Annotated in this window: 47 protein-coding genes and 1 pseudogene (1 of these 48 running past the window's edge); 22 read left to right on the top strand and 26 right to left on the bottom strand. The window is 75.6% G+C overall.

All coding sequences use genetic code 11. The features are described 5' to 3' along the window. A protein-coding gene (locus LPA42_RS27565; RefSeq protein ID WP_228986960.1) for a hypothetical protein crosses the window boundary here: on the top strand, positions 1-1,835 show its 3' portion. Its footprint begins 112 nt before the window's first position; 1,835 of the gene's 1,947 nt are visible here — the last part of the coding sequence; its start codon lies off the left edge, out of view; the stop codon is at positions 1,833-1,835. A 91-nt stretch (positions 1,836-1,926) separates the two neighbouring features. Here the strand turns inward: LPA42_RS27565 and LPA42_RS27560 are convergent, their stop codons facing one another. Then, on the bottom strand, positions 1,927-3,795 hold the full coding sequence (locus LPA42_RS27560; protein ID WP_096761609.1) for a hypothetical protein: 1,869 nt from the start codon (positions 3,793-3,795) through the stop codon (positions 1,927-1,929). A gap of 112 nt (positions 3,796-3,907) precedes the next feature. On the opposite strand from LPA42_RS27560, the gene LPA42_RS27555 reads away from it, so the two are divergent. From LPA42_RS27555 to LPA42_RS27535, 5 genes are all read left to right on the top strand, one after another. After that, complete coding sequence (locus LPA42_RS27555; RefSeq protein WP_077936804.1) at positions 3,908-5,215, top strand: PQQ-binding-like beta-propeller repeat protein; 1,308 nt, start codon at positions 3,908-3,910, stop codon at positions 5,213-5,215. Between the two features lie 122 nt (positions 5,216-5,337). Beyond that, positions 5,338-6,006 carry a response regulator transcription factor gene (locus LPA42_RS27550; RefSeq protein ID WP_077936805.1) on the top strand — a complete coding sequence of 223 codons (669 nt, stop codon included), beginning with the start codon at positions 5,338-5,340 and terminating at the stop codon, positions 6,004-6,006. Beyond that, positions 6,003-7,184 (top strand): cell wall metabolism sensor histidine kinase WalK, encoded by a 1,182-nt coding sequence (locus tag LPA42_RS27545; RefSeq protein ID WP_228986959.1) that lies wholly within the window; start codon positions 6,003-6,005, stop codon positions 7,182-7,184. Before LPA42_RS27550 ends, LPA42_RS27545 begins: the two co-directional genes overlap by 4 nt. 310 nt (positions 7,185-7,494) lie before the next feature. Then, entirely contained in the window at positions 7,495-10,035 is a 2,541-nt protein-coding gene (locus LPA42_RS27540; protein ID WP_228986958.1) for a malectin domain-containing carbohydrate-binding protein, read from the top strand. A gap of 277 nt (positions 10,036-10,312) precedes the next feature. Beyond that, the gene (locus LPA42_RS27535) at positions 10,313-10,696 is read left to right on the top strand and encodes a VOC family protein (RefSeq protein WP_077936807.1); all 384 of its coding nucleotides are present in this window, start codon (positions 10,313-10,315) and stop codon (positions 10,694-10,696) included. 90 nt (positions 10,697-10,786) lie between these two features. Here LPA42_RS27535 and LPA42_RS27530 read toward each other — a convergent pair whose 3' ends face one another. The 4 genes from LPA42_RS27530 to LPA42_RS27515 all read right to left on the bottom strand — a co-directional run bounded on the left by LPA42_RS27530 (position 10,787) and on the right by LPA42_RS27515 (position 16,474). Beyond that, on the bottom strand, positions 10,787-11,500 hold the full coding sequence (locus LPA42_RS27530; protein ID WP_077936808.1) for a hypothetical protein: 714 nt from the start codon (positions 11,498-11,500) through the stop codon (positions 10,787-10,789). Positions 11,501-11,617: 117 nt separating this feature from the next. After that, on the bottom strand, positions 11,618-13,687 hold the full coding sequence (locus LPA42_RS27525) for a 3-hydroxyacyl-CoA dehydrogenase NAD-binding domain-containing protein (RefSeq protein ID WP_077936809.1): 2,070 nt from the start codon (positions 13,685-13,687) through the stop codon (positions 11,618-11,620). Beyond that, on the bottom strand, positions 13,684-14,904 hold the full coding sequence (locus LPA42_RS27520) for a thiolase family protein (protein WP_077936810.1): 1,221 nt from the start codon (positions 14,902-14,904) through the stop codon (positions 13,684-13,686). The genes LPA42_RS27525 and LPA42_RS27520 overlap by 4 nt, the downstream gene beginning before the upstream one ends. 241 nt (positions 14,905-15,145) lie before the next feature. Continuing rightward, complete coding sequence (locus tag LPA42_RS27515) at positions 15,146-16,474, bottom strand: ribonuclease D (RefSeq protein WP_077936811.1); 1,329 nt, start codon at positions 16,472-16,474, stop codon at positions 15,146-15,148. 385 nt (positions 16,475-16,859) lie between these two features. Between LPA42_RS27515 and LPA42_RS27510 the strand changes: the two genes are divergently transcribed. Then, the gene (locus LPA42_RS27510; protein ID WP_228986964.1) at positions 16,860-18,026 is read left to right on the top strand and encodes a S1C family serine protease; all 1,167 of its coding nucleotides are present in this window, start codon (positions 16,860-16,862) and stop codon (positions 18,024-18,026) included. 86 nt (positions 18,027-18,112) lie between these two features. Then, positions 18,113-19,219, top strand: a complete 1,107-nt coding sequence (locus LPA42_RS27505; protein WP_228986957.1) for a hypothetical protein — start codon at positions 18,113-18,115, stop codon at positions 19,217-19,219. Between the two features lie 183 nt (positions 19,220-19,402). On the opposite strand, the gene LPA42_RS27500 is transcribed toward LPA42_RS27505, so the two are convergent. Next, positions 19,403-19,975, bottom strand: a complete 573-nt coding sequence (locus tag LPA42_RS27500; RefSeq protein ID WP_077936814.1) for a DUF3000 domain-containing protein — start codon at positions 19,973-19,975, stop codon at positions 19,403-19,405. 206 nt (positions 19,976-20,181) lie between these two features. Here LPA42_RS27500 and hemE point away from each other — a divergent pair, with 206 nt between their 5' ends. Genes hemE through hemQ form a run of 3 tightly spaced genes read left to right on the top strand, consistent with a single transcriptional unit; the run spans position 20,182 to position 23,401 of the window. Next, on the top strand, positions 20,182-21,273 hold the full coding sequence (gene hemE / locus LPA42_RS27495) for a uroporphyrinogen decarboxylase (RefSeq protein ID WP_077936815.1): 1,092 nt from the start codon (positions 20,182-20,184) through the stop codon (positions 21,271-21,273). 14 nt (positions 21,274-21,287) lie between these two features. Beyond that, positions 21,288-22,703 (top strand): protoporphyrinogen oxidase, encoded by a 1,416-nt coding sequence (gene hemG / locus LPA42_RS27490; RefSeq protein WP_077936816.1) that lies wholly within the window; start codon positions 21,288-21,290, stop codon positions 22,701-22,703. Then, entirely contained in the window at positions 22,700-23,401 is a 702-nt protein-coding gene (gene hemQ / locus LPA42_RS27485) for a hydrogen peroxide-dependent heme synthase (RefSeq protein WP_043962540.1), read from the top strand. The genes hemG and hemQ overlap by 4 nt, the downstream gene beginning before the upstream one ends. Before the next feature lie 103 nt (positions 23,402-23,504). On the opposite strand, the gene LPA42_RS27480 is transcribed toward hemQ, so the two are convergent. The 3 genes from LPA42_RS27480 to LPA42_RS27465 form a co-directional block, all read right to left on the bottom strand. Continuing rightward, complete coding sequence (locus tag LPA42_RS27480) at positions 23,505-24,605, bottom strand: lytic polysaccharide monooxygenase (RefSeq protein ID WP_228986956.1); 1,101 nt, start codon at positions 24,603-24,605, stop codon at positions 23,505-23,507. 125 nt (positions 24,606-24,730) lie between these two features. Beyond that, the gene (locus LPA42_RS34595; RefSeq protein ID WP_308291159.1) at positions 24,731-25,321 is read right to left on the bottom strand and encodes a GNAT family N-acetyltransferase; all 591 of its coding nucleotides are present in this window, start codon (positions 25,319-25,321) and stop codon (positions 24,731-24,733) included. 115 nt (positions 25,322-25,436) lie between these two features. Next, entirely contained in the window at positions 25,437-25,697 is a 261-nt protein-coding gene (locus tag LPA42_RS27465) for a hypothetical protein (RefSeq protein WP_043962543.1), read from the bottom strand. A gap of 161 nt (positions 25,698-25,858) precedes the next feature. Here LPA42_RS27465 and LPA42_RS27460 point away from each other — a divergent pair, with 161 nt between their 5' ends. After that, on the top strand, positions 25,859-26,134 hold the full coding sequence (locus tag LPA42_RS27460; protein WP_077936819.1) for an isoamylase early set domain-containing protein: 276 nt from the start codon (positions 25,859-25,861) through the stop codon (positions 26,132-26,134). A gap of 39 nt (positions 26,135-26,173) precedes the next feature. Here LPA42_RS27460 and msrB read toward each other — a convergent pair whose 3' ends face one another. Continuing rightward, a complete protein-coding gene (msrB, locus tag LPA42_RS27455; RefSeq protein ID WP_077936820.1) occupies positions 26,174-26,584 on the bottom strand; it encodes a peptide-methionine (R)-S-oxide reductase MsrB in 411 nt (136 codons plus the stop codon). Between the two features lie 47 nt (positions 26,585-26,631). Between msrB and ligD the strand changes: the two genes are divergently transcribed. Further along, a complete protein-coding gene (gene ligD / locus LPA42_RS27450; RefSeq protein WP_077936821.1) occupies positions 26,632-27,660 on the top strand; it encodes a non-homologous end-joining DNA ligase in 1,029 nt (342 codons plus the stop codon). A 27-nt stretch (positions 27,661-27,687) separates the two neighbouring features. Here ligD and LPA42_RS27445 read toward each other — a convergent pair whose 3' ends face one another. Then, complete coding sequence (locus tag LPA42_RS27445) at positions 27,688-27,984, bottom strand: hypothetical protein (RefSeq protein ID WP_077936822.1); 297 nt, start codon at positions 27,982-27,984, stop codon at positions 27,688-27,690. Positions 27,985-28,148: 164 nt separating this feature from the next. Here LPA42_RS27445 and LPA42_RS27440 point away from each other — a divergent pair, with 164 nt between their 5' ends. The 4 genes from LPA42_RS27440 (at position 28,149) to LPA42_RS27425 (ending at position 35,981) form a co-directional block, all read left to right on the top strand. Further along, the gene (locus LPA42_RS27440; protein ID WP_077936823.1) at positions 28,149-31,340 is read left to right on the top strand and encodes an FtsX-like permease family protein; all 3,192 of its coding nucleotides are present in this window, start codon (positions 28,149-28,151) and stop codon (positions 31,338-31,340) included. Next, positions 31,337-34,150 carry an FtsX-like permease family protein gene (locus LPA42_RS27435; protein ID WP_077936824.1) on the top strand — a complete coding sequence of 938 codons (2,814 nt, stop codon included), beginning with the start codon at positions 31,337-31,339 and terminating at the stop codon, positions 34,148-34,150. The genes LPA42_RS27440 and LPA42_RS27435 overlap by 4 nt, the downstream gene beginning before the upstream one ends. A gap of 83 nt (positions 34,151-34,233) precedes the next feature. Then, positions 34,234-35,226 carry an ABC transporter ATP-binding protein gene (locus LPA42_RS27430; protein ID WP_077936825.1) on the top strand — a complete coding sequence of 331 codons (993 nt, stop codon included), beginning with the start codon at positions 34,234-34,236 and terminating at the stop codon, positions 35,224-35,226. Continuing rightward, positions 35,223-35,981: an ABC transporter ATP-binding protein gene (locus tag LPA42_RS27425; protein WP_077936826.1), complete on the top strand. Its 759-nt coding sequence runs from the start codon at positions 35,223-35,225 to the stop codon at positions 35,979-35,981. Before LPA42_RS27430 ends, LPA42_RS27425 begins: the two co-directional genes overlap by 4 nt. A 109-nt stretch (positions 35,982-36,090) precedes the next feature. Here LPA42_RS27425 and LPA42_RS27420 read toward each other — a convergent pair whose 3' ends face one another. Further along, positions 36,091-36,543, bottom strand: a complete 453-nt coding sequence (locus LPA42_RS27420) for a GNAT family N-acetyltransferase (protein WP_091277239.1) — start codon at positions 36,541-36,543, stop codon at positions 36,091-36,093. Positions 36,544-36,617: 74 nt separating this feature from the next. Between LPA42_RS27420 and LPA42_RS34045 the strand changes: the two genes are divergently transcribed. After that, complete coding sequence (locus LPA42_RS34045; RefSeq protein ID WP_077936827.1) at positions 36,618-37,097, top strand: potassium channel family protein; 480 nt, start codon at positions 36,618-36,620, stop codon at positions 37,095-37,097. Between the two features lie 45 nt (positions 37,098-37,142). Here the strand turns inward: LPA42_RS34045 and LPA42_RS27410 are convergent, their stop codons facing one another. Both LPA42_RS27410 and LPA42_RS27405 read right to left on the bottom strand, forming a co-directional pair. Beyond that, positions 37,143-38,726 carry an alpha/beta hydrolase gene (locus LPA42_RS27410; protein WP_077936828.1) on the bottom strand — a complete coding sequence of 528 codons (1,584 nt, stop codon included), beginning with the start codon at positions 38,724-38,726 and terminating at the stop codon, positions 37,143-37,145. 48 nt (positions 38,727-38,774) lie between these two features. Continuing rightward, on the bottom strand, positions 38,775-39,887 hold the full coding sequence (locus LPA42_RS27405) for an ATP-dependent DNA ligase (RefSeq protein ID WP_077936829.1): 1,113 nt from the start codon (positions 39,885-39,887) through the stop codon (positions 38,775-38,777). 147 nt (positions 39,888-40,034) lie between these two features. Here LPA42_RS27405 and LPA42_RS27400 point away from each other — a divergent pair, with 147 nt between their 5' ends. Continuing rightward, positions 40,035-40,247 (top strand): hypothetical protein, encoded by a 213-nt coding sequence (locus LPA42_RS27400; protein ID WP_043962555.1) that lies wholly within the window; start codon positions 40,035-40,037, stop codon positions 40,245-40,247. A gap of 14 nt (positions 40,248-40,261) precedes the next feature. Here LPA42_RS27400 and LPA42_RS27395 read toward each other — a convergent pair whose 3' ends face one another. Continuing rightward, positions 40,262-40,759, bottom strand: a complete 498-nt coding sequence (locus LPA42_RS27395) for a GNAT family N-acetyltransferase (RefSeq protein ID WP_077936830.1) — start codon at positions 40,757-40,759, stop codon at positions 40,262-40,264. A gap of 71 nt (positions 40,760-40,830) precedes the next feature. On the opposite strand from LPA42_RS27395, the gene LPA42_RS27390 reads away from it, so the two are divergent. Beyond that, a complete protein-coding gene (locus tag LPA42_RS27390) occupies positions 40,831-41,346 on the top strand; it encodes a DUF1990 family protein (RefSeq protein WP_228986954.1) in 516 nt (171 codons plus the stop codon). Positions 41,347-41,420: 74 nt separating this feature from the next. On the opposite strand, the gene LPA42_RS27385 is transcribed toward LPA42_RS27390, so the two are convergent. The 9 genes from LPA42_RS27385 to LPA42_RS27345 form a co-directional block, all read right to left on the bottom strand. Then, the gene (locus LPA42_RS27385) at positions 41,421-42,338 is read right to left on the bottom strand and encodes a DNA-3-methyladenine glycosylase (protein WP_077936833.1); all 918 of its coding nucleotides are present in this window, start codon (positions 42,336-42,338) and stop codon (positions 41,421-41,423) included. Positions 42,339-42,679: 341 nt separating this feature from the next. Continuing rightward, a complete protein-coding gene (locus LPA42_RS27380) occupies positions 42,680-43,339 on the bottom strand; it encodes a lipoprotein (RefSeq protein WP_043962560.1) in 660 nt (219 codons plus the stop codon). A gap of 207 nt (positions 43,340-43,546) precedes the next feature. Then, a complete protein-coding gene (locus tag LPA42_RS27375; protein WP_077936834.1) occupies positions 43,547-44,332 on the bottom strand; it encodes an anti-sigma factor in 786 nt (261 codons plus the stop codon). Beyond that, the gene (locus LPA42_RS27370; protein ID WP_043962562.1) at positions 44,329-45,027 is read right to left on the bottom strand and encodes a sigma-70 family RNA polymerase sigma factor; all 699 of its coding nucleotides are present in this window, start codon (positions 45,025-45,027) and stop codon (positions 44,329-44,331) included. Before LPA42_RS27370 ends, LPA42_RS27375 begins: the two co-directional genes overlap by 4 nt. An 84-nt stretch (positions 45,028-45,111) precedes the next feature. After that, positions 45,112-45,969: a spermidine synthase gene (locus LPA42_RS27365; RefSeq protein ID WP_043962563.1), complete on the bottom strand. Its 858-nt coding sequence runs from the start codon at positions 45,967-45,969 to the stop codon at positions 45,112-45,114. Beyond that, positions 45,969-46,940 carry a hypothetical protein gene (locus LPA42_RS27360; RefSeq protein ID WP_043962564.1) on the bottom strand — a complete coding sequence of 324 codons (972 nt, stop codon included), beginning with the start codon at positions 46,938-46,940 and terminating at the stop codon, positions 45,969-45,971. The genes LPA42_RS27365 and LPA42_RS27360 overlap by 1 nt, the downstream gene beginning before the upstream one ends. 68 nt (positions 46,941-47,008) lie before the next feature. Next, complete coding sequence (locus LPA42_RS27355) at positions 47,009-49,483, bottom strand: AAA family ATPase (protein ID WP_077936835.1); 2,475 nt, start codon at positions 49,481-49,483, stop codon at positions 47,009-47,011. After that, positions 49,483-50,631 carry an exonuclease SbcCD subunit D gene (locus tag LPA42_RS27350; RefSeq protein ID WP_077936836.1) on the bottom strand — a complete coding sequence of 383 codons (1,149 nt, stop codon included), beginning with the start codon at positions 50,629-50,631 and terminating at the stop codon, positions 49,483-49,485. The genes LPA42_RS27355 and LPA42_RS27350 overlap by 1 nt, the downstream gene beginning before the upstream one ends. 9 nt (positions 50,632-50,640) lie before the next feature. Next, the gene (locus LPA42_RS27345; protein WP_074479420.1) at positions 50,641-52,395 is read right to left on the bottom strand and encodes an ATP-binding protein; all 1,755 of its coding nucleotides are present in this window, start codon (positions 52,393-52,395) and stop codon (positions 50,641-50,643) included. Between the two features lie 383 nt (positions 52,396-52,778). On the opposite strand from LPA42_RS27345, the gene LPA42_RS27340 reads away from it, so the two are divergent. Further along, positions 52,779-54,323: a M4 family metallopeptidase gene (locus tag LPA42_RS27340; RefSeq protein ID WP_077936837.1), complete on the top strand. Its 1,545-nt coding sequence runs from the start codon at positions 52,779-52,781 to the stop codon at positions 54,321-54,323. Positions 54,324-54,516: 193 nt separating this feature from the next. Here the strand turns inward: LPA42_RS27340 and LPA42_RS27335 are convergent. Next, positions 54,517-55,260: pseudogene (locus tag LPA42_RS27335) on the bottom strand (pyrimidine reductase family protein); the annotation flags it as partial. Positions 55,261-55,412: 152 nt separating this feature from the next. Here LPA42_RS27335 and LPA42_RS27330 point away from each other — a divergent pair. Beyond that, positions 55,413-55,958, top strand: coding sequence for a plasmid pRiA4b ORF-3 family protein (locus LPA42_RS27330; protein WP_077936839.1), 546 nt, complete (start codon positions 55,413-55,415; stop codon positions 55,956-55,958). A 141-nt stretch (positions 55,959-56,099) separates the two neighbouring features. Here the strand turns inward: LPA42_RS27330 and LPA42_RS27325 are convergent, their stop codons facing one another. Continuing rightward, the gene (locus LPA42_RS27325; protein ID WP_077936840.1) at positions 56,100-56,702 is read right to left on the bottom strand and encodes a hypothetical protein; all 603 of its coding nucleotides are present in this window, start codon (positions 56,700-56,702) and stop codon (positions 56,100-56,102) included. Positions 56,703-57,017 lie beyond the last annotated feature (315 nt).

Raw genomic sequence — 57,017 nt, 5'->3', positions numbered from 1 at the left:
TGGCGGTGCTGCTCACCAGCCGCCAGTGGGGCCGGCCCGACCGGCTGTTCCACCAGGACAACGACCAGATGCTGTTCGAGTGGATGCTCGCCCGGGCGGCCCGCGCGGTCACCGCCGGGGAGAACCCGCTGCACAGCGCGGCCCTGAACGCCCCGGACGGGGTGAACCTGATGGCCAACACGTCGGTGCTTGGGCTGGGCGTGCCGCTGGCCCCGGTGACGCTGCTGTTCGGCACGCAGACGGCCTTCCTCGTGGCGGTCGTGGTCAGCCTGGCCGGCACCGCCACCGCCTGGTACGTCCTGCTGGCCCGCCGGCTGGTCGGCTCCCGCGTCGCCGCCGCCGTCGGCGGCCTCGTCTGCGGCTTCGCCCCGGGCATGGTGGCCCAGGCCGGGGCGCACCTGCACATGGCCGCCCAGTTCCTGGTGCCGCCGATCCTGGCGCTGGTGTTCCGGCCCGGCACCGACCGGGTCCGCCGGCACGGGGTGGCGCTCGGGCTGCTCGTGGCGTACCAGGTCTTCGTCGGCGAGGAACTGCTCGTCTTCCTGGCGCTCGCCGCCGGGGTGTTCGCCGTGGCGTACGCCCTCGCCGACCGGGCGGCGGCCCGCCGGCTGGCGCCCGCCCTCCTCGGCCGGCTCGGCGTGGGGGCGCTGGTGGCGGGGGCGCTGCTGGCGTACCCGCTGTGGTTCCAGTTCCTCGGCCCGCAGCACTACCGGGGGATGCCCTTCCACGCGCGGGGCTTCCAGCTCGACGCGGCCTCGTTCACCGCGTCGGCCCGGCAGACGGTCCTCGGCGACGGGTACCTGCCCGGGCTGCTCTCGCCGAACCCCACCGAGGAGAACTCGTTCTTCGGGCCGGGCCTGCTGGTGCTCGCCGTGGTGGTCGTGGCCTGGCTGTGGCGTCGGCCGCTGGTGCGGGCCCTCGCCGCCGTCGGGCTGCTCGCCGCCCTGTTCTCCCTCGGCGACACCGTCCGGGTCGACGGCGCGTCGACCGGGCTGCCCGGGCCGTACCGGCTGCTGGCCGGGGTGCCGCTGCTCGACCTCGTGGTGCCGGCCCGGTTCGCCCTGATCTGCGTGCCGGTGCTGGGGGTGCTGGTCGCGCTCTCGCTGGACCGGGCGCTCGCCCTGGCCCCGGTCGGCGGCGGGGCGGTGTCGGCCGGGCCGGGCTCCGGGGGCGGGGCGACCGCCTTGTCTGGGACCGGCTCCGAGGGTGGGGCGGCGGCCTTGTCTGGGACCGGCTCCGGGGGCGGGGCGACCGCCTTGTCTGGGACCGGCTCCGGGGGCGGGGCGGCGGCCGACCGGCCGGGGGTGCCGGTGCGGCTGCTCTGGGGCGGGGCCGTGGCCGCCGCGCTGCTCCCGCTGGCCCCCACGCCGATCCGCACCGTGCCGACGTGGCCGGTGCCGGCCTTCGTGGCCGACGGCGGCTGGCGGGCGTACGTGCCGGCCGGGCGGACCCTCGTGCCGGTGCCGCCGGTGACCGGCGCGGGGGTGAGCCCGGCGACCTTCTGGTCGGCCCGCACCGGGCTGGCCTTCACGGCGCCGGGCGGCTACTTCATCGGCCCGGGCGCCGCCGACGACCCGACCGCCCACTGGGGCGCGCCCGACCGCCCGACGGCGGCGCTGCTGCGCCGGGCGGCCGAGACCGGCGAGGTGCCGGTGGTGACCGACGCGGACCGCCGGCAGGCGGTGGCGGACCTGCGCCACTGGCGGGCGGCGGTGCTGGTGCAGGGCGGGCTGCACCGGGGCGAGGCGGTCCGCCGCACCGTCGACGCGCTCGTCGGCCCGGGGCGCGAGGTCGACGGCGCGTGGGTGTGGGACGTGCGCCCCCTGGTGGGCTGACGGCCGCCGCGCCGCCGCGGCCGGCGCGCCCGCGCCGCGGCGTTAACAAGGGGCCCCTGCTATGCAGAATGCGTTAACAGGGGGCCCTTCCTTACACCTGCCAGAGCCAGACGTCGTCGACGCGCTGCGGGGGGCCGAGCAGGGCGGTCATCAGCTCGCGCAGAACCGCCTCGCGGGGATGCGCGCCGAGGACGACCACGGACGCCTTCCAGTAGCGCAGGTCCTCGACGGCCTGCCGGCGGTTCTCCTCGGTCAGCGGCGGCACGACGCCGGTGTCCATCGTGGAGTAGATAAGAGTGCTGGTCGGCCGGTTCGGGGCGCCGAAGACGCCCTCGCCGTCGGGGTTCGGCCCGATGAAGTAGCCGCCGGGGATCGGGAACTCGTGCCCGGTCAGCGCGCTCCAACGCAGCGTGGGCAGGCCGTGCACGTTGCTCGGGATCGGCACCGGCACCAGGGTCCGGCCCGCCGGGACGTACGGCCGCCAGCCGCCGGACGTGATGAAGTGCGGCGGCGGGTCGATCCGCTCGGCGGGCAGCGGGCGGGGGACCAGCGGCAGCACGGCGAGCGCGAGCGCCGCGTACCCGACGGGGCGCAGCCAGCGGCCCGCCCGGCCGGCGGTCCCGGCCCCGGTTCCGGCCGGTGCGGTGCGGGCCAGCGCGTCCCAGGCCAGGGCGAGCAGCACGCCGACGGCGGCGGCCACCACCAGGGCCAGCCGGGTGGGCATCATCATCTCCACCAGCGGCAGGTCGTCCGGGATGTACGCCCACGGCCCGTCGATCGTGGTCTCCGCCCCGTCGAAGCGCACCACCGGGCCGATCGAGGCGACGGTGAACACGACCACCAGCACGGCGACGATCCGGGCGGGCAGCGACCGGCGCACCAGCAGCGCCAGCGCGACCAGCGCCACCAGCACCAGCGGCCAGCCGAACCAGGTGTTCTGCTCGGTGAGGCCGATGGTCTTCTCCACCGCCTCGTCGCCCGCCACGGTGTCCCGGGCGAACGTGACGAAGGCCACCAGGTCCTCGCCCCAGTTGTGGAACACCCCGCCCTGCAACCCCCGGTAGGACTGCGGGCCGTTGAACTGGAACCAGATCGGGTACGCCGTGAGCAGCAGCGCCAGCGCGCCGCCGAGGCCGAGCGCGGACAGGAAACCGCGGGCGCGGGCCCACGTCGCCCGGGGCCGCTGCGCCGCGTACGCCAGCACGACCACCAGGCAGGCCAGCGCCGTGAGCAGCAGCATCTCCTCGTTGATGAAGATCTGGTACGCCACGAGCAGCCCCAGCGCCACCCCGTCGCGCCGCCAGCTGCGGCCCGCCGCGCCCAGCAGCAGCACCCGCGCCACGATCAGCGGCAGCAGGTAGTTGGAGACGAAGTTCGGCTGCCCGTTGGCGTGGTGCACGATGCCGGGCGCGAAGCCGAGGAACGCGCCGCCGAGGAACGCCGCCGCGCGCGAGCGCACCAGGTGCCGCGACAGCATCCAGTACGAGGTGGCCGCCGTCGCCGCGAGCGCCCCGCCGAGATAGAGGGCGTACGTCACCTGCGGGCCGAACAGCAGCGTCACCGGCGCCAGCGGCAGGGTCGCGCCGAGCAGCGACGTGTTCGCCATCATGTTCACCCCGTCCGGGGCGTTCTGGCGCAGGGAGAACAGCGGGTTCTCCAGGTGCTGCACGGAGTACGCGCCGTGGGCGAAGAGCCACTCGAACCAGCTGTGGTCGGTCGGCAGGTGCGACGACACGCGGTGCTCGACGTCGCCCCAGTAGTTGAGGCACACGAGGACGCCGAGGAGCACGTACGCTCCGATGGCCAGCAGGTCGGCGCGGGCCGGCCGCCAGCGGGGCCGGCGGGGTGTGCCTGTGCCCGCCGCCCCGGGCCCGGTCGAGCTGGCCCCCGTTTCGACGGGTGCGGAGTCGACGGGTGCGGAGTCGGAGTTCAGCGAGGGGTCTACCACCGGCACGGCCACGACGCGCCATCGTACAGGCGCGTGCGCGCGGTCCCGGTCGGCCGGTGCGCCCCACAGCGGTCCGGGAGGACGCGTCGCGGGAGCGCCGGCCACGGCCCGGGAAGGAGCGAGGGTGACGCTGATCGACCTCGGCGAGGTGCGCGGCGACCGGGAGCCGGAGCCCGCTTCCCGGCCGCCCCGGGCGGTGGGCCGACCCCTGCGGGTGGCGCTGGCCGGTCTGCTCGCGCTGTTCGTCCTGGCCTCGTCGGCGCCCGTGGCGCGCCCCGCGTCGGCGGTGCTCGGCGGCCAGCTGGGCTCCCAGGTCGTCGTCCTCGGCGGCCGGGTCTACGTGCTGGCCCCGGAGGTGGGCACCGGCGGGTCCCGCGAGGTGACCGCCCACGCGACGCCCGCCGGGGCCGGCGCCGGCATCCGGACGCTGTGGCGTACGGCCGTGGCGAGCACCGGTCGCCTGGACGGCGTGCAGGAGCGGGACGGCGTCGCCCTGCTCATCGACTACCAGCCGGCCGGCGTGGAGACCGTCGCCGTGGACGCGGCGACCGGCGAGCGGCGCTGGCAGCAGGCCGGCTACCCGGTGCTCGCGGCCCGCGGGGGCCTGCTGCTCCTCGGCGACGACAACGAGCGGGGCGAGCTGCGGTCGGTGGACCCGACGTCGGGCCGCGTCCGGTGGTCGGTGCCGGGTCACCTGGGCCAGGCGGCCTTCCACTACCGCGACGAGGACTGGGCGGCCGATCAGGTGGCGCTGGTCACGGCCGCCGGCCGGATCGAGCTGCGCGACGCGGTCTCCGGGGCGGTGCAGGCGACCCTCGCCCCGCCGCCCGGCGGCTGGCAGGGGGGCCTGCAGGTCGAGGTCAGCGGTGACCTGCTGCTGGCCTTCGAACAGGACGAGGGCGAGGTCTGGCGGGTGACCGCGTACGGCCTCGCCGCGCTGGACCGGCGCTGGGCGGTGGAGCGGCCGAGCTTCGGCTACGCGGGGACGTGCGGGAAGGTGATCTGCGCCTTCGCGTACCAGGGCTCCGAACTGTCCGGGCTGGACCCGGCGACCGGCGGGGTCCGGTGGACGAACCCCCGCTGGCAGACGGTCGTCGCGGTGCGCGGCGACCGGCTCCTGGTGATCGCCGACGACCAGGCGGGCGGCACGGCCAGCCACCTCGGCGTGCTCGACGCCGCGACCGGGCGGGAGGTCGCCGACCTGGGGCGCTGGGACCTGGCGTTCAGCCGCACCCCGGACGGGCCGTACTACGGCACCCGGCCCGACCGCGCCGGCGGCGGCCTGGTCGTCGTGGAGCTGGACCTGGCGGGGGCGGTGGCCCGGCTGCGCGACGTGCTGCCCGACGCGGCGGGGGACTGCGCCGCCGACGGCCGCGACATCGTCTGCCGCCGGCAGGCCGGCACGTACGGCTGGTGGCGGCTGCCCGCCTGACGGTCCCCCCGGCGGCCTTTCCGCCCGGTCCTCCCCGCCCGGACGCCCGGCCGGGCCGGGTGCCACGCTGGTTTGGTGGCCGGCACTAGGTTGTCGGAAGGTCGGCCGGCGAGGAGGCGGGTATGCGGGTGTTGGTGGTCGAGGACGAGCGCAACCTCGCCGACGCGATCGCGCGCGGGCTGCGCAAGCGCGGCATGGCCGTCGACGTCGCCTACGACGGCGACAGCGGCCACGAGATGGCCTTCGTCACCCGGTACGACGTGGTGGTGCTGGACCGGGACCTGCCCGGCATGCACGGCGACCAGATCTGCGCCGAGCTGGCCGCCTCCGGCACGCTGACCCGGGTGCTCATGCTCACCGCCAGCGGCACCGTCGCCGACCGGGTCGAGGGGTTGCAGCTCGGCGCGGACGACTACCTGCCCAAGCCGTTCGCCTTCGACGAGCTGGTCGCCCGGGTGCAGGCGCTGGGCCGGCGGGCCACCCCGGCCGCCCCGCCCGTGCTGGCCGTCGCCGACCTGGTGCTCGACCCGGCCCGCCGGGTGGTGACCCGGGGCGGGGCCGCGGTCGACCTGACCAACAAGGAGTTCGGGGTGCTGGCCGAGCTGCTCAAGGCGCGCGGCGCCGTCGTCTCCAGCGAGGAGCTGCTGGAGCGGGTCTGGGACGCCAACACCGACCCGTTCACCACCATCGTCCGGGTGACCGTGATGACGCTGCGCCGCAAGCTCGGCGACCCGCCGCTGATCGAAACGGTGGTCGGCGCCGGCTACCGCACCGCCGAGGGGCTGTCGTGAGCGTCCGCCTGCGGCCGACCCTGCGGCTGCGCCTCACGCTGCTCAACGGGGTGCTGCTGGTGGGCGCCGGGACGATCCTGGTGCTGCTGGCCTGGCTGCTGGTCCGCGACGCGCTGCGTCCCACCGACGAGCTGCTGCCCGGCACCACCGTGCTGCTGGCCGACGGCCGGTCCCTGGACGCGGGGGAGTGGCAGCGGCAGCTCGTCGACGCCGCGTCCCGGGAGCTGCTGGTCAAGGGCCTGCTGGCCCTGCTGGCGATCAGCGTGGTCGGGGTGGCCGGCGCGTACGCGGTGGCGGGCCGGGCGCTGCGCCCGCTGCACCAGGTCACCGCGACCGCCCAGCGCCTCGGCGAGGCCACCCTCGACCAGCGGATCGGCTGGTCCGGGGCGGACGACGAGGTGGCGGAGCTGGCCAAGACGTTCGACGCGATGCTGGACCGGATCGCCGCCGCGTTCGAGGCGCAGAAGCGGTTCGTCGCCAACGCCTCGCACGAGCTGCGTACCCCGCTCGCGGTGATGCGGACCGAGATCGACGTGACGCTCAGCGACGACGAGGCCGACGCCGCCGAGTACCGCCGGATGGCCACCGTGGTCCGCGACGCCTCGGAACGGGCCAACGGCCTGGTCGACGCCCTGCTGGTGCTGGCCCGCAGCGAGGCCCAGGCGGGGCGGCGGCTGGGCCGACGCACCGAGTGTGACCTGGCCGCCGGCACCGTCAACGCGTTGTCGGCCGTGCGCCGGGAGGTGGAGCGGATCGGGCTGCGGGTGCAGACGTCGCTGGAGCCCGCGCCGGTGGTGGGCGATCCCGGTCTGCTGGACCGGCTGGCCGGCAACCTGATCGAGAACGCGGTGCGCTACAACCACCTGCACGGCCGGATCACGGTGCGCACCGGCACGGACGGCTGCACGTCCTGGCTGGTGGTCGCCAACACCGGCTTCGAGGTCAGCCCGGGCGACGTGCCGGGCCTGTTCGAGCCGTTCCGCCGGGGCGGGCAGGAACGCACCGGGGCGCGGGGCTCCGGGTTGGGCCTGTCCATCGTCCGGGCGGTCTGCGACGCGCACGGCGGCACGGTGCGGGTGTTCGCGCAGCCCGGCGGTGGCCTGGAGGTGACGGTGACCCTGCCGGCCGCCGACGCCGTGCCCGCCGTCGCCGGCCCTTCCCCCGTCGGGCGGTCCTGACGGTCGGCCCGGCCGGCGGCCCGCCGGGCGGCCCTGACCTGGCCCCGGGGCCGGTCGTGATCGGCTGTTCGTGTGCCCCGACCGGCTGACCCGGCGGGGTCCGCCTCCGGCGGGCAGCCCGACGTCGGGTGCTCGGGTGGAGCCGTCGCGCGGTTGGGGCAGAATCGGACGCCGCCGCTGGACTCGGCGGGCTCGGGTGCGTGAAGGTGTGATGGCGCCATGCCTCACGTGGTGCGCGCCGCCGAGCCGGCCGTCCCCGGCGGCCGGCTGTGAGCCGCACCTCCGTCCGCACGTGCTCCGGGAGTTGCCCGTGATTCGTTCCTCGTCCCTGACCCGCCGCGCCCCGGCGGTCCTCGCCGCGATCGCGCTGACCGCCGCCGGTCTCGTCGCCGGCAGCCCGGCGAGCGCCGCGCCCGACCACGACAAGGTGGTCTCCGCCGTCCCGTCCACGGCGTCGCCGGACATCGTGGACGGCACCGTGTTCGCCATCCACGACGCCGGCACGAAGATCATCGCGGCGGGCTCGTTCACCACGGTGCAGAACCGCAACTCGGACGTGGACATCACCCGTAACTACGTGCTGGCGTTCGACAAGGCCACCGGCGCGGTGGACACCGCCTTCGTGCCGGTCGTCGACAACGAGGTGAACGCGGTGGCGGCCGGCCCGACCGCCGGCACGGTCTACCTGGCCGGCAAGTTCAACACGGTCAACGGGGTGACCCGGCGCAAGGTCGCCCTGGTCAACGTCGCCACCGGGGCCACTGTCACCAGCTTCGCCGGGCCGGCGTTCAACGGCCTCGTCGACGACGTCGCCCTGGTCGGCGACCGGCTGCTCGTCGGCGGCATCTTCACCACCGCCGGCAACGCCAACCCGCGCGGCGGCCTCGCCTCGCTCAACGCCACCACCGGCGCGCTGGACAGCTACCTGACCACCACGCTCACCGAGAACCACAACTACGACGGGGTGAGCGGGTCCAAGGCCGGCGTCGGCGCGGAGAAGCTCGCGCTCTCCCCGGACGGCACCCAGCTCGTCGTGATCGGCAACTTCAAGAAGGCCGACGGGGTGCTGCACGACCAGATCGTGCGGCTGGACCTCGGCGCGACCGCCGCGACCGTCGCCGACTGGAACACCAGCCGGTACACCCCGCGCTGCTCGTGGAAGGCGTTCGACTCGTACATGCGGGACGTGGCCTTCGCCCCGGACGGCAGCTACTTCGTGGTGGTCACCACCGGCGGCCAGTACAGCGGGTCGCTCTGCGACACCGCCGCCCGCTGGGAGGCCGCCGCGACCGGCGACGAACAGCAGCCCACCTGGGTCGACTACTCCGGCGGCGACACCTTCCTCTCGGTCGGCATCAGCGAGCAGGCCGTCTACGTCGGCGGGCACCTGCGCTGGCTCAACAACACCCTGGGCGGCGACAACGCGAAGGCCGGGGCCATCGGCCGGGCCAGCATCGCCGCCCTCGACCCGCGCAACGGGCTGCCGCTGTCGTGGAACCCGGGCCGGCACCCGCGCGGCTACGGCGTGGCCGAGATGCTCGTCACCCCGCAGGGCATCTGGCTGGGCTCCGACCAGTCCTGGATCGGCAACTTCCAGTACCGGCGGGAGCGGATCGCGTTCTTCCCGCTGACCGGCGGCAAGGCCCCGCACCCGACCACCACCGCCGGCCTGCCCGGCACGGTCTACCAGGCCGGCGTGCCCGTGCCGACGAACGTGCTGTACCGGGTCAACGCCGCCGGCCCCGCCGTCGCGTCGACCGACAACGGGCCGGACTGGAGCGCCGACACCGCCGACGCGCCCAGCCCGTACCACAACACCGGCAGCAGCGCCGCGAGCTACGGGGTCGTGCCCAACCTCGACGGGACCGTCCCGGCCGGCACCCCGGCCGCGCTCTACAGCACCGAGCGATGGGACGGCACCGGCGCGCCGGAGATGCAGTGGGACTTCCCGGTGCCCGCCGGCACCGAGGTCACCGTCCGGCTCTACCTGGCCAACCGGTACGCCGGCACCGGCACCCCCGGCAAGCGGGTCTTCGACGTGACCCTGGACGGCACGCTCGTCCTGAACGACCTCGACCTCGCGGTCACGCCGGGGCACGACACCGGCACCATGCGGGCGTTCACGATCGTCAGCGACGGCACCGTCGACATCGACTTCGGGCACGTGGTGGAGAACCCGCTCGTCAACGCCATCGAGATCGTCAAGACCGGCCCGCCGCCCGCCGGCACCGGCGACGAGGTGCAGGCCCGCTCGTACGACGGGGCGACCACGGTCGGCGCGGCCACCCCGGTCGCCAACCCCGACGACACGGACTGGTCGGAGGCGAAGGGCGCGTTCTGGGTCGGCGGCACCCTGTTCTACGGGATGGGCGGCGCGCTCCAGCGGCGCACCTTCGACGGGACGACCTTCGGCACGCCGAGCCTCGTCGACCCGTACCACGACGCCTACTGGGACACGGTGGAGACCGACTCCGGCCCGGACGGGCAGACGTACGCCGGGGTCACCACCAACTTCTACGCGGAGATCGCCAACGTCACCGGCATGCTCTACACCAACGGCCGGCTCTACTACACCCTCTCCGGCCAGAACGGGCTGTTCTGGCGCTGGTTCACGCCGGACAGCGGTGCGGTCGGCGCCGACAAGTTCACCGTCGCGGGGGTGACCGGGTTCGCCGACACCGGGTCGATCTTCCTCGCCGGCGGCACCCTCTACCGGGTCAGCCGCTCGACCGGCGCGCTGGCCTCCACCGCGTGGGCCGGCGGCGTGCCCACCGGCGCGTTCACCACCGTCAGCGGCCCCGCCGTCGACGGGGTCAACTGGCGCGCCAAGGCCGTCTTCGTCGGCCCGTAGACCCCCGCCGCACCACGGGGGCACCCCGGCCCGGCTCCGCGTTCGCGCGGCGCCGGGCCGGTGCCCTTTCCGGGGTACGCGTCGACCGGGCCCCGCCGCGCGTCCCGGCGGAAACGGCGTTGCGGGGCGGCCGGTGGCGTGCCAGGATCGTCCCCGTCAGCCCGACGGCCGGAGGGAGGTGCGGTTGATGTCCACCACGACCAGTCCCGCGCCCCGCTCCACCCGCCGCTGACCTCTGCCGATCCCGCGGGGCGCCCACTCCACCACGGAGGCGACCGTGAGCGCACGGATCAGGAACATCAGCATCGACTGTCACGACACCTACGCCCTGGCCGGGTTCTGGGCGCAGGTGTTCGGCACCGGGCGGCAGCCCGACGACCACCCCGGCGACCCGGAGGCGATGGTGCTCGCCGCCGACGGGGAGACCGTGCTGTTCCTCCAGGTGCCGGAGGGCAAGACGGTGAAGAACCGGGTCCACCTGTGCCTGGAGCCGGCCGACCGGTCCCGCGACGCCGAGGTCGAGCGGCTGCTCGCCCTCGGCGCGACCCAGGTCGACGACCAGCGGCGGCCGGACGGCACCGGCTGGGTGGTGCTCGCCGACCCGGAGGGCAACGAGTTCTGCGTGCTGCGCAGCGCCGCCGAGCGGGAGGCGTCGGCCTAGCCCCGGAAACGGGCCGGGCCCCCGCGCGGTGCGCGGGGGCCCGGTCTTTCGCCCGGGCCGCCTCGCGTGAGGGGCCCGGTCACCCGCCGGTCAGGAGCGCTGCTCGATCTGGCCGCGCATCGTGACGAACTCGGCCTCCGCCTCCTTGGCGGACTTGAAGAACACCACGATCATGCCGAGGCTGCCCCGGTCGGCCCAGACGCAGACGCCCAGCGGCATGCCCGCGGTCTTGCCGTCGCCGCAGCGCGCCTCGCCGCCGAGCGGGCCCGGCTCGGTGGGGGTCATCTCCTTGACGGTCAGCTCCGTCTTGAGGCCGGCGATCGCGTCGTCCAGCTCCTTCTTCGGGTCCGCCAGCACGCCCGACGCCGCGGCGACCATCACGAGGTCCTGCTTGGCGGCGTCGCCGTAGAACGCCCCGGCGGTGCTGGTCTCGTTCTGCACGGTCGACTTCATGTCGGCGACCAGCTCGTCCGACAGCTTCGTCAGCTCCGGGTCGGTGACCTGCTTGCGGCCGGCGAGGGTGGCCGGGGCGGTGACCCGGGTGTTGGTGGCGTCGACCACGTCGCCGACCTCGTCCTTCACGGCGAACCAGGTGATCGCCGCGCCGCCGAGGCAGAGCACGAGCACCACGGCCAGGACGATGAGCACGATCTTGCCGGCCTTGGACTTCTTCGGCGGCAGCGGCGCGGCGGACGGCGCGCCGTACGGCTGGCCGGCCGGCGGCGGGTAGCCGCCCGGCCGCTGCGGGGCGGGCTGCTCCCCGTAGGGCTGCTGCGGATAGGGGTTGCCCGACGGCTGGGACATGTCGATTCAGCTCCAGTTAGTTGATCAGGAGCGGTGATCGTAGCCAGACCCACCGACAGCAGCCGACCCCGCCGGGGCGAAGGTGAGGTGAACGACGATCGCGGGGGAGCGGGAGGATCAGGCGGGCAGGCTGGCCACGCCGGGCGGCAGGAACCGCCGGCCGGTCACCCGCTCGCTGGTGCCCGTCCGGTCCAGGTACGGCGTGACGCCGCCCAGGTGGAACGGCCACCCCGCGCCGAGGATCAGGCACAGGTCGATGTCCTGCGCCTCGGCGACGACGCCCTCGTCGAGCATCAGCCGCACCTCCTGCGCCAGCGCGTCGAGCGCGTTGCGCCGCACCTGCTCGGCGGTCAGCGGCTCGTCGCCGACGACCAGCAGCTTGGCGACGTCGGCGTTGATCTCGTCGTCGACCACGATCGGCTGACCCGACTCGGCGATCCGGCGCAGGTTCTCGCTCACGGCGAACCGGTCCGGGAACGCGCCGTGCAGGGTGCCGCCCACGTGGTACGCCACGGCCGGGCCGACGAGCTGGAGCAGGGCGAGCGGGCGCATCGGCAGGCCCAGCGGGTCCAGCGCGGCGTTCGCCACGTCCAGCGGGGTGCCGGCGTCGACGGCGGCGAAGACGGTGCCGAGGAAGCGGGTGAGCAGGCGGTTGACCACGAACGCCGGGGCGTCGGACACCAGCACGCTCGACTTCTTGAGCTGCTTGCCGACCGCGAACGCGGTGGCGAGGGTGGCGTCGTCGGTGCGCGCGCCCCGGACGATCTCCAGCAGCGGCAGCACCGCGACCGGGTTGAAGAAGTGGAAGCCGACCACCCGCTCCGGGTGCTCCAGCTCGGCGGCCATCGCGGTGACCGACAGGCTGGAGGTGTTCGTGGCGAGCACCGCCTCCGGGGAGACGATCTTCTCCAGCTCGGCCCAAACCTGCTTCTTGACGTCCAGGTCCTCGAACACGGCCTCGATGACGAAGTCGGCGTCGGCGAACGCGGCCTTGTCGACCGAGCCGCTGACCAGCCCGTACAGCTTGGCGGCCGTGCCCTTGTCCATCCGGCCCTTGCTGACGGCCTTCTCGATCTGGGTGTGCACGTAGCCCACACCCTTGTCGACGCGGCCCTGGTCGAGGTCGGTCAGGACGACCGGCACCTGGAGGCGGCGGGCGAACAGCAGCGCGAGCTGGCTGGCCATCAGGCCGGCGCCGACGATGCCGACCTTGTTCACCGGCCGGGCCAGGCCCCTGTCGGGCGCGCCGGCCGGCCGCTTGGCCCGCCGCTGCACCAGGTCGAACGCGTAGAGCCCGCTGCGCAGCTCCTCAGAGAAGATCAGGTCGGCGAGGGCCTCGTCCTCGGCGGCGGTGCCGGCCGCGAAGTCGGCGTCCTTCGCCGTCTCCAGCAGGTCCAGCGCCTTGTACGCGGCGGGGACCGCGCCGTGCAGCCGCGCATCGAGGGTCTGCCGGGCGAAGTAGAGCACGCCCGCCCACATGTCCCTGTCGACCTCGGGCCGGGTCACGGTGATCTCGCCGCGCACCACGCCGGCCGCCCACTGCAGGGACCGTTCCAGGAAGTCGGCCGGCTCCAGCAGCACGTCGGCGATGCCCAGCTCGGCGGCCTGCTTCGGCTTGAGCATCTTGTTCTGCATCAGCGGGTTCTGCAGGATCACCTGGGTGGCGGCCGGGATGCCGATCAGGTTCGGCAGGAGCTGGGTGCCGCCCCAGCCGGGGATCAGGCCGAGCGAGACCTCCGGCAGCGCCAGGGCCGACGCCCCGCCGGACAGCGTCCGGTAGTGGCAGTGCAGCGCCAGCTCCAGGCCGCCGCCCATCGCCGCGCCGTTGACGAACGCGAACGTCGGGACCGTGCTGTCCTTCAGCCGGGCGAAGACCCGGTGGCCGAGCCGGCCGATCTCCAGGGCCTGCTCCCGGTCGGCGAGCTGCGGCAGGCTGGTGATGTCGGCGCCAACACAGAAGATGTACGGCTTGCCGGTGACCGCGACGAACGCCGGGTCCGCCGCGAGGGCGGCGGTGATCGCCTCGTCGAGGCTGGTCAGGCCGCCCGGGCCGAAGCTGTTCGGCTTGGTGTGGTCGAAGCCGTTGTCGAGGGTGATCAGGGCGGCCGGGCGGGCCAGCCCCGGCACGTTCACCTGGCGCAGCAGCGCCCGGGTGACCACCTCGTTCGGTGCGGCGAGCGCGCTCACTCGTTGCCCTCCTGTCCAGCCGGAACGGCGGAACCGGTCCAGTGCGGGTTCTCCCAGATGACCGTGCCGCCCATGCCGATGCCGATGCACATGGCGGTGAGGCCGTAGCGGACCTCGGGGTGCTCGGCGAACTGCCGGGCGAGCTGCGTCATCAGCCGCACCCCGGAGGACGCGAGCGGGTGACCGATGGCGATGGCGCCGCCCCACGGGTTGACCCGGGGGTCGTCGTCGGCGATGCCGAAGTGGTCGAGGAAGGCGAGCACCTGCACGGCGAACGCCTCGTTCAGCTCGAACAGGCCGATGTCGTCGATGCTCAGGCCGGCGATGCGCAGCGCCTTCTCCGTCGACGGGATCGGCCCGACGCCCATCACCTCGGGCTCGACGCCGACGAAGCCGTACGACACCAGCCGCATGGCGACCGGGAGGCCCAGCTCGCGGGCGGTGTCCTCGGCGGCGAGCAGGCTCGCGGTGGCCCCGTCGTTCAGGCCGGCCGCGTTGCCCGCGGTGACCTTGCCGTGCGGGCGGAACGGGGTCTTGAGGGTGGCGAGCTTCTCCAGCGACGTGTCGCGGGGCGCCTCGTCGACCGTGGCCAGACCCCAGCCGCCCTCGTCGTCGCGGATCGCCATCGACACCAGGTCGCCCTGGAGCTTGCCGTTGGCGTACGCCTTCGCGGTCTTCTGCTGCGAGGCGAGCGCGAACGCGTCCGTGCGCTCCTTGGTGATGTGCGGCACCCGGTCGTGCAGGTTCTCCGCCGTGGCCCCCATGACCAGGGCGGACGGGTCGACCAGCTTCTCCGCGACGATCCGCGGGTTGGGGTCGACGCCCTCGCCCATCGGGTGCCGGCCCATGTGCTCGACGCCGCCGGCGATCGCCACGTCGTACGCGCCCATGGCGATGCCGCCGGCCACGGTGGTGACGGCGGTCATCGCCCCGGCGCACATCCGGTCGATGGCGAAGCCCGGGACGGTCTTCGGCAGGCCGGCCAGCAGGGCGGCGGTGCGGCCGATGGTGAGGCCCTGGTCGCCGATCTGGGTGGTGGCGGCGATGGCGACCTCCTCGACCCGCTCCGGCGGCAGCTGCGGGTTGCGGCGCAGCAGCTCGCGGATGCAGCGGATCACCAGGTCGTCGGCGCGGGTGTTGGCGTACATGCCACCCGCCTTGCCGAACGGGGTGCGGACGCCGTCGACGAAGACGACATCGCGGACTTCACGGGGCACTTGAGCCTCCTTTTCGACCCTGACTCGGCCACGTCGCCGACCAGCGGCACCACGGACCGAACGAGGATCGCGGCACGGGCGTGGTCCCTCGGATGCTACTCGCCAGTAACCATCGTCGACACCACCCCCCGTGTGGCCCACCCCACACCGGCGCGGCGTCCGGCGCGGGGCGGCGCTCGCCGCCGACCCCGCGACCGCCGCCGACCCACCGACCGGCCCCCGACCGGCCCCGGCTGCCGCGTCAGGCCGCCGGGGCCGGACCCGCGAGCGCGGCGGTCAGGTCGGGCACCAGCAGCGCAAGCTGCCACTCGCGCGCCCCGAAGCCGCGCAGCGTCTCGGCGACCGTCGCCTCGGTCACCTCCTCCGGCGGGGTCCAGGCGAGCCGGCGGACCGAATCCGGGGCGATCAGGTTCTCCGGTGGCAGGGCGTGCTCGCCCGCGATCCGGACCACCACCTCCCGGCACCGGGCCAGCCGGCCCGCCGCCACCGGGTCCCGCTCCGCCCAGCGGTGCGGCGGGGGCGGCCCCTCCACCACCGGGGTCACCGGCAGCGCGTCGTCGGGCAACTGCCGGGCGTCGTCCAGCGCCGCCAGCCAGGTGCGGGCCAGTCGACGCACCGACCGGCCGCCGAAGCCCGGCAGGGTCAGCAGCGACTTCTCGTCCTTCGGGTCCAACTCGGCGGCCGCCACGATCGCCGAGTCCGGCAGGACCCGGCCCGGCGCGGCGTCCCGGCGGGCGGCGATCTGGTCGCGGGCGTACCAGAGGGCCCGGATCCGCGCCTGGGCGCGCGCCCCGCGCACCCGGTGGATGCCGGAGGTGCGCCGCCACGGCTCCGCCCGGACCCGGGGCGGGCGGTCGACGCTGCGCACCAGCGCGGCGAACTCCTCCGCCGCCCACGCCGACTTGCCCTGGCGGGCCAGCTCCGCGTCGAGCACGTCACGCAGGTCGGTCAGCATCTCCACGTCCAGCGCGGCGTACGTGAGCCACGACTCCGGCAGCGGCCGGCTCGACCAGTCCGCCGCCGAGTGGTGCTTCTCCAGGCTGAAGCCGAGTAGCTGCTCGGTCAGCGCGGCCAGCCCGACCCGCTCGAATCCCGCCAGCCGGGCGGCCAGTTCCGTGTCGAACAGCCGGCGCGGGCGCAGCCCCACCTCGGCCAGGCAGGTCAGGTCCTGGCTGGCGGCGTGCAGCACCCACTCGGCGTCGGCGATGGCCAGGTCCAGGCTGCTCAGGTCGGGCAGCGGCAGCGGGTCGATCAGCACGGTGCCGGCCCCCGCCCGGCGCAGCTGCACCAGGTATGCCCGCTGGCTGTAGCGGTAGCCCGAGGCGCGTTCGGCGTCCAGGGCGACCGGGCCGGTGCCGGCGGCGAAGCGGGCCACGACCTCGGCCAGCCCGGCCTCGGTCGTCACCGGCTCGGGTGTCCCCTCGCGGGGGGCGGTCAGGGGCACGGGCCCGTCGACGGTCGGTTCGGGCCCCGCGTCCACCGGCTCCGGCGCGGCCGACGGCGGTTGGTGCGGCTCGTTTCCCGTACGGCTTTCGGCGGCCCGACGGCGCAGGGGTGGTTCGTCGGTCACCTGACAACCCTAGTGCGCGCGGCGATCCGGCGCGCGCAGCCGGGTGCGGTGTGTGTCGGCGTCGCGCGGTGTGGGTCGGCGTCGGCTACTTGACCCGGCATGCCAGGGTCGGACATCGGGGAAGACAAAGCGCGGCGGCGCGGGTACGTTCCTTCGGGCCGCCGCCCGGGACGGAACCGACGTCGGCGGGCACCAGGGCGGCGACGGGGAGGACGTGACGATGACGACGGCTGGGTACGGTGCGACGGGCCCGGGACAGGGGCCCGGCGACGGCTCGGGCGGGAGTTGGGCCGCCCCGGCGCGACCCGCCGAGCCGCCGGTGGGCGAGCTGCCCGCCGCCGCGACCCCGTCCGGCGACACCCGTCCCGGCCCGCTGCCGCCCCGCATGGACCCGCCCCGGCTCGACCCGCACCGCGGCAGCGCCGCCGTCTATCCGCAGGCCGCAGGCTCCTACCCGCCGGCCGGAGGCGGCCACCCGCCCGCCGGTCAGGCCGCGTCGCCCGGTCACTGGCCCGGCTCGTCGCCCCCACCCGCCCAGCCCCCCGCGCCCGGCCAGTGGTCCGGTCCCGCGCCCGCCGGCTGGCCCGCCCCGCAGCAGCCACCCGCCGCCGGCCAGCAGTCGTCCGCCGCCGGCCAGCAGCCCCCGGCCGGGTACGCCGCCGCGCCGCCGTCGCCCGTGGTCCCCGGCCCGGCGTACCCGCACGGCGGGACCACCCCGGCCCCCGGGCCGGCCTGGCCCGCGACCGCCCCGACCGGCGGGGCCACCCCGCGTCCCCGGGGCAGGGCGCTGACGTTCGTCGCGTTCGGGCTCGCCCTGGTCCTGGCCGTGGTGAGCGGCGTGCAGGCGTACCAGATCAGTCGGCTCTCCGACCGGCTGGCCGACACCGACCAGCGGCTGGCCACCGCGCAGAGCGGCGACGGCGCCCGGCTCGACGGTCTGGAGCAGCGGGCGCAGGCCCTGGAGAAGCAGGCCGGGGCGCAGTTCAACCCGGAGGCGGTGGCCAGCGCCGTCCTGCCCAGCGTCTTCCGGGTCCGGGCCGGGCAGTTCACCGGCACCGCCTTCGCGGTCGGCAAGCCCGACACCGGCGGCGGCACCAACCTGTTCACCAACTTCCACGTGGTCGAGTCGGTCTGGGTCGGCGGCGGCCGGGAGGTCTTCCTCGAACGCACCGACCAGCGCTACCCGGCCACCATCGTCAAGGTCGACGAGGTCAACGACATCGCCCAGCTGCGCACCACCAGCAAGTTCACCGGGCTGGTGACGGCGTCCGCCGCGGTCAAGCCCGGCCAGCAGATCGTCGTCGTCGGCGCCCCGCTCGGCCTGCAGGACAGCGTCACCACCGGCGTGGTCAGCGCCTTCCGTGAGGCAGGCCAGGGCTCGGGCCCGGTCATCCAGTTCGACGCGCCGATCAACCCCGGCAACTCCGGTGGCCCGGTCATCAACGGCCAGAAGCAGGTGGTGGGCATCGCCACCGCCAAGGCCCGCGACGCCGAGGGCATCGGCCTCGCCGTACCCATCAAGGTCGCCTGCGACGGTTTCCGGATCTGCTGACTTCGGCCGCTCCGCGCCGTCCGTCCCGTACCAGCCGGTTCGTCGCGGCCCCGGCCACGGGCCGCCCCACCTGGAGGAAGAGAAGAATGTCGCAGCCACCGACCGGGCCGGGGAGCCAGCCGCCGTATCCGCCGCCGGGCGGCCCCGGCCAGCCCGTGCCCCCGCAGTACGACCCGACGGGCCAGCCGGCGGAGCCCACCCGGCAGTTCGCCCCGGGTCAGTACGGTACGCCGCAGCCGGCGGCGGAGCCGACCCAGCAGTTCGCCCCGGTTCAGCAGGGCGTGCCGCAGCCGCCGCAGCCAGCACAGCCGACCCAGCCGACGCAGCCGTTCGCCCCGGGTCAGTACGGTACGCCGCAGCCGGCGGCGGAGCCGACCCAGCAGTTCTCTCCGGTCCAGCAGAGCGCGTCGCAGCCGCAGCCGACGCAGCCGTTCACCGCGCCGGTGTCAACGCCGCCCGTTCCCGGTGCCGGATATCCGCCGGTGTCGACGCCACCGGTCTCGGGCGCCGGATATCCGCCGGTGTCGACGCCACCGGTCTCGGGTGCCGGATACCCGCCGGTTTCCGGTGCCGGGCACCCGCCGGTTTCCGGGCCGGGGCAGCCGTCGCCAGCGTTCGGCCAGCCGATGTCGGTGCCGCCCGCCTCGGGCCCGGCCTTCGGCCAGCCGATGTCCGGCCCGCCGGGAGCGATGCCGCCCTACGGCCAGCCGGGCGCGACGCCGTCCTACGGCCCGCCCGGCACGACGCCGCCCTACGGCGCCCCGGCACCGGCCGCCAACCGGGGCGGGCGCAAGGTGCTGGTCCTGGCCGTGGTGGCCGGGCTGCTCTTCGTCCTCGGCGGTGTGATGACCGGCCTCTACGTGACCAAGAGCAGCGAGCTGGACCGCACCGAGAAGCGGCTGACCGGCCAGGTCAGCGAGCGGGACGGCACGATCGCGGCGAACAAGACCGAGATCGAGAAGCTCAAGACCGACCTGCAGGCCGTGCGGGACAAGCTCTCCAACACCGAGCAGGACCTCACCGGCACCCGGAACGACCGGGACGAGCAGGCCCGGCAGAAGAAGGTCATCGCCACCTGCCTGGACAAGCTCACCAGTGCGTTGACGGCCGCGGCGGCGAACAACAAGGCCGCGTACGACAAGGCCACCGAGGGCATGAACAAGGTCTGCGACGAGGCCGAGAACTACCTCTGACGTCGCGCAGGTAGGAAGTCCCCGACCCCGCCCCGCCCACGCCACCACGGGCGGGGCGGGGCTGCGCCGGGCCCGGCACCTGGGGATCTTGGAGCGAAACGGCCCCTCCAGGGGCCGAAATCTTCCAAGATCTGAGGCGCGCGTCGTGCGGTGGGTGTTGGGCGGTGGGTGTTGTGCGGTGGGTCAGGCGGCGCCGGCCGGGCGGCGCTCCGTCAGGGACGTCACCCCGGGCGGGGGGAGGCCCGCCGTCGAGGCGAGCAGGGTGCACCAGGCCATCAGGTGCGGGGTCAGGTCCTCACCGAGCGGGGTCCACGAGGCCCGGATCTCGATGTCGCCGGCGGCCGGCGGCCCGGCTAGGTCGCCGAACCGGGTCGACATGGTCTGGGTGATCGTGCCCCCGATGGCCCGATGCGGGGCGTCCTGCGCGTCCAGCGCGTCGGTCAGCCAGGTCCAGCCCACCCCGGGCAGCAGCGGGTCGGCGGCGAGGTCGATCTCCAGCTCCGCCGTGACGTAGGTGACCAGCCGCAGGGTGCCCTGCCACGCCTCGTGCCCGGCGGGGTCGTGCAACAGGATCAGCCGCCCCGTGGCCACCTCGTCGTCGTCGCGCAGCACCGTCGCGGAGAGCGCGAAGGCGTACGGCGCGAGGCGTTGCGGCGCGCCGACCTCCTCCAGGACGATCTCCGATCGGGGCGCGGCCGACCGCAGCCCGGCGACCGCGCGGGCAAAGGTCTCCGGGAGCGCGATCGGGGGGGCCATGCCGGCAGCCTATGCCGCCCGCCGCCCGGCCGACGGAACGGCACGCCGACGGCCTGCGGCGGCGGCCCTCGCGGGTGCCGCGGACGGTGGATGGTGAGAGGGGCACCCTTCTCTACCGGATGCGTTAACAGGGGGCCCTTCCTTACACGTCACAAAAGGCGGCGGGGGTGGGGGAGGGGGTCCGGGGGCGTGGCACGATAGCCGCGATGAGCACCGAGACGACGGGCACCGCCGCCCGAGACGGAGAACCCCGCCGCAGCGGGACGGGCGGGTCGCCGTTCGTCCGGGCCTGCCGACGCGAGCCCGGCCCGCACACCCCGGTCTGGTTCATGCGCCAGGCCGGCCGCTCCCTCCCCGAATACCGCGAGATCCGCAAGAACGTGGGGATGCTGGAGTCCTGCCGCCGCCCCGAGCTGGTCGCCGAGATCACCCTCCAGCCGGTCCGCCGGCACGGGGTCGACGCGGCGATCCTGTTCAGCGACATCGTGGTGCCGGTGGCCGCCGCCGGGGTGGAGCTGGACATCGTCGCGGGCACCGGGCCGGTGGTCGCCGAGCCGGTGCGCACCCTCGCCGACGTCGAGCGGATCCGGCCCATCACCCGCGCCGACGTCTCCTACGTCGACGAGGCGGTGCGGCTGCTCGTCGCCGAGCTGGGCGACACCCCGCTGATCGGCTTCGCCGGCGCTCCGTTCACGCTGGCCAGCTACCTGGTCGAGGGCGGGCCGTCGCGGACCCACGCCAAGACCAAGGCCCTGATGTACGGCGAGCCGGAGCTGTGGCACGCCCTGTGCGCCCGGCTGGCCGAGGTGACGCTGGCGTTCCTGCGGGTGCAGGTCGACGCCGGGGTGTCGGCGGTGCAGCTGTTCGACTCGTGGGCCGGGGCGCTGTCCGAGGCCGACTACCGGCGCTACGTGCTGCCGCACTCGACGAAGGTGCTGGCCGGACTGGCCGACGCGGGGGTGCCCCGGATCCACTTCGGGGTGGGCACCGCCGAGCTGCTGCCCGCCATGGGCGAGGCCGGCGCGGACGTGGTCGGCGTCGACTGGCGTACGCCGCTGGACGTCGCGTCCCGCCGGATCGGCGCCGACAAGGCCGTGCAGGGCAACCTCGACCCGTGCGTGCTGTTCGCCCCGTGGCCGGTGGTCGAGGCGGAGGTGCGGCGCATTCTCGCCGAGGGGCGGGCGACCCCCGGCCACGTGTTCAACCTCGGTCACGGCGTCCTGCCGGAGACCGATCCGGACGTGCTGACCCGGGTGGTCGCGCTGGTGCACGAGGTGTCCGCGCGCCCGGGCGAGTAGCAGAGGGGGCGACCGTGCGGCAGCCGTGGCGGGTGGCGATCGTCGGGGGCGGGATCACCGGGCTGGCCGCCGCCGTCCGGCTGGCCGACCGGGCCCCGGCCGGCACCGAGGTCACCGTCTACGAGCAGTCCGGCGTGCTCGGCGGGAAGCTGCGCACGGGCGAGCTGGCCGGCGGTCCGGTGGAATTCGGCGCGGAGTCGTTCCTGATGCGGGACCCGGCCGGCGGCGAGTCGGCCGCGGTGGCCCTGGTCCGCCGGCTCGGCCTGGCCGACGACATCGTGCACCCGAGCGTCGGGCAGGCCGCCCTGGCCGTCGACGGGGGGCTGCGCCCCATCCCGGGCGGGACGCTGGTGGGCGTACCCGGGGATCTGGCGAAGGTGACGGCGGTGGCCCAGCCCGCCGCGGACGCCGACCGCGACGAGGGCCGGCCGCTGCTGGCCCCCGGCGCGGACGTCTCCGTCGGGGCGCTGGTGCGGGCCCGGTTCGGCGACGCGGTGGCCGACCGGCTGGTGGACCCGATGCTCGGCGGCGTCTACGCCGGCCGGGCCGACGACCTGTCCCTGGCCACCACGATGCCGGCGCTGGCCCGCGCGGCCCGGGTGGCGCACACCCTCGTCGGCGCGGTCCGGGCGGCGCAGGCCGCCGCGCCGCGCACCCCCGGCGAACCGGTCTTCGGCACCCTGGCCGGCGGGCTGAGCCGGCTCGTCGAGGCCGCCGCGGCGGCCGGCGGGGCGACGATCCGCCGCGACGCGGCCGTGCGGGAGCTGACCCGGACGGCGACCGGCTGGCGGCTGACCGTCGGCCCCACCCGCGACCCGGAGCTGGTCGACGCGGACGCGGTGCTCCTCGCCGTCCCGGCGCGCCCGGCGGCCCGCCTGCTGGCCGGCGTCGCCGACCTGGCCCCCGAGGCTGTCGCGACCGTCGGCGCCCTGGACTACGCCAGCGTCGCGCTGGTCACCCTCGCGCTGCCCCACCCGGAGCTGCCGGCGCTGTCCGGGTTCCTGGTGCCGGCCACCGAGGGGCTGCTGGTCAAGGCGTCGACGTTCTTCACCACCAAGTGGGGGCACCTGGCCCGGCCGGACGGGCTGGCGCTGGTGCGCGCCTCCGTGGGCCGCTACGGCGAGGAGACGTCCCTCCAGGTCACCGACGATGACCTGGAGGAGGCGGTGCACCGGGAGCTGTCGAAGGTGCTCGGCACGCCGCTGCCCGCCCCGGTGGCCAGCCACGTGCAGCGGTGGGGCGGGGCGCTGCCGCAGTACACCCCGGGGCACCTGGACCGGGTGGCCGCCGTGCGGGCGGCGCTGCGCGGCGCGCACCCCACGCTGGCCCTGGCCGGCGCCGGCTACGACGGCGTCGGCATCCCGGTCTGCGTCCGCTCCGGCGAGACGGCGGCCGAGGAGATCATCACGGCACTGGGAGGATCGGCATGACCGAGCAGACCAACGCGGCGCGGCTGCGGGAGCTCAACGAGAGCATCCGCTACACGATGTGGTCGGTGTACCGGGCGACGAGCCCGCTGCCGTCGCTGCGGGAGAACGTCACCGGCGAGGTCGAGGCGCTCTTCGCGGAGCTGGCCGGCAAGGACGTGACGGTGCGCGGCACGTACGACGTCGCCGGGCTGCGCGCCGACGCCGACCTGATGATCTGGTGGCACGCCGCCACCAGCGACGCGCTCCAGGACGCGTACCTGCGGTTCCGCCGCACCACCCTGGGCCGGGCGCTGACCCCGGTGTGGTCGCAGCTGGCGCTGCACCGGCCGGCGGAGTTCAACAAGAGCCACATCCCGGCGTTCCTGGCCGGCGAGGAGGCGCGGGCGTACCTGTGCGTCTACCCGTTCGTCCGCTCCTACGAGTGGTACCTGCTGCCCGACGCCGAGCGGCGGGAGCTGCTGGCCGAGCACGGGAAGATGGCCCGGGGGTACCCGGACGTGCGGGCCAACACGGTGGCCTCGTTTGCCCTCGGCGACTACGAGTGGATGCTCGCCTTCGAGGCCGACGAGCTGCACCGCATCGTGGACCTGATGCGTGACCTGCGGGCCTCGGGTGCGCGCCGGCACGTCCGCGAGGAGGTCCCGTTCTACACGGGCCGCCGCCGCGCGATCGCCGACATCGTCACCTGCCTCCCGTGAGGGGCTAGGCGCAAGGAAGGGCCCCCTGTTAACGCAGAACGTTGTACAGGGGGCCCTTCTTAACACGCGCCGCCGCGTCGGGCGGGCGTCGTGCCGCCGGCCGTCAGACGGTCGGCGTGCAGGTCGGGGTCGGCGCGGTGTTGGTGCCGGACGACGAGGCGACGAACCCGAACGAGGTCTTCCCCCCGGCGGCCAGCGACCCGTTGTAGGCCACGTTGCGCGCGGTCACCGTGGACCCGCTGGTGGTCACCGTCGAGCTCCAGTAGGAGCTGACCTGCTGGCCGTTGGCCCAGGTCCAGGTCACCGTCCAGCCCTTGATCGCCGACGAGCCGGCGGTCACGTCGATCTCGGCCTGGAACCCGCCGTTCCAGGAGGAGACGGGCCGGTAGGTCGCCGTGCAGCCCCCGGTCGCCGGCGGGGTCGTCGGCGGCGGCGTGGTGGGGGGAGGGGTGGTCGGCGGGGTCGTGGTGGGCGGGGTCGTGGTGGGCGGGGTGGTCGGGCCGCCACCGCCGAAGTCCACGTCGCTGCACAGGTAGTACGACTGGTCGAGGTGGCTGGCCTGCCAGATCGTGTAGACGATGTGCCGCCCGGTGCGCCCCGGCGCGTTGGCCGGCACCTGGATCGACACGCCCGACGCCTCCTTCTTCCACTGGGACGCCGGCGTGTTGCCGATCTGGCCGGCCAGTTCCAGGTCGCTCCAGCCCAGCGGCTTGTTCAGCGCGTCGAAGCCCTGCTTGGTCACGTACACCCGGATGTAGTCCGCGCCGTGACTGGCCTGGTCGTTGAGCTGGATGCGGAAGCTGTTGGAGACCGAGGTGGTCTTCCACGCGCCGATCGTGTCCAGCGAGTTGTACTGGCCGGTCTGGGTGCGCCCGCCGCTGCACAGCTGGCCGTCGGGGATGGCGGCCTGGTGGTTGCCGGCGACGCCCTCCCGGAACAGGCCCATCCAGTTCCACATGGCCTGCGGGTCGGCCTGGAAGGCCTGCCAGCACATCGGGTCCTGGGTGGCCATGGCGGGGTTCATGTGATCGGCGCCCCAGCGCTGCCAGCAGCCGTAGTTGCGGGTCGCGGGGTCGACGACGGAGCCGTGGGCGGACGCGGGGTTCGCCAGGGCGGTGGTGAGCAGCATGGCGGCGGCGGTGCCGACGGCGAGCAGCCAGGCTGCGAGGCGCGGCGTGGAACGCCGACGCGCGAGGGTGGACAATGGAGCCTCCGGGTTGAGGGGTCGACTGTGACGACGCCCGGATCTCGGGAGTTGCCCCTCCCGTGCCGGTTCGAGTTGCTCCCGTGGCGGCTCTGCTGCGAGATTCCCACACCCATAGGGATGTGTCAATTTGCGGCGCCCTCCGGGGCGTCGGGGCGGGCGGGGTGCCGGCGCATCGGGGTGTGCGGGATGCCGTCCTCGACGTACTCCGGCCCGCTGACGGCGAAGCCGTGCCGGGCGTAGAAGCCGACCAGGTGGGACTGCGCCTCCAGCACGCACGGCCGGTCGCCCACCGCGGCCAGCGCCTCGGTCATCAGCCGCCCGGCGTGGCCGCCGCCCCGGGCCCCCGGCGCCACCACGACCCGGCCGATCCGCGCCAGGCCGCCGGGGTCGGCCAGGATCCGCAGGTACGCCACGACGCCGCCGTAGCTGTCGGCCCCGCCGTCGTTCCCGTCTCCCGTGCCGTCGCCCTCGTTCTCGGCGTCGCCCCCGGCTGCACTGTCGACGTCGCCCTCGGTCCGCCCGCCACCGTCAGCGGCACGGGTCAGCCACACGTGCCGGGTGCCCGGCTCGACGTCCCGGCCGTCGAGTTCCGGGTACGGGCACCGCTGCTCCACCACGAACACGTCGACGCGCAGTCGTAGCAGGTCGTGGAGGGTGCGGGCGTCCAACTCGGCGAAGGAGGCGATCCGGGCCTCGACCGTCTGCGGCGACACCCGCCGATGCTAGGCCGCCCGCCCTTGGCGCAAGGAAGGGCCCCTTGTTAACGCATTCTGTAGAGCAAGGGCCCCTTATTAACACCCGTGTTAATAAGGGGCCCTTCCTTGCGATTCAGCGGGGGCGGGCGCCGACGGCGTCGCGGATCTCCGCGCCCCGGTCGCCCTCCTCCTGGCGGGCGCAGTGGCCGCAGCAGAAGAAGCGCCCCGACACCTCGACCCCGTGGCCCACGATCTTGACCTGGCAGTGTTCGCAGATCGGGGCCAGCCGGTGCGCCGCGCACTCGAAGCAGTCGAAGGTGTGCACGTCGCCGCTGACCGTGCGCACCTCGAACGCCATCCAGTAGTCGTTGCCGCAGACCTCGCACGTCGCCATCGCCGAACCCCCGTAGCCGAAAGGACAGATGTCCCCCCAGCGTGCGACAACGGCCCGAACCGGGCGGCCGAAACGACCGAAACCGGGCCGCCCAGGCGGCGTGTCGGGGTCGGCGTGTCGAGCGTTGTGCCTGGTGAAAGCCTCGACCCCCGGAGGACGACGTGATCAAGCGCAGCAGGCTGTTCGGCAACCAGACCCGGGTCACCTTCTGCCTGCCCCGCGAGGCGCCGGCCGGCCCGGTGAGCGTGGTCGGCTCCTTCAACGACTGGGAGCCGGGCCGCCACGAACTGGTCGCCCGGCGCGACGGCACCCGTACGGTGACCGTCAGGCTCCGGCCCGGGGCGTACCGGTTCCGCTATCTCGCCACCGGCGGGATCTGGCTCGACGACGAGTCGGCCGACGGGGTCGACGAGCAGGGCAGCGTGCTGCTCGTCTGACGTGGCGCGCGCCGTCGGGCGGAACCGGGCCGCCGCCCGTCAGCCCTGGGCCGGCTCCAGCCGGATCGAGATCGAGTTGACGCAGTGCCGGGTGTCCTTCGGGGTGAAGCCCTCGCCCCGGAAGACGTGCCCGAGGTGGCTGTCGCAGCGGGCGCAGCGGATCTCCGTACGCCGCATGCCGTGGCTGTCGTCCTCGATCTCCTTCACCGCGCCCGGGATCGCGTCGTCGAAGCTGGGCCAGCCGCAGTGCGAGTCGAACTTGGTGTCGCTGGGATAGAGCTGCGCCCCGCAGGCGCGGCAGCGGTAGACGCCGGGGGTCTTCGTGTCCACGTACTCGCCGGTCCACGGGCGCTCGGTGCCCGCCTCGCGCAGCACCCGGAACTCCTCCGGGCTGAGCCGGACCCGCCACTCGTCCTCGGTGCGGGGCAGTTCGTTCTCGTCAAGACTCACCCCGCAACGGTACGTCGGCTGTCGGTGCCGTGGCATATGGTCGCCAGATGGCAGGCACCGCGAAGGCCCCGGCCGCCGAGGTCGAGGTGGCCGGGCACACCGTACGGCTGAGCAGCCCGGACCGGGTGATTTTCCCGGAGCGGGGCTTCACCAAGGCGGACGTCTTCGGCTACTACCTGGCGGTCGGCGACGGCATCATGCGCGCCCTGCGGGACCGCCCGACCACGCTGCAACGCTTTCCCGACGGCATCGGCGGGGAGGCGTTCTTCCAGAAGCGGGTGCCGGCCCGGGGCGTGCCGCCGTGGCTGACCACCGCCCGGATCACCTTCCCCAGTGGCCGGACGGCCGACGAGCTGTGCCCGGCCGACCTCGCCCACGTGGCGTGGGCGGCCCAGATGGGCACCGTCGTGTTCCACCCCTGGCCGGTGCGTGCCGGCCACGTCGACCACCCCGACGAGCTGCGCGTCGACCTCGACCCGCAGCCCGGCACCGACTTCGCCGACGCGGTCGCCGCCGCCACCGAGCTGCGGGCCCTGCTCGACGAGCTGGGCGCGACCGGCTGGCCGAAGACGTCCGGCGGCCGGGGCGTGCACGTCTACCTGCGCATCGCGCCCCGGTGGACGTTCACCGAGGTGCGCCGGGCCACCATCGCGCTGGCCCGGGAGCTGGAGCGCCGCCGCCCCGACCTGGTCACCACCGCCTGGTGGAAGGAGGAGCGGGGCGAGCGGGTCTTCGTCGACTACAACCAGATGGCCCGGGACCGCACGATCGCCTGCGCGTACTCGCTGCGGGCCAACGCCCGGGCCACCGTGTCCACCCCGGTCACCTGGGACGAGCTGCCCGACGTCGACCCCGACGACCTGCACCTGGGCAGCGTCCCGGTCCGGTTGGCGCAGCGGGGCGACCCGCACGCCGGCATCGACGACGCGGCGTGGGACATCACCCCGCTGCTGGAGTGGGCCGACCGGGACGCGGCGGCGGGGCAGGGCGACCTGCCGTACCCGCCGGACCACCCGAAGATGCCCGGCGAGCCCAAGCGGGTCCAGCCGTCGAAGGACCGCGACCGGCCCCGCTGACCGCGGGCAGAGCTGACGTACGCGGAATCAGCTGATCGGGCCCATCATCGCCTCGACGGCCTCCTTCGCCGTGCGCAGGTCCGCGCCCGTCGCCTCCCGGTACGCCTTGATCGCCTGGATCTTCTGGCCCCGGGCCAGATACTCGCGGACCCCGGGCGGCTCCGGCCGCCGGTCGACCACCCCGAGGTGGTCCATTACGAGCTGGAGGCGGCGATCGATCTCGGCCAGCCGGGCCTCCGTGACCCGGTCCCGCCGGGGGCCGGCGAGCTGGCCGCCCAGCAGCAGCACGACGCCGATCGTCAGCACGATGAGGGCGATCTCCATGCCAGCCATCCAAGCAGGCCGCCGCCAGGCCCACCCCCCGGGGCAGGACCGGGCGGCCGGTGAGCGCCGGGCCATAACGGTCGGATAACGGGCGCGAACCTTTCCGTACCCGCAGTGGGTCTCTGTGTCCGTCGGCTCCGCGGGGGGCCCGGGGAGGCAGCGCGATGGTGCTGGTGTGGAGGCGGGCGTGGGCCGCCCGAGGGCTGTTGTCGGCCGCGTTGGTGGCGGCCCTGGTGGCGGTCGCCCTCGTCACCGGGCTGGCCGACTACAGCCGGCGGGCCGTCGACGCGGGAGCGCGGGCGGTGCTCGCCGCGTCGCCCGCCCAGGAACGCAGCCTGCTGGTCAGCGGCTCGGGCGGCCCCGACCGGGCCGCCTTCGCCGCCCGGGACCGGGCGGTCCGCGACCGCTTCGCCGCCGGGCTCGGCGGGGCGGCGGTGGCGGTGCGCGGGGCCCGCTACGGCACCGGGCGGGAGCTGACCGGTGACCTCGGCGCCGCGCGGGCCGGCGACGACCCGGTGTTCGCCGAGCTGACCACCCTGGAGGACCTGGCCGGGCACGCCGAGCTGGTGGCGGGGCGGCAGCCCACGGGCGGGGCCGTGCCGACGCAGGTGCTCCTGCCGGAGCGGGTCGCCGCGGTGCTCGGCCTCGCCGTCGGCGAGCGGGTGCCGCTGCGCGACCGGGCCACCGAGCGCACCGGCGAGGTCGAGGTGGTCGGCCTGTTCCGGCCCCGGGACCCCACCGGGTCGTACTGGCGACTCGCGCCGGGCGCCGTCGCGGCCGGCTCCGAGACGTCGTACGGGCCGTTCCTGCTCGACCCCGCCGACTTCGACCGGACGTTCCCCGGCACCACCTCGGCGGCCTGGCTGGTCGAGCCCGACCTGGCGGCGGTCGGGCCGGGCCGGCTGGACGCCGTGCGCCGCGCCGTCGCCACGGAGGTCGCCGACCTGCCCGGGGCGACCGGCCTCGGCTCCTCCGCCCAGACCGTCACCACCATGGACCGGCTGATCGACCGGCTGACCCGCGCCGACCTGGTGGGCCGGTCGTCGCTGCTCACCCCGCTGCTGCTCGTCCTCGTCCTCGGCGGGTACGCGCTGGTCCTGGTGGCGGCCCTGCTCAACGAGGACCGTCGGGGGCAGACGGCGCTGCTGCGCGCCCGGGGCGCGGCGCGGGGGCAGATCGCCGGGCTGGCCGTGCGGGAGGCCGCCCTGGTGGTCCTGCCGGCCGCGCTGCTCGGCCCCCCGATCGCCGCCGAGGCCCTGCGCCGGATCGGCCGCGACCAGGGCTGGTCGGAGCTGACCGCCCGCGGCGGCACGACCCTCACCTGGGCGGTCGCCTCCGCCGCGGCGGCCGGCTGCCTGGTGGCCATGGCGCTGCCGGCGCTGCGCCGCGCCGGCACGTACGTCGCCGACCTGGCGGCCCGGTCCCGGCCGGGCCGGGGCGCGGCGGCCCAGCGGATCGGCGTCGACCTGGCCCTGGTCGGCCTGGCCCTGCTGGCCTGGACGCAGCTGCGGCGGTACTCGTCGCCGCTGGCCGGCGCCGACGGCCGGCTCGGCGTCGACCCGTTGCTGGTGGCGGCGCCCACGCTGGGGGTGCTCGCCGGTGCCGTCGTCGCGCTGCGCCTGCTGCCGCCGGCGGCCCGGCTCGCCGAACGGTTCGTCGACCGCCGGCCGTGGCTGGCCGCGACGCTGGGCATGTGGCAGGCGGGCCGCCGGCCGCACGCCGGCCCGGTGCTGCTGCTCGCGCTCGCCGTGGGCGGCAGCACCCTGGCCTGGTCGTTGGTGACCACGGGGGAGCGGTCGCACCTCGACCAGGCGGACTTCACCGTCGGGGCCGACCTGCGGCTGGTCGAGCGGTCCGGGGCCGCGCCGGCCGAGCGGGCCGGCCGCCTCGCCGCCGTGCCCGGCGTGGACCGGGCGGTGCCGGCCTGGCGCGACGACATCCGGGTGGGCCGCGAGGACCTGCCGGTGAGCGTGCTGAGCCTCGACGCGGCGGCGGCGCCCGACGTGGTCCGGTTCGACGAGCGGCTCGCCGGCGAGCCGCCCCGGGCGCTCTTCGACCGGCAGGTGCGCGGCCGGGCCGCCCCCCTCGGCGTCGAGCTGCCCGCCGCCGCCCGCCGGCTCGCCGGCACGGTCGCCACCCCGGTGACCGATGCCGCCAGGCCGCACCCGGTGCGGGTGTCCGCCCTGCTCACCACCGCCGACGGCGGCGCGTGGAAGCTTCCCCTGGCCAGCGCGGGCAGCGACGGACGGCCCGTGCCGGTGGCCGTGGACCTGCCGGACAACGGCGGCCGGGCCTACCGGCTGGCCGGATTCGACGTCGACGCCGGGCCGGCGATCGGCTCCGGCTACGGGCTGGAGGTGACCGGGCTGCGCACGGTGGACGCGGGCGGCGCGACCAGCCCGGTACCGCTGGCCGGCGACTGGGTGCCCCGGCTGGACGACCCGGAGAGCGCGGAGCCGGCCCGGTTCGCCGACGGCGTGCTGCGCGCCGGCCGGAAGGTGGCGCGCGTCGCGGGCGGCCGGTTCGCGACGCAGCCGACCAGCCGCTTCGCGGTGGTGCCGGCCGGCGCGGGCGCACCGGTCCCGGCGCTGGTCACGCCGCAGGTGGCCCGGGCGCTGAGCGTCGGCCGGGGCGACACGATGGACGTCGTCCTCTCCGGGGTGACGCTCACCGTCGAGGTGGTCGGGGAGGTCGACGCGGTGCCGGCCAGCGGTGGGGCGGCCGGCGGCATGCTGCTGGACCTGCCGGCGGCCACGGACTGGCTGCTGCGGGCCACGGGCACCGTCCGCCCGGTCTCGGAGTGGTGGATCCGCACCGGGACCGGCGGGTCCGCGGAGGCGGCGCGGGCGGCGGCCGACCTGCCGGGGGTGACCGTGCTGGACCGGCGGGCGGCGGCGGAGGAGGCCGGCCGCGACCCGTACTGGCTCGGCACGCGCACGGGGCTGCTCGCGGCGGCGGCGGGTTCCGTCCTGCTCGCCCTGGTCGGGCTGGGCGTGGACGTCTGGGCCACCGCGCGCCGACGGATCGGCGAGCTCGCGGTCCTGCACACCCTGGGCGCCCCGGTGCGGCTGCTCGCCCGCGCCCTGCTCACCGAGCAGACCTTCCTGGCCGGCATCGGTGTCGGCGTCGGGTTGCTGGTCGGTGCCGGGGTGGGCGCCACCATGGCCCCGCTGGTGGTGCTCACCCGGTCGGCGGACCGGCCGGTGCCGGAGGCGGCCTTCGCGCTGCCCTGGCTGCCCGTCGCCGGCACCGCCCTCGGCCTGCTGCTCGCGGCGCTCGCGTTCAGCACGGCGATCGCCTCCGGCGTCCGTCAACGCGTCGCGGCGGCCCAACTACGGATCGGCGGAGAGCGATGACCAGGGGTGGGACCGAGGGGCCTCGGCCGGCGGTGTTCGGCGGCGTGGCCGCGCTGGCGGGGGTCGTCCGCCGGGTGCGGGCGTTCGCCGGGCAGTTCGTCCTGCTGGGGGTGCTGGCGCTGGTGGCCGCGCTGCTGGTGACCGGCGTTCCGCGTACCGCCGACCGGCTCGCCGAGCAGGGGCTGCGGGAACACGTCGCCGAGCGGCCGGCCGCCGAGCGGGACCTCACCCTCACCGCCGCCGAGCTGCCGGCCGGTGGGGGCGGGGTCGTCGCGCCGGTCACCGCGACCCGGGGCCGGGAACTCGACACGCTCCAGGCGGGCCTGCCCGGGGCCGTCCGGGAGGCGGTGCAGAGCCGGTGGTTCCTCGCGGAGACCGCCTTCGGTCGGCTGACCGGCCCCGACCTCGCGGCGAAGAACTATCTCGTCGTCACCCGGCTCCGCGCGGCAACCGGCGTCACCGGGGCGGCCACCCTGACCGAGGGACGCTGGCCGGCGGAGGCGGTGGGCGCGGGGCAGCCCGTCGAGGTCGCGCTGGCCGACGACACGGCCCGCAAGCTGAACCTCCGCGCGGGCAGCCGGCTGCGGTTCAGCGGTGCCGGCGCCGAGCCGGTGCCGCTGCTCGTGGTGGGCGTCTTCGAGCCGGCGCGCAGCGCCGACGGCATCTGGAACACCCTGCCGTCGGCGCTGCGGGTGACCGAGCCGGCCGGCGACGAGGAGCCGTACGAGATGGTGGCGCTGACCAGCGACGCGGGCCTGGACGCGGCCATCGCGACCGGCGTGCCGGTCCGGTTCTCCTGGCGCTACCGCCTCGGCGACCTGGACGTGGCCGACCTGGGTGCCGTCATCGACGGCGTGCGGCGGCTGGAGCGCACGCCCCCGGCCGGGCTGAGCGTCACCCAGGCCGTGGACGTCCCGCTGCGGCAGTTCCTCGACGCGGTCTCCGCCGCCCGGACGCTGCTCGCGGTGATCGCCGCCGGGATGTTCGCCACCGTGGCGGGGCTGATCGTGCTCGCGGCCCGGCTGGCGGCCCGCCGCCGGGAGGCCGAGTTCGCCCTGCTGGTGGCCCGGGGCGGCGCACCGACCAGCGGGGCGCGGCGCAGCCTCGCCGAGTCGGCACTGGTGGTGCCGCCGGCCGCGGCGCTCGGCTGGCTGCTCGGCCGGTTGCTGCCCGGCTCCACGGCGGGGACGGCGGGGACCGACTGGCTGGTCCTCGTCGCGGCGGCGCTGGCCACCCTGGCCCTGCCCCTGGCGACGCTGGGCTCCTCGGCCCTGCCGGGCGGCCGACGCGACCTGTCCGGCCGCCGCGCCGGTGGCCGCCGGCTGACCCTCGAACTCCTCGTCGTCGCCCTCGCCGTGCTGGCCACCTTCCTGATCCGCCGCCGGGGCCTCAGCCCCGGCGCGGTCGATCCGCTGCTGGTCTCGGTGCCGGTGCTGCTGGCCGTCGCCGCCGCGGTGCTGGTGCTGCGGCTCTACCCCTGGCCGCTGCGGCTGCTCGGCCGTGTCGCGGCCCGCATGCGCGGCAGCGTGACGTTCCTCGGGGTGGCCGGGGCGAGCCGGTCGGCCGCCACCGGGCCGGTGGTGGTCGTCGTGGTCGCGGTCGCCACGGCCGCGTTCTGCGGGGTCGTGGCGGGCGGCATCGAGGCCGGCCGGGACCGGACGGCCACCACGGCCGTGCCGGCGTCGGCGCTGGTCGACGGGGAACGGCTCGCCCCGGACACGGGTGTGGCCCTGCAACGGTTGCCCGGCGTGCGGCGCAGCACCCCGGTGCTGCGGGAGGGCGCGCTGCGCGTCGCCGACGCCCGGGGCGTCGACGCGGGTCTCGCCGCCGTCACCGTGCTGCTGGTCGACGGGCCGGGCCTGGCCGAGACGGCGCGCGACGCCGGAGTGGACGTGTCGGTGCCGCCGGTGCTGCGGGCGGGCCGGTCGCCGGGGCCGGCACCCGCGCTCGTCTCCCCGGGGCTCGCCGCCGAGCTGGCCCGCGCGGGCCTCGACGGGACGGCCCTGGTGACCCTGCAGGGGTACGCCCAGCCGTTCCGGGTGGCCGCCACGGCCGAGGGCTTCCCGCTGGTCCCGCCCGACGTCGACCGGTTCGTGGTGCTGCCCTGGCAGGCGCTGCCCGAGCCGGTGTCGGCCGGCCTGGGCACGCCTGGTCCGGTGTCGTCCGGGCCGGGCACCCCCGGTTCGGGCGTGTCCGGCCCGGTGCCGACGGCGTTCCTGGTCACCGGCGACGGGTTCGACGTCGAGGCGCTGCGGCGGGCGGGCGACGAGGGCCAGCGCCGCTACCAGACCGGCGGCAGCTTCGCGGCGGGGGAGCGCCCGCGCGGCGCCGAGGTGACCACCTGGCGGGGCGCCCGCCAGCAGCTCGGTGGCGGCGGCGCGAACGGCCTGCTCGTCTTCGGGTTCGCCGCGGGCGCGGCCGGGGGTGCCGCGTTCGGTCTGCTGGCGGTCGCCTTCGCGGTGCTGGCCGGTGCGCGGACGCGGGCGCAGGTGCTGTCCCGGCTGCGCACCCTCGGCCTGTCCCGCCGGCAGTGGCGGGGGCTGCTGCTGGTGGAGCTGACGCCCCTGGTCGCCGCCGCGCTGCTCACCGGCGCGCTCACGGGGGCGCTGCTGCCCCTGCTGCTCACCCCGGCGCTCGGGCTGGCCGCGTTCACCGGCGGCGAGCCGGTCCGGGTCGCGTTCTCGCCCGGGCTGGTCGGGGCCGTCCTGGCGGCCGGCGCGGTGGCGCTGGCCCTCGCGGTGACCGTGGAGACGGTGAACAACCGCCGCATGCGCCTCGGCGAGGTGCTCCGGCTCGGCGAGGGGAGCTGACCGTGGAAGACGCGGCGCAGGGAGCTGGGGGTCCGTGGAGACGCGGCGAGGAATGCTGACGATGCGTGGAGAGGGATGCTGAGATGACAGCCACTGTGACGGCGCCCGCCGCGCCGGACCTGGCCACCCTGCAACGGCGGGCCGCGCAGCGGGCGGCCGAGCGGGCCGGCGGGCACGACCGGCTGCGCGGGCACATCGTCTGCGACGGCCTGGTGCGGATCTTCAAGACCGACGGGGTCGAGGTGGTCGCGTTGCAGGGGCTCGACCTGGTCATCGACCGGGGGGAGCTGGTCGCGATCGTGGGCGCGTCCGGCTCGGGCAAGTCCACCCTGCTGAACATCCTCTCGGGGCTGGACACCCCGACGGCCGGCATCGCCCGGGTCGCCGAGTACGACCTGCTCGCCATGTCCGCCCGCCGCCGGTTGAGCTACCGCCGGCGGATGGCCGGGTTCGTCTGGCAGCAGACCGGCCGCAACCTGCTGCCGTACCTGACCGCGCTGGAGAACGTCGAGCTGCCGATGCGGCTGGCCGGGCGGCGCTCCCGGCGGGCCCGCCGCGAGCGGGCCCGCGAGCTGCTCGACCTGGTCGGCGTGGGCCACTGCGCCGACCGGCGGCCGGCGCAGCTCAGCGGCGGGGAGCAGCAGCGCTGCGCGGTCGCGGTGGCCGTGGCCAACGACCCCGAGGTGCTCTTCGCCGACGAGCCGACCGGCGAGCTGGACGAGGCCACCGGCGCGGAGGTCTTCGCCGCGCTGCGGCAGATCAACGCGGAACTGGGGGTGACGGTCGTGGTGGTCACCCACGACCACGCCGTGGCCACCCAGGTCCGCCGGACCGTCGCCATCCGCGACGGCCGGACCGCCTCCGAGGTACGCCGGACCGCGCGGATCGGCGCGGACGGCAGCACGGAACTGGTCAGCGAGGAGTACGCCGTGCTGGACCGCGCCGGCCGGATGCAACTGCCGGAGTCGTTCGTCGACGCCCTGGCCCTGCGCGACCGGGTCCGGCTCACCCTGGAACCCGACCACGTCGAGGTGCGGCCGGGCGGCCGGGCCGACGCCGAACGGAGTGACGCATGAGCGAGCAGCAGCAGTCCGGTCCCCCCGTCGGCACGGCCGCCGGGGTGGCCGCCGCCCCCGGACCCACCGCGACGGTGGAGGAGGTGGTGCGGGTGGACCGGGTGAGTCGCACCTTCGGCCGGGGCGAGCGCGCGGTGCACGCCGTCCGGGACGTCTCGTTCGTCGCCGGACGGGGGGAACTGGTCGCCGTCCGGGGCCGGTCGGGCGCCGGCAAGACCACCCTGCTGAACCTGGTCGGCGGCCTGGACCGGCCCGACTCCGGCCAGGTGCGGGTGGCCGGGCACGACCTCGGGTCGGCCGGCGAGCGGGAGCTGCTGCGGCTGCGCCGGGGGACCGTCGGGTTCGTCTTCCAGACCTTCGGGCTGATCCCGATCCTCTCCGCCGCCGAGAACGTCGGGGTGCCGCTGCGGCTGGCGAAGGTGCCCGCCGCCGAGCGGGAGGAACGGGTGGCGGTGCTGCTGGAGCTGGTGGGGCTGGGCGGGCACGCCGCGCAGCGGCCGTACGAGCTGTCCGGCGGTCAGCAGCAGCGGGTGGCGCTGGCCCGGGCCCTGGCCAACGAGCCGGACCTGCTGATCGCCGACGAGCCCACCGGCCAGCTCGACTCGGAGACGGGCCGGTCCATCATGGACCTGCTCCGCGCGGTGGTGCACGCGCGCGGCATGACCGCCCTCGTCGCCACCCACGACCCGGCCCTCATCGACCTGGCCGACCGCACCCTCACCCTCCGCGACGGCCATCTGGTCCCCACCCCCTGACCCGACTCCCGCGATCTTGCACTTGCGGCCCCTCGGGTGGGGCTTTCACCCCTTTTGTCGGGGCCCGAAGTGCAAGATCGCGGGGGAGGGAGAGGGGGAGAGGGGGAGGTCAGAGGGGGAGTTTCATGCCCTCGTGGGTGGACTGGAAGCCCAGGGCCACGTAGAAGCGGTGGGCGTCGGTGCGGGACTTGTCCGTGGTGAGCTGCACCAGGGCGCAGCCGCGCTGCCTCGCCTGGTCGATCGCCCAGCGGATCATCTCCCCGCCCAGCCCCTGCCCCCGACGGTCGGAGCGCACCCGCACCGCCTCGATGAGGGACCGCTGGGCGCCGTGCCGGCCGAGCCCGGGAATGTAGGTGATCTGCAGGCAGCCCACGACCACCCCGCCGTCGTCGGCCACCACGAGATGGTTGCGCGGGTCGGCGGAGATGTCCGCGAAGGCCCGCTCGTACGCGTCGTCCACCTCGCCGACGTCGCGGGCCCGCCCCAGCACGTCGTCGGCGAGCAGGGCGAGGATGGCCGGCAGGTCGGCCCGGACCGCCTCCCGGAAGATCACTGTGCGCATGGCGTCAGCCTGACATAACGGCAGCCGGCGATGTCCCGGCCGCGGGTTGCCGGGACCGGGCAGCATGATGCGGCATGGACGTCCTGCTGCAGCCGTTCCGCTGGGTCTACCGGGGCCTGGTGTGGTTCGCCAACTCGCCCCGGACGCTGATCACGTCGTACCTGCTGATGATCGTGGTGGCCGGGGTGATCTACAGCCACGTGGAGCACAAGAGCGCCACCGACTCGGTCTGGTGGGCGGTGGTCACGGCCTCCACCGTCGGCTACGGCGACATCTCCCCGACCACGGGGGCGGGCCGGGCCCTGGCGGCGCTGCTCATCTCGACCATGGTGCTGCTGGTCATCCCGCTGATCACCGCGCACTTTGCCAGCCAGTTGATCGTGGACGACGACGCCTTCGAGCACGACGAGCAGGAGGAGCTGAAGGCCGACGTGCGGCGGATGCGGGCCCTGGTGGAGGAGCTGGCGGCCCGACAGGGGATCACCCTGCCGCCGGAGCCGCCGCTGCCCCCGCCGCCACCGGCCACCCGCCGCGCCCGCAGATCCCGCAGGTGAGCCGTCCCGCCGCGCGGGCCGGCCGGCGGTCGACCCGGCGCGCCGTCACCGGGCCGGGCAGCGCAGCCCCTCCCGGGGCACCGTCAGCGAGATCAGGTACGCGTCCACCGCGTCGGTCACGCAGCTCGTCTGCGGGTACGCCGTGTGCCCCTCGCCCTCCCAGGTCAGCACGCGGCCCACGCCCAGCATCGAGGCCAGCGTCGCCGTCTGCTCGTAAGGGGTCGCCGGGTCGCCGGTGGTGCCCACCACCACGATCGGCGGCGCGCCGACCGCCTTCCCCGTCGGGTACGGGTCCCGCGCGCCGGGCCACTCGGCGCAGCCGAGCATGCCGACGGCCAGGGCCGGCCCGAACAGCGGGTAGGTCTGCCGCCACTGCGCCTGGAGCTCGCGGATGCGCTGCACGCTGGGCTTCGCGGTCTCGTCGGTGCAGTTGACCGCGAGGTTGGCGTCGAAGAGGTTCGAGTATTTCCCGTCGGCGTCGCGGCCGGCGTACGCGTCGGCCAGCCGGAACACCTCGCCCGGGTCGCCGCCGTCCAGCCGCTCGATGGCGTGGGCCAGCTCCTGCCAGCCCGACTCCGTGTAGAGCGAGGAGATGACCGCGTAGAAGACCCAGCCGGAGGTGGCCTCCCGGCCGTCGGCCGCCTTCACGGGGGAGACCTTCGCCTTGTCGATCGCCGAGGTCACCGCCGCCCGGGCGTCCGGGGCGAGCGGGCAGCGCCCAGCGTTGGCCGCGCACCACCGGGTGAAGTTGTCGAACGCCCGCTCGAAGCCCTTCGCCTGGCCCTCCGAGCCGGCCACCAGGTCCTGCGTCGGGTCGACCGCGCCGTCGAGCACCAGGGCCCGCACCCGCTGCGGGTAGAGCTGGGCGTACGTCGCGCCGAGCAGGGTGCCGTAGGAGTAGCCGAGGTAGGTCAGCTTCTCGTCGCCGACCGCCGCGCGCACCGCGTCCATGTCGCGGGCGGCCTGCTCGGTGCCGTAGAGCGGGAGCTGGTCGCCGTACTTGTCGCCGCAGCCGCGCCCGATCCGCTCGTTGAGCGCCACGAAACCGTCGAAGGACGCCGCGGACCGCGGGTCGGGGTCGTAGCCGAAGCTGGCGTCGAGGTCGGCGTCGGAGATGCACTTCACGGGGCTGGACCGGGCCACCCCGCGCGGGTCGAAGCCGACGATGTCGAAGCGTTCGGTGACCGACGGGGGCAGGCCCCCGAACGTCGGGCCGAAGGAGAGGTAGACGGCGGTGTCCACGCCGGAGCCGCCCGGGCCGCCCGGGTTGATCACCAGGGAGCCGATCCGGTCGCGTTGCTTCGTCGAGCGGGCCCGCAGCAGGGCGATCTCGAAGGTCTCCCCGGTGCCCGGTCCGGCCGTCGCGCCGCCGCCGGAGCCCCAGTTGCGCGGCACGGCGATGCGGGCGCACTCGTAGCGCATGTCGGGCGCGCGCCGGCCGACCAGCTCGTCGGCCACCTCGGGGCAGGCCCGCCAGGTCGGGGCGGTGCCCGGCGGGGCGGCCTCGCCCGCGCCCTCGGTGCGCGGGGCGAACGCGGGCAGCGTGCAGCCGGCGGCGACCACGGCCGCGGCGACGAGCCCGGCGAGGGTCAGCCGGGCCCGGCGGATCCGGTCGGGTGTACGGGTCACCGGCGCGCCTCTCGTGCTCGTGTCGACCGGTCGTGTCGACGCCTCAGGCTACGCCCGGCCCGGCGTGGGCTCGGCCGTCGCCGCCGGATCGCCGCGCAGGACCTGGTCGACGTCGTAGCGGATCGGGCGGTCGAGCTGGTCGTAGCCGCAGGACCGGGGGTCCCGGTCGGGCCGCCAGCGGACGAACCGGGCGGTGTACCGCAGCCGGTCGCCCTCCATCGCGTCGTAGCCCACCTCGGCCACCAGCTCCGGGCGCAGCGGCTCCCACTCCAGGTTCTTCGTGCCCGTCCACCGGCTCACCCCGCCGGGGATGCGCTGGCCGCGCTCGTGGTCGCCGTGCACCCACGGGTGGTCGGGGCCGACCTCCCGGTAGGGGGCCAGCTCGTCCAGCAGCTCGCTGCGGCGGGCGGCGGTGAACGAGGAGCTGACCCCGATGTGGTGCAGCACGCCGTCGTCGTCGTAGAGGCCGAGCAGCAGCGAGCCGACCACCGGGCCGGTCTTGTGCCAGCGGAACCCGGCGACCACCACGTCGGCGGTGCGGGCGTGCTTGACCTTGGCCATCAGCCGCTTGCCCGGCTCGTAGGGCAGGTCGGCCGGCTTGGCGATCAGCCCGTCGAGCCCGGCGCCCTCGAACACGTCGAACCAGCGGCGGGCCGTCTCGGGATCGGTGGTGACCTGGGTGACGTGCACCGGCGGGCGCACCCCGGCCAGGGCCCGCTCCAGCCGGGCCCGGCGCTGGGGGTAGGGCTGGGCGGTCAGCAGCTCGTCGTCGATGGCGAGCAGGTCGAAGGCGACGAAGTCGGCCGGGGTCGTCTCGGCCAGCAGCTTCACCCGCGACGCGGCGGGGTGGATGCGCTGGGCGAGCAGCTCGAAGTCGAGCCGGGGCTGCCCGTCCGGGCCGTCCCGGCGGATCACGATCAGCTCGCCGTCGACGGCGCAGCGCTCGGGGAGCTGCCGCAGCGCCTGCTCGACCACCTCGGGGAAGTAACGCGTCATCGTCTTGCCGCCCCGGCTGGCCAGCTCCACCTCGTCGCCGTCGCGGAAGACGATGCAACGGAAACCGTCCCACTTCGGCTCGTACGTCGTGCCGGGGTCGGTGGGCAGCCGCGAGACGGCCTTGGCCAGCATCGGTTCGACCGGCGGGTTGATCGGCAGGTCCACGGCGACAGTCAACCAGACGCCACCGACAGTCGTGAGGCGGATCACCGGCGGTGAGGGGACGGCGTGTCCCCGCGCGTCCCGTCCCCGCCCGCGCGACCGGATGGCGTTCGCCCAGCTCGGAGCTACCTTCGCCGGGTGCGGGAGTGGGTGCGGGAGTGGGTCTGCGGGTGCTGCGGGCGCTGGCGGGTCAGCGTCGAGCTGATCCACGGGCGCTACCGGTACCGCCTGGTGCGCCGCTACCCGGCCCGTTTCGGCGGCGGCAAGGACGTGCTCGGCGAGGTGGGCACGGTCGCCGAGCTGGAGGAGCTGCTGCGCCGCCGTACCCCGCTGACCCTGGCCGACCTCCGCGAGGCCGCCTGACCGGCGACCCCGGCTCAGGCGTCGCCGCCGGCCGCGCCGGCCGACCGCTTCTCCAGCACGGCGAGGGCGATGCCGTTGGCGTCCGGGCGGTGCCCGACGATCTCGTACCCGTGCCGGCGGTACAGCCGCAGGTTCCGCTCGCTGGCCGCCCCGGTGAACAGGGCGAACCGGGACGCCCGGCCGGCGCAGGCCGCCTCCACCTCGGCCAGCAGCCGGGCGCCGACGCCCCGGCCCTGCTGGTCGGGGGCCACCGCGAGCCGCCCCACGTGGGCGGTGCCGGCGTCGTCGACCAGGGCCCGGACCGACCCGACCAGGCGGTGCCCCGCGCGGGCGACCAGCACCGTGGCGGGACCGGCCAGCACGGCCAGGACCTCGTCGAGCGTCTCCGCCAGCGGCGGCAGGAACGGGTCGCCGTAGTGCTGGGCCTCGGTGACGTAGGCGGCCCGCTGCACGGTCAGGATCTCCCCGGCGTCCGCGAAGCCGGCCGGGGCGATGGTCAGGTGATCGGTCACCGGGCCAGCTCACCACAGCCGGCCCGGGCGGCCGTACCCTGGCGGGTGTCCCACGCGAGGAGGCCGCCGCCGTGCCCGAGCTGACCTACCCGCACCCCGGCGCGACCCGCGCCGGTGAGCTGCCGGCCGGGTGGCGGCACGTCCGGCACCGGGTGCCGCTGCCCGTCGGGTCCTTCGACGCGGCCGGCGCGGCGGTGCTGGGCTGGCGGCTGCACCGGGCCGCCGGCGTCCGGATCGACGCGACCGCGCCCCGCGCCGCACCCGGGGTCACCGTCGTCTCCCGGCTGGGCGTCGGCCCGCTGCGGCTGGCCGCGCCGTGCCAGGTGGTCTGGGCGGCCGACGACGAGCGCCGGGCCGGCTTCGGGTACGGCACGCTGCCCGGCCACCCGGCGCGGGGCGAGGAGGCGTTCGTGGTGGAGCGCGACGACTCCGGCGCCGTCTGGTTCGAGGTGCGCGCGTTCAGCCGGCCGGACCGCTGGTTCATGCGCGCCGCGGGGCCCGCCGGCCGGGCCTTCCAACGGGGGTACGCCTGGTGGCTGGGCCGGACCCTGCGCCGCCTGTGCGCCCGCCCCGCCCCGCCCGCCTGACCGCCCCGCCCGCCTGTGCGCCCCGCCCCGCCGCGACCGCCTGACCGTCCCGCCGCCTCCAGCTGGCAGTCGGGTCAGTAGCGGGCGAAGGAGCGGATCGGCATCCTCGGGCCGTACCTCGGGGCCTGCACGCCCTCGGCGGCGAGCAGCACGCAGACCCGCCCCCGGTGCCCCCGGAACGGCTCCAGCAGCGCCAGCATCCGGGCGTCGTCGCCGCGCGGCTCGCCGGCCAGGGCCCAGGCCACCGTGTTCGGCACGTGGTAGTCGCCGACGCTGACCGCGTCCGGGTCGCCGTACGCGATCCGCACCACCTCGGCGGCCGTCCACGCCCCGATGCCGGGCACGGCGGTCAGCCGGCGGGTCGCCTCGGCGGCGTCGGCGCAGCGTTCCAGCCGCGCGGCCTCGGCGGCGGCCCGGCGCAGCGTGTCGGCGCGCTTCTGCTCCACCCCGAACGGGTGGAACACCCAGTACGGCGCGGCGGCGACCGCCGCCGGGTCGGGCGGCAGCAGCAGCGGCTGCATCGGCCCGGGCGCCGGCTCGCCGAAGTGGCGCACGGTCGCCGCGTACGCCCGGTAGGCCTCCGTGCCGGTGACCTTCTGCTCCAGGATCGCCCGCAGCGCCCGGGCGAAGACCTGGCCGGTGGCCGGCATCCGCAGCCCGGGGTGCCGGGCGGCCAGCCGGGCCACCACCGGGTGCGCGGCGGCCCGCTCGGCGAACCCGGTGAGGTCGTCGCGGAGCCCGGCGACGGCGTCGGCCCGCTCGACGACCCAGTCGGCCCCCGGGCCGTACCCCTCGGCGAGCAGCTCCCCGGCGGCGGCCGGGCGGAGCGCGAGGGTGGCGGGGCCGGCGGGGGTGCGGGCCGCCCACCAGAACGTGCCGGCGGCGATCCGGGCGCACGGGTCGTACGTGCTGAAGGTGAGCGGCCGGACCGACGCGGCCAGCCGGTAGCCGGCGGGCGGGCGCAGCGCCCGGCGGGCGGAGGGTTCGCTCACGCCGTCACTCTGCCACGCCCCCGGCCGGCGCGGCGCGGGGGAGTGGACGGCGCGCAAAGAGCGGCACCGCCGACGTGGGGAACGTCGGCGGTGCCTCCTTGCCGGAGCGGAGCGGCCGGAGCCGGCCGTGGGGTGCGGGGTGGGGGGACCTCGGCGGGCGCGGTTGCTGGCGTCAGCGCGCCCGCCGCCCTCCTCCGCTCCGGGAGGTCCGGCGATCGCGGCGCCGGCCGCCCTGTCGGGGGCCGGCGCCGCGGCCGGGACGCGGCGTTGCCGGTACGCCGGTCCGGTTCACGGCGGTGGTCGGTCGTGCCCTCCCCGGCCGCGACCGACCACCGGGTCCGTCAGTACGAGTAGCTGGAGTCGCCGGAGCCCGAGTCGTCCGCCGACGGCGGGGCGACCGCCTTCGGGGTGCCGGTCGGCAGGCACTCGAGGTTCTTCTTGCCGTCGGGCTGGGCGACGAACCAGGTGCCGCCGACGCCCTGGCCCTTCCACTGGCCCGGCTTCTTGTCGCCGATGTAGCGGTACAGCGGCCAGCCGCCCAGCGTGATCTGCCGGGTGCCGTCCTGCCGGGTGATGGTGCCGACCTTGTCGTCGGAGACGCCGCTGAGCTGCGGGCTGCCGTCGGTCAGCGCGGGCGGCCACACCTCGGCGCACTTGTCCACGCAGTTCGACGCGGGCGGGTCGTCGGAGTCCTTGTCGAACCGGTAGAGGACCCAGCCCTCCTCGTCGGTGACCACCTTGCCCATCCGGGCCACCTTCTTGCCGACGAGCTGGTCGGTCAGCTCGACGTCGGCCGGCGGCGCGGCGTCCGGGGCCGCGGTGGTGGCCGCCGCGTCGGGGGAGGCCGAGGCCTCCGGTTCCACTGCCGCAGTGGGCTCGGCCGCGGCCACGGCGACCGGCTCGGCCGCGCCCGAGTTCGCCCCGTTGTAGCCTGCGGGAGCGCAGGCCGTAAGTGCGACCATGGCGCTTGCGACGATGACGGTCCGCTTCAGCTGTGCCACGTGCCCTCCTCATTCTTTGCAGTTCGCCGGTTAGTACGGATCGGCTGGCTGTCAAGGTTGAAGGAATAACAGTGGTCAATTTCACTTATCTCGGTTGAACCATTCCCGGCCGCCGCGCGTACCGCCGGACAACCCCTCGGCGGCCTGCGGAAACGCCGAAACGGCGCCGGCCGCGACAGCGACCGACGCCGATTTCGGGTACGCGTGTTACATCGGCACCTGCACGAGCGGGCTGGCCACGCCGCTGGCGTCCACCGACTGCACCAGCACCTTGGCGATGTCGTCCTTCGGCACGGACGTGGCCCCGCTCAGCTCCAGCGGCAGCGGATTGGTGGTGGTGCCGTAGCCGCCCCCGGGCACCGACCAGGTCGACAGGACCTCGGTCGTGTCGTTCTTGCGGACCACCATCAGCCGGCAGGTGCGCGGCCCCGGCAGCCGCTTGAGCTGGAAGTCGATCCGGGTGCCGAAGTCCTTCGAGATCAGCCACATGTTGAGCTGCACGCCGGTGGACGCGTCGACGGCCGTGAACGGCTCGCCCTCCTGCTCGTTGCCGCCGGTGCCCGGGTCGTTCGGGCCGGTGCTCTTCCCCGGGCTCGGCGTGCCGTCGAGCGTCGTGGGCGCCGTCGGCTGCGCGCCGATCCGCTGCGTCTCACCGCCGCCGGCGACGCTGGCGATGCCGACGCCGGTGAGCCCGCCGAACACCACCACGGCGGCGGCGCTGGCCAGCATCTGCCGGAACCGGGTCCGCCGTCGGTGCGCCCGTACCGCGACCAGCGTCCGGTCCAGCAGGGCGGGGTCGGTGGCGGTCTGCTCCAGGGCCGTCATCGTCTCGCCGTCGATGTCGGAGAGCAGCCCCACCACGGGAACCATCGTCTCCAGCTCCGCGGCGCACGCCCAGCACGTGGCGAGGTGCTCCTCGAACCGCTCGGTGTCGTGCTCGTCCAGCACGCCCAGCGCGTACGCGGCGACGTCCATGTGATCTGCCCGGCTCATTCCGTCACCCCCCTCTCCTGCAGGGCCGTGCGCAGCGCGCGCAGGGCGTAGTAGACCCGCGACTTGGCGGTGCCGAGCGGCAGGCCCAGCTCCTCCGCCGCCTCCGGCACCGTCCGGCCCCGGAAGTACGTCGCCACCAGGATCTCCCGGTGCGACTGACTCAGCGTACGCAGCGCGTCGGCCACCGTCATGGTGCGCAGCACCCGGTCGGTGCTGTCCGACTCGGCGAAGGCCGTCAGGTCCCGGTCGTACGTCTCCGCCGGGCGGGCCTGTTCGCTGCGGTGCTCGTCGATGGCGATCCGCCGGGCCACCGTCACCAGCCAGGGCCGCAGCGACCCCTGCCCCTGCGCGCCGAGGCGGTGGGCGTTGCGCCAGGCCCGCAGCAGCGTCTCCTGCACGATGTCCTCGGCGCGCTGCCGGTCCCCGCCGGTGAGCCGCATCACGAACGCCAGCAGCGGCCCCGCGTGCTCGGCGTAGAGCAGCCGGATCAACTGGTCGGAGTGGCTGGTCTCAGTGGACACGGCCTGGTGCCGCCCGGGTGCTGATCTCGGAGACACCGGGCCATTCTGGCCATCGGCGGGGCGTACGTCGACCCCCCGGGTCGACCTCGACGCGCGGGACTGCGGCTGCGCGCGGGCGGACATCCAGTCCACCCTCACCGCGTCGCCGTGCCAGCCGGCCGCCACCGCATGCATGCAGACCTCCGGGTGTCCGATGACATCAGCCCGACCCCCACCGGGCATGGCCGCCCGGTGATACGCACCGGGGAGCCCAGCGGATCAACGGCGCACCGAAAAAATTCCCGGCGGGGGCGGAGTGGAGTCGGTGGCGTCGGCGTCGCGCACCACGGCCGCCCCGCCGGCGAACCGGTCCAGCTCGTCGCCGGCCAGCACCCGGCCCGGGAACCAGTCCCCGGCCGCCCGCCGGGTCAGCTCCGGCACCGGCGGGTCCACCCGGCCGGCGACCAGCACCAGGTTGCCGTAGCGCCGGCCGCGCAGCACCGCCGCGTCGCTCACCACGCAGGCCCGGGGCAGCACCGCCCGGACCGTGGCGACCTGCGCGCGGGCGTGCCGCAGCGGCGGCCCGTCGGCGACGTTGGCCAGATACCAGCCGCCGGGGGTCAGCACCCGGGCCACCTCGGCCGCGTATTCCACGCTGGTCAGGTGCGCCGGGGTGCGGGCGCCCGCGAAGACGTCGGCGACCACCACGTCGTAGCTGGCGTCGCGGGTGGACCCCAGGGTGGCCCGCGCGTCGGCGACCCGCACCCGCAGCCGGGGGTCGGCCGGCCAGGGCAGCTCCCGACGGACCAGCTCCACGAGGGCGGCGTCCACCTCGGACACCCGCTGGGTGGAGCCGGGGCGGGTGGCCTGCACGTACCGGGGCAGGGTCAGCGCCCCGCCGCCGAGGTGCAGCACCCGCAGCGGCGCGCCCGCCGGGGCGACCAGGTCGAGGGCGGCGGCGAGCCGCCGGACGTACTCGAACTCCAGGTGGGTGGGGTCGGCGAGGTCCACGTGCGACTGCGGCGCGCCGTCGAGCAGCAGAGTGAACGACCGCGGCCGGTCGGCGTCCGGGACCAGCTCGGCCTCGCCGGTGTCGACCCGCGCGGTCACCCGGCCCGTGTCCCGGCGGCGGCCCATCAGACGCGGGGACCGCGGCCCCGGGCCGCGGCGGTCAGCGCCCGGTGCAGCAGGCGGGCGTCGCCCAGCAGCGCCCGCAGGCGGCGCTCCAGGCCGGCGATCGGGACGAGGTTCTGCGGGGCGCGCGGGTCCTTGTACGGGGTGGACGCGAACCGGGGCAGCGTGACCAGCGACAGGTCGGCCAGCGCGAACGCCTCGGACTCGGCCAACTCGGCCGAGCACTCCACCCGCACGATGCCGGCCCACGGCGCGCCCCCGGAGACGGGCAGCCGCAGATACCAGGAGTAGCCGCCCCAGGCGGTGACGAGCCGGAACACCGGCGACCGCTGGCCGGCCCGCAGCCCGGTCACCACGGCCGTCAGCCGGGCGTCGAGATACTGGCTGTGCTGGGTCTTGACGTACCCGAGGGTGCGGGGCAACTGCCGACGGCTGCGCAGCGGGCCGTCGACGACCAGCAGGTCCCCGTCGACCCGGGCCGCACCGGAGACCTCCACCTCCAGCGCGGTCAGCGGCCCCTGCACGGCCGCCTGGAGCTTGTTGAGCTCGCCGGTGCCGCCGACCCGGTGCACCGGGTAGCGCACCGTGCCGGCGCGCACCTCCCGGGCCGACGGGCTGGCCGTGAACAGCCCCCGCCGCACCTGGGTGCCGGCGAGCCGCGCCGCGCCCCGCTCCAGGTCGCAGCGGACCACCCCGGCGGCGTACGAGGCGGCCACGCCCGGGAACGACGCCCCGTCGGCCTCGGCCGTCCACACGCTCGCGTCGATCCGGCGTACGCCGTCGACGAGCAGCACCACGTCCGGGGCGCGGACGCCGGGCCGGACGTCGATGGCCCGCCAGTCCACCGCCGGCAGCTCCACCTCCGCGTCGACCTGCTGGCGGCTCGGCGTGGCCGGCCCGCCCGGCACCGCCTCGAAGGACGCGCCGTAGCCCGGATCCCAGGCGTCGACGAACAGCTCCGGCGCCTCGCCCACCGGATCGGCGCCGCCCGGCCCCGCCCCGCCCGGCCCCCGACCGGTCGGAGCGCCCCCGCCCGGCCCCGTCACAGGCCCGTCCGTTCCACCCGGGCGGTGCGGGCGTCCTTGCGAACCTCGAACCGGACCGGGATGCGTTCGGCCAGCGCCGGCACGTGGGTGACCACGCCGACCATCCGGTCACCCCGGGCGGCCAGGCTCTCCAGGGTGGCCGCCACCGTGTCCAGGGTCGCCGCGTCCAGGGTGCCGAACCCCTCGTCCAGCACGATCGACTCCAGGCTCGCCGCCGTGGTGGACAACCCGGCGAGCTGCTCCGACAGCGCCAGCGCCAGGGCCAGCGACGCCTGGAACGTCTCCCCGCCGCTGAGCGTGCGCACCCCGCGCCGCAGCCCGGCGTCGTGGTGGTCGACGACGAAGAACTCGCCCTTGTCGTGCACCAGGTCGTACTGGCCGCCCGACAGCTCGCGCAGGATCCCCGACGCGCCGTCGACCAGCAGGTCCAGCGCCTCGGCCAGCAGCCAGCGCTCGAAGTTGTTGGCCCGCAGGTGCCCGGCCAGCGCCCGGGCCACCCGGGCCTGCCGCTCGTGACCGGCCCGCTGCTCGCGCAGCTCGGCGGCCTGCTCGCGGCGCTCCACCAGCCGCCGGTGGGCGGCCTCGGCGCGCTCCACGGCGACGGTGGCCGCCCGCACCGGGTCGTCGGTGGCGGCCAGCCCGGCGGCGGCGAAGATCTCCGCGATCCGGTCCTGCACGGCCGCCACGGCGGCCTCCGCCCCGGCGACCGCCCCGGCCAGCCCCGGCCGGTCCGCGCGCCGCCGCGCCGCCTCCCCGCCGGCCCACCCCGTCAGCGTCGCCCAGGCCGCGGCGACGTCGTCCCGGTCGGCGGCCGGCGGGCCAAACCGGGCCAGCCCGTCGCGGGTCGCGTCGAAGTCCCGCCACGCGCCGCGCAGCCGCTCCTCGGCCGCGTCGAGGGCCCCCCGGGCCCGCCGGGCGGCGTCGCGCCCCGCCCGCACCGCGCCCGCCGCGTCGTCGAGGGCCCTGCGCAGCCGGGCGTGCTCGGCCAGGTCGTGCCGCAGCGCCGCCGGGGCGGCGGCACCCGCGAGCTGGTCGTCCAGCTCGGCCAGCCGGCCCCGCAGCTGGTCGTGCTCGGCTCGGGCCCGCAGCAGCACCCGCTCCACGTCCCGGGCCGCCGCGTCGCGCTCCTGCACCACCCGCTGGGCCGCCTGCGCCGCCGCCCGCGCCGCCTTCCCGGCGGCCGTGGCCCGCGCCACCGCCGAACCCGCCGGCACCGCCGGCACCCGGGGCACCACCTGCTCGCAGACGGGGCAGGCCGTGCCGTCGACCAGGTGCGCCCGCAGCGCCACCGCCTGGTCGGTGGCCTTGGCCTCCTCGTGCGCCCGGAACGCCGCCTCCAGCTCCGCCTCGGCCCGCTGCGCCGCCGCCCGCGCCGCGTCCAGCGCGGCGACCGCCGCGTCGTGTTCGGCCTGCGCGGCCGTCACCGCCGTGGCCACCGACCCGGCCTGCCCGGCGAGCCGGTCCCGGTCGGCGTGCGCCTTCAGCAGCAGCCGCAGCGCGCTCTCGTCGCCCGCGCCGGCCAGCTCGCCGCGCAGCTTCTCCTCGCGCTCCTCGGCCAGCGCCACCGCGCCCGCGGCCTCGCCGACGCCGGCCCGCGCGTCGGCCACCGCCCGCGCCACCTCGGCCACCCCGCCCGGCGCGCGCACCGCGTCGAGCACGGCCAGCTCGGCGTCGAGGGCCGCCAGGGCCGCGTGCGCGTCCCGCGCCGCCGCCCGGGCCGCATCCCGCTCCGGTACGGCAGCCGCGACCGCCTCGGCCAGCTCGTGCGCCCGCCCGATCTGCTCCTGCGCCCCGGCCAGCGCCGCGTCGTCGACGTCGGCGAGCCCGCCGAGGATCCGGTCGACCGCCTCCAGCTTGGCCTCGGCCTGCCCGGCCCGCTCGGTGGCCCGCCGCTGCACCTCCTCGTAGACGCCGAGGCCGAGCAGGTTCACCAGGATCTGCTGCCGGGTCGCCGGCCTGGCGTGCAGGAAGTCGGCGAACTGCCCCTGCGGCAGCACCACGCAGCTGGTGAACTGGTCGTACGGCAGCCCCACCGCCTCCAGCACCGCCCGGTCCATCTCGGCCGGGGTGCCGGCCACCACCTCGCCCAGGTCCTCCGGGCTGAGCCCGGTGTCCAGTTTGGTCACGTCGAACCCGGGCGGCATGAGCTGCAACCCGGCGTTGGCGGTCTTGACGTTGCCCCGGCCGTCGCGGCGCACCACGCGGGTCGCCACGTAGCGGTCCCCGGCGGACTCGAAGACCAGCCGCACCCGCGCCTCGGTGGCGGACGGGGCGAGCGCGTTGCCCAGCCCTCGCGTCCCGCCCCAGCGCGGCACCGTGCCGTAGAGGGCGAAGCAGATGGCGTCGAGCACCGTGGACTTGCCGGAGCCGGTCGGGCCGACGAGGGCGAAGAAGTCGGCGTCGGTGAAGTCGACGGTGGTCTCGTCGCGGAAGACGGTGAAGCCCGCCATGTCCAGCCGCATCGGGCGCATCAGCGGTCCACCTCCTCGAACAGCTCGTCGAACAGCTCCCGGACGTCGGCGTCGGCGTGCCCCCGGCTGTCGAGGTAGTCGGCGAACAGCTCCCGGGGCGACCGGCCGGCCCGCTGGGCGGTGCGGGCGCCGCTGCCGGGGGCCGGCACCAGCTCCGGGTCGATCCGGATCTCCAGGGCCCGGGGCAGCAGCTCCTGCACCTCCTCCCGCAGCCCGGCCCGGGGCTGCTCGCGGACGAACACCCGCAGCCAGCCCTCCGGCGGGGCGATCTCGGCGAGCTGGGCCAGGGTGCCCCGCACCGTGCGCAGCGGCACCGCCGCCGGCACCGGCACCTCCCGGATGCGCGCCGCGCTGGTCGCGGTCACCTCGACGACCGTCACCGACGGGACGTTCTCCTGCTCGCCGAAGTCGACGGCGAGCGGGCTGCCGCTGTAGCGGATCGGGCAGGGCCCCGACACCCGCTGCGACCGGTGCAGGTGGCCCAGCGCCACGTAGTGGGCGGTGCCCGGGAAGACCGTCGCCGGCACCGCGTAGCCCAGGACGGTGTGCGCGTCGCGCTCGCCGCCGCCGGTGGCCGCCCCGACCACGGTGAGGTGGGCGGTGACCAGGTGCACCCGGTCGGGCTCGCCGAAGCCCTCGGTGAGCCGGCCGAGCACCCGGCCCAGGTGGTCGGCGTACGTCTGGGTGGCCTCGGCGGCGGTCAGCTCGTACATCTCCACGGCCCGCACCGCGTAGCGCTGGGACAGGAACGGCAGCGCGGCCACCCGCCAGCGCTCCCCACCGGCCGTCGTGCCGTCGATGACGTGCTCGTCGGGGTTCTCCCGCACCCCGCCGCGCAGGGTGATGCCGGCGGCCTCGGCCCACGGCCGCAGCGCGTCGAGGGCCTGGCCGTTGTCGTGGTTGCCGCCGATGGCCACCACGTCGGCGCCGGTGCGGCGCAGCGCGGTCAGCGCCCGGGTGACCAGCCGGGTCGCCTCCGGGGTGGGCGCGGCCGTGTCGTAGAGGTCGCCGGCGACGATCACCAGGTCGGGGCGCTCGGCGCGGGCGACCTCGATCACCCCGGCGAGGACCTGCTTGTGCTCCTCGGCCCGGGACTGCCCCTTGAGCACCTTGCCGACGTGCCAGTCCGAGGTGTGCAGGATCTTCATGACTGCCCCCTAGAACGGGATGTCGTCGTCGCTCGTGCCGCCGCCGGAGCCGACCACCGCGAACGGGTCGGCCGCCCCCGTGATCGACCGTAGCGTCTCCGAGGGCGCGCGACCGGCCTCGGAGACCCGGGTGGCCCACGCCGGGAAGGGGAACTCCAGGCAGAGCGGGACCGGGATGTCGGGCTGGTTGACGAACATCGTGCCCGGCTTGGCCAGCAGCGCCCGCTGCCGCTGGGCCGGCGGCAGGAAGCCGTATTCCGGGCGGGACGCCTCGGCCGGGTCGAGCCGGCCGACCACCCGGATCGCCGAGTTGGTGACGATGCGCCGCTCCACCTCGCTCGCGGTCTGCTGCGCGCCGACCAGGATCACCCCGAGCGAGCGGCCCCGCTCGGCGATGTCGAGCAGCACCTCCTTGATGGGGGAGGAGCCCTCCCGGGGCGCGTACTTGTTGAGCTCGTCGAGGACGACGAAGAGCAGCGGCTTGGCCGTGCCCGCCTTCTCCTTGCGCTCGAACTCGCTCTTGAGGGTCACGCCGACGACGAACCGCTGCGCCCGGTCGGGCAGGTTGTGCAGGTCGACCACGGTCACCTGCGCGGACTCGCTGGTGTTGATGCTGTGCGGGCGGCGGGTGGCGAGGTCGCCCCGGATCAGCCGCCCCAGGTCCTTCTTGCTGCCGATGAGCCGCCGGGCGAACGCGTTGACCGTGCCCAGCCCGACGGCGCTGCCGGCCCAGTCGCCCCGGGTCTCGTCGTCGTTGAGCTGCTCGACGATGTGGTCGACGAGGTCGGTGTAGGAGCCGAGGCGCACCCCGTCGACGCTCACCCCGCCGTCGGCGGGCTGCGCGTAGCGGGCCAGGTGGGCGGCGACCGAGTGGACGACCATCGTGTACTGCTGGCGCTCGTCGTCGGCGTCGGCGAAGACGTACGGCAGGAGGCGGTCGGCGCAGAACTCGCTCAGCGTCCAGTAGAAGCTGTCCACGCCGGTCAGCCGGCTGCTCACGTCGGGGGTGCCGGAGGAGTCGCCGACCCGGGGCGGGGCGTAGACCCGCACGTCGGGGAACGCCCCGGCGCTGAGCCCGAGCCTGGCGTAGCCGGCGCGGGTGGCGTCGTCGAGGCGGGTGTTGGGGTGGTCGAGGAACAGCAGGTCCTCGCCCTTGACGTTGAAGATCAGCGCCTTGGCGTTGACCGCGTCGCCGCCGAGCACCCCGGAACGGAAGACCGAGTAGAGCAGGAACGTGGCGAAGCTGGTCTTGGTGGCGACCCCGGAGATGCCGGAGATGGAGACGTGCGCGCCCCGGGTGCCGTCGAGGAAGTCGGCGTTGAGGTAGACGGGCACCCCGTCGCGGCCCATGCCCATCGGGATGCGCCGCTCCATCCGGTCGAAGTGCAGCGCGCGGGCCCGCGCGTCGCCCTCGGCCCGGTGCACCACCGCCCCCGGCGTCGGCGGGACGTAGACCTCCGGGTCGACCCGGGTGGTGGTGATCTCGGCGGCCTCCTGCACCATCGCCGGCAGGGTGCCGTCGGCGATGGCGAACACGTCCGAGTCGAACTGGGCGCCCTCGTGCCGCGCCCGCACCTGGGTCACCACCCCGGCGATGGTCACCGGCTCGCGGTCGGGCATCTCGCGGCGGGTCACCACCACGTCGTCGAGCTGGAGGTAGCTGCCCGGGGCCACGGCCGTCCAGAACGTCAGCGGGGTGGCGTCGGCGGTGCCGAGCACGCGGCCGACCCCCTCGCCGGGGCCGGCGGACCCGTCGTCGGTGATCGGCAGGCTCTCGGTCATCGGCCCGCTCCCGTCAGCTGGTCGTCTCGGTCACGGCACACGAAGAGCATCCTGCCGCAGGGATGTGACAGGTTGCCACGCGACGCGGCGGACGCCACCCTCCGCCCGGTACGCGATCACTCGTCGCATTCCTCCGAACGCGCACGGTGTCGCAAAATTTCTCGTCGCAGAGGTGACACGAACCGGTTGCTCGGCGCAACAATGACACCGGCACTCATCGAGGATCTTCGTTACGTCGATGTTTCGGGGTGTGCCCCTGCGGCCCGCCACCTGCGGGCCGTGGGCCGGCCCGGCGGCCACCACCGCCGGGTCACCGCCGGTCGGCACCCCCTTCCGACCGGCCGTCGATCGAAGGCAGGAGCCTCATGCGTCGTACCACTGTCCTGGCGGGCCTGGCCTCGGCCGCGCTGCTGGCCACCGCCGTGCCCGGCGCGGCCGTCGCCGCCCCGGCCGCCGCCCCCTCCGCCGACGCGTTCACCCGCGCCGTCACCCAGCTGAAGTCCCACGCCGGCGACGCCCTCGCCGGCGACGGGCAGAGCTTCACGCTGAAGAACGTCGCGACCGACGCCGACGGCACCGAGCACGTCCGGCTGCACCGTTACCTCGACGGGCTGCCCGTGCTCGGCGGCGACCTGGTCGTGCACCTCGGCAAGGGCGGCGCCTGGCACGGCGCCAGCCAGACCCTGACGGCCGCCCCGCGCCGCGCCGACCGCTCCGCGCGGACCGCCGTCGGCGAGGCCGCCGCCGGCCGCGCCGCCCTCGCCGCCTCCACCGCCACCGCCCGCCGCGTCGACGGCACCCAGCTCGTGTACGACGCCGACGGCGCGCGCACCGCCCTCGCCTACGAGGTGGTCGTCGGCGGTGTGTACGCCGACGGCACCCCCAGCGAGCTGCACGTGCTCGTCGACGCCGCCACCGGCGGGGTCCGCAGCTCCTGGGAGGGCGTGCAGCGCGAGGGCACCGGCAACACCCTCCACTCCGGCAGCGTGCCGCTGGGCACCACCGCCTCCGGCAGCACGTACCAGCTCGTCGACGGCGCCCGCGGCGGCCACAAGACGTACGACCTGAACGGTTCCACCAGCGGCACCGGCACCCTCGTCGCCAGCGCCACCAACGTCTTCGGCGACGGCACCACGGCCAACCGGCAGACCGCCGCCGCCGACGCCCACTACGGTGCGGCCGTCACCTGGGACTACTACAAGAACACGTTCGGCCGCAACGGCATCCGCAACGACGGCGTCGCCGCCTACAGCCGGGTGCACTACAGCACCAACTACGCCAACGCGTTCTGGAGCGACTCCTGCTTCTGCATGACCTACGGCGACGGCGGCTCCGGCTTCGCCCCGCTGACCTCCCTCGACGTCGCCGGCCACGAGATGACCCACGGCGTCACCAGCAACACCGCCGGCCTGGTCTACAGCGGTGAGTCCGGCGGCCTCAACGAGGCCACCAGCGACATCTTCGGCACCCTCGTGGAGTTCTCCGCCGCCAACGCCAGCGACCCCGGCGACTACCTCATCGGCGAGAAGCTGCGCAGCACGCCGCTGCGCTACATGGACAAGCCCTCGAAGGACGGCAAGTCGGCCGACTGCTGGTCGACCACCCTGCGCTTCAAGGACGTGCACTACTCCTCCGGCGTGGCCAACCACTTCTTCTACCTGCTCGCCGTCGGCAGCGGCGCGTCCGCGTACGGCAACAGCCCCACCTGTGACGGCAGCACCATCACCGGCATCGGCAACGCCAAGGCCGGCGCGATCTGGTACCGCGCGCTGACCACCTACATGACCTCGCGGACCAACTACTCGGGGGCCCGCACCGCCACCCTGTCGGCCGCCGCCGACCTGTACGGCGCCAGCAGCGTCGAGTACCGGACCGTCGCCGCCGCCTGGACGGCGGTCAAGGTCGCCTGACCCGATCGGAGTACGGCGGGGGCGGCGACGTCCCCGCCGTGCCGGAACCGCCCGCGGCCCCGGCCCCGCGCCCCCGCCCTGCCTACGAAGCGGCGGCCGGGGCCGGGGCTGCGTCGGGGTTGGCTTCGGCGTTGGCTGCGTCGGGGTTGGCTTCGGCGTTGGCTTCGGCTTCGGTGTTGGCGTTAGCTTGGGCTTCGCGGGCGTAGCGGAGCATCAGCACGCCGTCGGCGGCGGCCAGCACGTGCCGCAGCGGCAGCTCCCGGTGCCCGCTGGCGGGCCCGGCGGCGATCCGCCCCGGCCCGGCCCCGGCGAGCAGCGGCGCGACCGTGAGGCAGACCTCGTCTACCAGGTCGGCGGCGGTGAGCGCGCCGAACAGGTGCGGGCCGCCCTCGCAGAGCACCTGCGAGAGGCCACGCCGGCGCAGCTCGGCCAGGCCGGCGGCGAGATCCACCCGGTCGGCCCCGCAGCGCACCAGGTCGGCCACCTCGGTCAGGCCCGGCGGCGCCTCGGCGGCGGCGTGGGTGAGCACCACCGGGCGCACCGGTGCGTCGGCGAAGGCGGCCTGCGCCGGGTCCAGGTCCAGCGAGCCGGAGACCACCGCCAGGGTCGGATACTCGGCCAGCCCGTGGGCGCGCCGCCAGGCCCGCCGCGCCGCGTCGAGCCGCACCGCGCCGTACCCCTCGTGGCGCAGCGTCCCGGCGGCCACCAGCAGCCCGTCGCAGAGCATCCGCAGCAGGCCGAAGACCCGCTTGTCCGGCACGCCGGACAGCCCCGCCGAGTAGCCGTCGAGCGAGACCGCGCCGTCGACGCTCGTCACGAAGTTCACCCGCAGATGGGGCCGGTCCGTCCGGCCGTACAGCGCGGTCAGCTCCGTGTCGTCCAACGGGGCCGCCGACGGGGCCGGCCAGAGACGGGAAATCGCGGCTTCGGCGTTCATTCGCCGGCCGGACCCGTGACCGGAGGGGTGGGTTCGGGGGTACGGTGCTGGCAGTCGCACCACTTCCGGCCCGGGCATTCGTCGTGCCGCCGTTCCCGGCAGGCTCGGCAGATCATGCCGGCAGCCTATGTCGTGATGGAAGGGGGCAGCACATGCCACGTCAGATATTCCAGCTGAAGGTGTCCCTCGCCGGAGTCCACCCCCTCGTCTGGCGGCGGGTGCTGGTCCCCGCCGGCTACACGCTGGACCGGCTGCACCGGGTCGTGCAGCACGCGATGGGCTGGCGCGACTGCCACCTGCACTCGTTCGAGATCGACGGCACGCAGTACGCCGAGCCCGACCCGGACGGGGAACTTGCCGTGCGCGACGAGCTGGACGTCCGGCTGGACGCGGTCGTCGGCAAGGGCAGCCGCTTCCACTACACCTACGACTTCGGCGACTGGTGGGAGCACGACATCGTCGTCGAGGACGCCGTCACCGCCGACCCGGACGAGCGGTACCCGACCTGCCTGGCGGGCGAGCGGGCCTGTCCGCCGGAGGACGTCGGCGGTCCGGCCGGACACCAGGTGCTGCTGGCCGCGCTCGCCGACCCCGCACACCCCGAGCACGAACGGCTGCGGGACTGGGCCGGCGACGCGTACGACCCGGACGCCTTCGACCCGGGCCGCGCCGCCACCCTCCTGCGCCACCTCTGCTGAGGTGCAAGGAAGGGCACCTTGTTAACGCTTTCTGTATAGGAGGGGCCCCTTCCTAACACTCGGCTGGGTGAGGTGAAGACGCCACCGGCCGGGCCCCTGTTGTCGGGGCCCGGCCGGCGGCGTGTGTGTATGTGTGTGGTGTCAGCTGTTGTTCCAGTGCTGCGCGACGAGGTCGGCGGCCTGCTGCTCCCACTGCGCGTACGCGTCGGGGTAGGCGGAGACCTGCACCGTCTGGGCGGCATCGGTCAGCGGCATGTCCTGCCAGCCGTCGACCTGTCGGAGGCCCTTGAGGAACGCCGTCGCCGCATACTGCGGGTCGGTGATCTGCTCCGGCGAACCCCAGCCGCTGGACGGGCGTTGCTGGAACAGGCCGAGGGAGTCGTGGTCGTTGCGGTCACCCAGGTGACCCAGGTTCTGCAGCTTCGACTCCTGCAGGGCGGTGCCGATCGAGATGACCGCGGCGCGTTCGTCGAGGCCGGTCTTCTTCGTGGCGGCGATGATGGCCTTGGCGTTGGCGGTCTGCTCGGCGTCGAGATCGATACGCGACTGTGTGCCCTGCACACCGTGCGGGATCAGCTTCCCGGCGTCGGTGGTCGTGTCGGCCTGTGCGGCGGCGACCGGACGGGCGTCGACAGTGCCGGTGCCGGTGTCGATGGCGTGGTGGAGGGGGCCGGCGGCGAGGCCGCCGGCGAACGCGAGTCCGGCGATGCCGAGGACGCTCTTACGCAGGATGGTCGTGTTCATGGGGGTGTCTCCTATCCGGGGGTCGGCACACGTCCCACATCCGCCGGAGGGGGATGGCAGGGGGTGTGCGAGCACCACGTCGAGGCGCCCGAACAACGAACAACGGGGGAAGAAGAGGAGGGTCGGCTGCCTTGCGGCGCCGGGTCCAGGTGTAACGACCGGCGGCCGGCCCCCATTCCCCCGGGGCCTGATGCCGAGGCGGCCGGCATGCCGCGGGGCGGACCGGGCGTCGGTGGGGCAGGCGTGTCGGGTGGGCCAGCACGCGGGCGGCCCGGGGCCTGCCGGATCGGGGGATCCGGGGTGCTGCTGCGGTCG

The sequence above is a fragment of the Micromonospora sp. DH13 genome, from assembly GCF_020873825.1.
GTDB classification, from domain to species: Bacteria; Actinomycetota; Actinomycetes; order Mycobacteriales; family Micromonosporaceae; genus Micromonospora; species Micromonospora haikouensis.
This window is presented reverse-complemented; position numbering and strand designations above follow the sequence as displayed.

Excerpts from the sequence above, each read along its gene's own strand:
- LPA42_RS27550 (WP_077936805.1), top strand. The coding sequence starts at position 5,338 with ATGCGGGTGTTGGTGGTCGAGGACGAGCGCAACCTCGCCGACGCGATC.
- LPA42_RS27530 (WP_077936808.1), bottom strand. The coding sequence starts at position 11,500 with ATGTCCCAGCCGTCGGGCAACCCCTATCCGCAGCAGCCCTACGGGGAG.
- LPA42_RS27510 (WP_228986964.1), top strand. The coding sequence starts at position 16,860 with ATGGACCCGCCCCGGCTCGACCCGCACCGCGGCAGCGCCGCCGTCTAT.
- LPA42_RS27505 (WP_228986957.1), top strand. The coding sequence starts at position 18,113 with ATGTCGCAGCCACCGACCGGGCCGGGGAGCCAGCCGCCGTATCCGCCG.
- LPA42_RS27500 (WP_077936814.1), bottom strand. The coding sequence starts at position 19,975 with ATGGCCCCCCCGATCGCGCTCCCGGAGACCTTTGCCCGCGCGGTCGCC.
- hemE (WP_077936815.1), top strand. The coding sequence starts at position 20,182 with ATGAGCACCGAGACGACGGGCACCGCCGCCCGAGACGGAGAACCCCGC.
- hemQ (WP_043962540.1), top strand. The coding sequence starts at position 22,700 with ATGACCGAGCAGACCAACGCGGCGCGGCTGCGGGAGCTCAACGAGAGC.
- LPA42_RS27465 (WP_043962543.1), bottom strand. The coding sequence starts at position 25,697 with ATGGCGACGTGCGAGGTCTGCGGCAACGACTACTGGATGGCGTTCGAG.
- ligD (WP_077936821.1), top strand. The coding sequence starts at position 26,632 with ATGGCAGGCACCGCGAAGGCCCCGGCCGCCGAGGTCGAGGTGGCCGGG.
- LPA42_RS27445 (WP_077936822.1), bottom strand. The coding sequence starts at position 27,984 with ATGGAGATCGCCCTCATCGTGCTGACGATCGGCGTCGTGCTGCTGCTG.
- LPA42_RS27440 (WP_077936823.1), top strand. The coding sequence starts at position 28,149 with ATGGTGCTGGTGTGGAGGCGGGCGTGGGCCGCCCGAGGGCTGTTGTCG.
- LPA42_RS27435 (WP_077936824.1), top strand. The coding sequence starts at position 31,337 with ATGACCAGGGGTGGGACCGAGGGGCCTCGGCCGGCGGTGTTCGGCGGC.
- LPA42_RS27430 (WP_077936825.1), top strand. The coding sequence starts at position 34,234 with ATGACAGCCACTGTGACGGCGCCCGCCGCGCCGGACCTGGCCACCCTG.
- LPA42_RS27425 (WP_077936826.1), top strand. The coding sequence starts at position 35,223 with ATGAGCGAGCAGCAGCAGTCCGGTCCCCCCGTCGGCACGGCCGCCGGG.
- LPA42_RS27420 (WP_091277239.1), bottom strand. The coding sequence starts at position 36,543 with ATGCGCACAGTGATCTTCCGGGAGGCGGTCCGGGCCGACCTGCCGGCC.
- LPA42_RS34045 (WP_077936827.1), top strand. The coding sequence starts at position 36,618 with ATGGACGTCCTGCTGCAGCCGTTCCGCTGGGTCTACCGGGGCCTGGTG.
- LPA42_RS27375 (WP_077936834.1), bottom strand. The coding sequence starts at position 44,332 with ATGAGCCGGGCAGATCACATGGACGTCGCCGCGTACGCGCTGGGCGTG.
- LPA42_RS27370 (WP_043962562.1), bottom strand. The coding sequence starts at position 45,027 with ATGCATGCGGTGGCGGCCGGCTGGCACGGCGACGCGGTGAGGGTGGAC.
- LPA42_RS27365 (WP_043962563.1), bottom strand. The coding sequence starts at position 45,969 with ATGGGCCGCCGCCGGGACACGGGCCGGGTGACCGCGCGGGTCGACACC.
- LPA42_RS27355 (WP_077936835.1), bottom strand. The coding sequence starts at position 49,483 with ATGCGCCCGATGCGGCTGGACATGGCGGGCTTCACCGTCTTCCGCGAC.
- LPA42_RS27350 (WP_077936836.1), bottom strand. The coding sequence starts at position 50,631 with ATGAAGATCCTGCACACCTCGGACTGGCACGTCGGCAAGGTGCTCAAG.
- LPA42_RS27340 (WP_077936837.1), top strand. The coding sequence starts at position 52,779 with ATGCGTCGTACCACTGTCCTGGCGGGCCTGGCCTCGGCCGCGCTGCTG.
- LPA42_RS27330 (WP_077936839.1), top strand. The coding sequence starts at position 55,413 with ATGCCACGTCAGATATTCCAGCTGAAGGTGTCCCTCGCCGGAGTCCAC.
- LPA42_RS27325 (WP_077936840.1), bottom strand. The coding sequence starts at position 56,702 with ATGAACACGACCATCCTGCGTAAGAGCGTCCTCGGCATCGCCGGACTC.